This is a genomic window from Pseudomonas sp. BLCC-B112, assembly GCF_028550695.1.
Taxonomy (GTDB): domain Bacteria; phylum Pseudomonadota; class Gammaproteobacteria; order Pseudomonadales; family Pseudomonadaceae; genus Aquipseudomonas; species Aquipseudomonas danubii.
The window spans coordinates 1-56,590 of record NZ_JAQQGK010000006.1 but is presented as its reverse complement, the minus strand read 5'-3'; the positions used below and the strand labels follow the sequence as shown (position 1 = coordinate 56,590).

The 56,590-nt window shown below is 60.3% G+C and carries 51 protein-coding genes and 1 tRNA gene (1 of these 52 cut by a window edge); 25 read left to right on the top strand and 27 right to left on the bottom strand.

The annotated features are described in order from the left end of the window. A protein-coding gene (locus PQT43_RS16790; RefSeq protein WP_272754328.1) for a glucose/quinate/shikimate family membrane-bound PQQ-dependent dehydrogenase crosses the window boundary here: on the top strand, positions 1-100 show its 3' portion. The gene continues 2,276 nt to the left of window position 1, outside the view; only the last 100 of its 2,376 coding nucleotides appear in the window; its start codon lies off the left edge, out of view; its stop codon occupies positions 98-100. A gap of 174 nt (positions 101-274) precedes the next feature. On the opposite strand, the gene PQT43_RS16785 is transcribed toward PQT43_RS16790, so the two are convergent. From PQT43_RS16785 to rpsU, 5 genes are all read right to left on the bottom strand, one after another. After that, positions 275-351, bottom strand: a tRNA-Ile gene (locus PQT43_RS16785). 15 nt (positions 352-366) lie between these two features. Then, the gene (locus PQT43_RS16780; RefSeq protein WP_170002865.1) at positions 367-4,110 is read right to left on the bottom strand and encodes a bifunctional diguanylate cyclase/phosphodiesterase; all 3,744 of its coding nucleotides are present in this window, start codon (positions 4,108-4,110) and stop codon (positions 367-369) included. Positions 4,111-4,220: 110 nt separating this feature from the next. Beyond that, entirely contained in the window at positions 4,221-6,068 is a 1,848-nt protein-coding gene (gene rpoD, locus PQT43_RS16775; protein WP_102861933.1) for an RNA polymerase sigma factor RpoD, read from the bottom strand. A gap of 67 nt (positions 6,069-6,135) precedes the next feature. Further along, a complete protein-coding gene (gene dnaG / locus PQT43_RS16770; protein ID WP_110594482.1) occupies positions 6,136-8,109 on the bottom strand; it encodes a DNA primase in 1,974 nt (657 codons plus the stop codon). Between the two features lie 480 nt (positions 8,110-8,589). Further along, positions 8,590-8,805, bottom strand: a complete 216-nt coding sequence (rpsU, locus tag PQT43_RS16765) for a 30S ribosomal protein S21 (protein WP_002551877.1) — start codon at positions 8,803-8,805, stop codon at positions 8,590-8,592. Between the two features lie 200 nt (positions 8,806-9,005). Between rpsU and tsaD the strand changes: the two genes are divergently transcribed. Then, complete coding sequence (tsaD, locus tag PQT43_RS16760) at positions 9,006-10,031, top strand: tRNA (adenosine(37)-N6)-threonylcarbamoyltransferase complex transferase subunit TsaD (protein ID WP_102861931.1); 1,026 nt, start codon at positions 9,006-9,008, stop codon at positions 10,029-10,031. Positions 10,032-10,069: 38 nt separating this feature from the next. Here tsaD and plsY read toward each other — a convergent pair whose 3' ends face one another. Next, on the bottom strand, positions 10,070-10,639 hold the full coding sequence (gene plsY, locus PQT43_RS16755) for a glycerol-3-phosphate 1-O-acyltransferase PlsY (RefSeq protein ID WP_102861930.1): 570 nt from the start codon (positions 10,637-10,639) through the stop codon (positions 10,070-10,072). A 74-nt stretch (positions 10,640-10,713) separates the two neighbouring features. On the opposite strand from plsY, the gene folB reads away from it, so the two are divergent. Next, entirely contained in the window at positions 10,714-11,067 is a 354-nt protein-coding gene (folB, locus tag PQT43_RS16750; RefSeq protein WP_102861929.1) for a dihydroneopterin aldolase, read from the top strand. Further along, entirely contained in the window at positions 11,058-11,573 is a 516-nt protein-coding gene (gene folK, locus PQT43_RS16745) for a 2-amino-4-hydroxy-6-hydroxymethyldihydropteridine diphosphokinase (RefSeq protein ID WP_102861928.1), read from the top strand. The genes folB and folK overlap by 10 nt, the downstream gene beginning before the upstream one ends. Positions 11,574-11,624: 51 nt before the next feature. On the opposite strand, the gene PQT43_RS16740 is transcribed toward folK, so the two are convergent. From PQT43_RS16740 to PQT43_RS16690, 11 genes are all read right to left on the bottom strand, one after another. Then, on the bottom strand, positions 11,625-12,854 hold the full coding sequence (locus PQT43_RS16740; RefSeq protein ID WP_102881044.1) for a multifunctional CCA addition/repair protein: 1,230 nt from the start codon (positions 12,852-12,854) through the stop codon (positions 11,625-11,627). Positions 12,855-12,919: 65 nt separating this feature from the next. Next, entirely contained in the window at positions 12,920-14,482 is a 1,563-nt protein-coding gene (locus PQT43_RS16735) for a SpoVR family protein (protein WP_102861926.1), read from the bottom strand. Continuing rightward, a complete protein-coding gene (locus tag PQT43_RS16730) occupies positions 14,479-15,753 on the bottom strand; it encodes a YeaH/YhbH family protein (RefSeq protein ID WP_102861925.1) in 1,275 nt (424 codons plus the stop codon). Before PQT43_RS16730 ends, PQT43_RS16735 begins: the two co-directional genes overlap by 4 nt. A gap of 118 nt (positions 15,754-15,871) precedes the next feature. Beyond that, positions 15,872-17,794, bottom strand: coding sequence for a PrkA family serine protein kinase (locus PQT43_RS16725; protein ID WP_016967942.1), 1,923 nt, complete (start codon positions 17,792-17,794; stop codon positions 15,872-15,874). 299 nt (positions 17,795-18,093) lie between these two features. Further along, positions 18,094-18,423 (bottom strand): thiosulfate sulfurtransferase GlpE, encoded by a 330-nt coding sequence (gene glpE, locus PQT43_RS16720; RefSeq protein WP_102861924.1) that lies wholly within the window; start codon positions 18,421-18,423, stop codon positions 18,094-18,096. Positions 18,424-18,456: 33 nt separating this feature from the next. Further along, positions 18,457-19,326 carry a symmetrical bis(5'-nucleosyl)-tetraphosphatase gene (locus PQT43_RS16715; protein WP_102861923.1) on the bottom strand — a complete coding sequence of 290 codons (870 nt, stop codon included), beginning with the start codon at positions 19,324-19,326 and terminating at the stop codon, positions 18,457-18,459. Then, complete coding sequence (gene apaG, locus PQT43_RS16710; RefSeq protein WP_025131262.1) at positions 19,326-19,706, bottom strand: Co2+/Mg2+ efflux protein ApaG; 381 nt, start codon at positions 19,704-19,706, stop codon at positions 19,326-19,328. The genes PQT43_RS16715 and apaG overlap by 1 nt, the downstream gene beginning before the upstream one ends. A 126-nt stretch (positions 19,707-19,832) precedes the next feature. After that, positions 19,833-20,645 (bottom strand): 16S rRNA (adenine(1518)-N(6)/adenine(1519)-N(6))-dimethyltransferase RsmA, encoded by an 813-nt coding sequence (rsmA, locus tag PQT43_RS16705; protein ID WP_253083980.1) that lies wholly within the window; start codon positions 20,643-20,645, stop codon positions 19,833-19,835. Continuing rightward, positions 20,642-21,631 (bottom strand): 4-hydroxythreonine-4-phosphate dehydrogenase PdxA, encoded by a 990-nt coding sequence (pdxA, locus tag PQT43_RS16700; protein WP_253083979.1) that lies wholly within the window; start codon positions 21,629-21,631, stop codon positions 20,642-20,644. Before pdxA ends, rsmA begins: the two co-directional genes overlap by 4 nt. After that, positions 21,628-22,944, bottom strand: coding sequence for a peptidylprolyl isomerase SurA (surA, locus tag PQT43_RS16695; protein WP_146036396.1), 1,317 nt, complete (start codon positions 22,942-22,944; stop codon positions 21,628-21,630). The genes pdxA and surA overlap by 4 nt, the downstream gene beginning before the upstream one ends. After that, positions 22,925-25,750: an LPS-assembly protein LptD gene (locus tag PQT43_RS16690; protein ID WP_110594488.1), complete on the bottom strand. Its 2,826-nt coding sequence runs from the start codon at positions 25,748-25,750 to the stop codon at positions 22,925-22,927. The genes surA and PQT43_RS16690 overlap by 20 nt, the downstream gene beginning before the upstream one ends. 130 nt (positions 25,751-25,880) lie before the next feature. On the opposite strand from PQT43_RS16690, the gene PQT43_RS16685 reads away from it, so the two are divergent. From PQT43_RS16685 to PQT43_RS16675, 3 genes are read left to right on the top strand one after another with little or no spacing between them, the layout of a single operon-like run. Then, the gene (locus PQT43_RS16685; RefSeq protein ID WP_267269001.1) at positions 25,881-26,906 is read left to right on the top strand and encodes an aminoglycoside phosphotransferase family protein; all 1,026 of its coding nucleotides are present in this window, start codon (positions 25,881-25,883) and stop codon (positions 26,904-26,906) included. Next, positions 26,903-27,577 carry an N-acetylmuramate alpha-1-phosphate uridylyltransferase MurU gene (gene murU / locus PQT43_RS16680; protein ID WP_267269000.1) on the top strand — a complete coding sequence of 225 codons (675 nt, stop codon included), beginning with the start codon at positions 26,903-26,905 and terminating at the stop codon, positions 27,575-27,577. Before PQT43_RS16685 ends, murU begins: the two co-directional genes overlap by 4 nt. A 1-nt stretch (position 27,578) precedes the next feature. Continuing rightward, positions 27,579-28,346 carry a TerB family tellurite resistance protein gene (locus tag PQT43_RS16675; protein WP_102881037.1) on the top strand — a complete coding sequence of 256 codons (768 nt, stop codon included), beginning with the start codon at positions 27,579-27,581 and terminating at the stop codon, positions 28,344-28,346. A gap of 49 nt (positions 28,347-28,395) precedes the next feature. On the opposite strand, the gene PQT43_RS16670 is transcribed toward PQT43_RS16675, so the two are convergent. After that, on the bottom strand, positions 28,396-29,385 hold the full coding sequence (locus PQT43_RS16670) for an alpha/beta hydrolase family protein (protein ID WP_115581059.1): 990 nt from the start codon (positions 29,383-29,385) through the stop codon (positions 28,396-28,398). Between the two features lie 74 nt (positions 29,386-29,459). Here PQT43_RS16670 and PQT43_RS16665 point away from each other — a divergent pair, with 74 nt between their 5' ends. The 14 genes from PQT43_RS16665 to PQT43_RS16600 all read left to right on the top strand — a co-directional run bounded on the left by PQT43_RS16665 (position 29,460) and on the right by PQT43_RS16600 (position 44,908). Further along, complete coding sequence (locus PQT43_RS16665; RefSeq protein WP_253083975.1) at positions 29,460-31,859, top strand: PAS domain-containing sensor histidine kinase; 2,400 nt, start codon at positions 29,460-29,462, stop codon at positions 31,857-31,859. 13 nt (positions 31,860-31,872) lie between these two features. Next, the gene (locus PQT43_RS16660) at positions 31,873-32,502 is read left to right on the top strand and encodes a response regulator (protein WP_102861913.1); all 630 of its coding nucleotides are present in this window, start codon (positions 31,873-31,875) and stop codon (positions 32,500-32,502) included. A gap of 261 nt (positions 32,503-32,763) precedes the next feature. Further along, positions 32,764-33,888, top strand: coding sequence for an ABC transporter ATP-binding protein (locus PQT43_RS16655; RefSeq protein ID WP_102861912.1), 1,125 nt, complete (start codon positions 32,764-32,766; stop codon positions 33,886-33,888). Between the two features lie 43 nt (positions 33,889-33,931). Beyond that, the gene (locus tag PQT43_RS16650) at positions 33,932-34,993 is read left to right on the top strand and encodes an ABC transporter substrate-binding protein (protein WP_102881034.1); all 1,062 of its coding nucleotides are present in this window, start codon (positions 33,932-33,934) and stop codon (positions 34,991-34,993) included. A 143-nt stretch (positions 34,994-35,136) separates the two neighbouring features. Beyond that, the gene (locus PQT43_RS16645; RefSeq protein ID WP_102861910.1) at positions 35,137-36,384 is read left to right on the top strand and encodes an ABC transporter permease; all 1,248 of its coding nucleotides are present in this window, start codon (positions 35,137-35,139) and stop codon (positions 36,382-36,384) included. 13 nt (positions 36,385-36,397) lie between these two features. Next, complete coding sequence (locus PQT43_RS16640; protein ID WP_102861909.1) at positions 36,398-37,222, top strand: ABC transporter permease; 825 nt, start codon at positions 36,398-36,400, stop codon at positions 37,220-37,222. A 141-nt stretch (positions 37,223-37,363) separates the two neighbouring features. Further along, on the top strand, positions 37,364-38,512 hold the full coding sequence (locus PQT43_RS16635; RefSeq protein ID WP_110594494.1) for an iron-containing alcohol dehydrogenase: 1,149 nt from the start codon (positions 37,364-37,366) through the stop codon (positions 38,510-38,512). 80 nt (positions 38,513-38,592) lie between these two features. After that, on the top strand, positions 38,593-39,267 hold the full coding sequence (gene rpe / locus PQT43_RS16630; protein ID WP_102861907.1) for a ribulose-phosphate 3-epimerase: 675 nt from the start codon (positions 38,593-38,595) through the stop codon (positions 39,265-39,267). Beyond that, on the top strand, positions 39,264-40,082 hold the full coding sequence (locus tag PQT43_RS16625; RefSeq protein WP_102861906.1) for a phosphoglycolate phosphatase: 819 nt from the start codon (positions 39,264-39,266) through the stop codon (positions 40,080-40,082). Before rpe ends, PQT43_RS16625 begins: the two co-directional genes overlap by 4 nt. Before the next feature lie 71 nt (positions 40,083-40,153). Then, positions 40,154-41,641 carry an anthranilate synthase component I gene (trpE, locus tag PQT43_RS16620; protein WP_272754327.1) on the top strand — a complete coding sequence of 496 codons (1,488 nt, stop codon included), beginning with the start codon at positions 40,154-40,156 and terminating at the stop codon, positions 41,639-41,641. Between the two features lie 12 nt (positions 41,642-41,653). Further along, complete coding sequence (locus PQT43_RS16615) at positions 41,654-42,247, top strand: aminodeoxychorismate/anthranilate synthase component II (protein WP_102881031.1); 594 nt, start codon at positions 41,654-41,656, stop codon at positions 42,245-42,247. Positions 42,248-42,256: 9 nt separating this feature from the next. Beyond that, positions 42,257-43,306 (top strand): anthranilate phosphoribosyltransferase, encoded by a 1,050-nt coding sequence (trpD, locus tag PQT43_RS16610; protein WP_102881030.1) that lies wholly within the window; start codon positions 42,257-42,259, stop codon positions 43,304-43,306. Then, on the top strand, positions 43,303-44,139 hold the full coding sequence (gene trpC, locus PQT43_RS16605; protein WP_102861902.1) for an indole-3-glycerol phosphate synthase TrpC: 837 nt from the start codon (positions 43,303-43,305) through the stop codon (positions 44,137-44,139). The genes trpD and trpC overlap by 4 nt, the downstream gene beginning before the upstream one ends. Positions 44,140-44,206: 67 nt before the next feature. Beyond that, positions 44,207-44,908 carry a lipoate--protein ligase family protein gene (locus tag PQT43_RS16600; protein ID WP_110594498.1) on the top strand — a complete coding sequence of 234 codons (702 nt, stop codon included), beginning with the start codon at positions 44,207-44,209 and terminating at the stop codon, positions 44,906-44,908. Here the strand turns inward: PQT43_RS16600 and crp are convergent. After that, positions 44,905-45,549, bottom strand: a complete 645-nt coding sequence (crp, locus tag PQT43_RS16595) for a cAMP-activated global transcriptional regulator CRP (protein ID WP_213665119.1) — start codon at positions 45,547-45,549, stop codon at positions 44,905-44,907. The two genes, PQT43_RS16600 and crp, sit on opposite strands and share 4 nt — an antisense overlap. A 233-nt stretch (positions 45,550-45,782) precedes the next feature. Here crp and PQT43_RS16590 point away from each other — a divergent pair, with 233 nt between their 5' ends. Continuing rightward, entirely contained in the window at positions 45,783-46,205 is a 423-nt protein-coding gene (locus PQT43_RS16590; protein WP_020295492.1) for an OsmC family protein, read from the top strand. Positions 46,206-46,280: 75 nt separating this feature from the next. On the opposite strand, the gene coq7 is transcribed toward PQT43_RS16590, so the two are convergent. From coq7 to hemJ, 6 genes are all read right to left on the bottom strand, one after another. After that, positions 46,281-46,928 (bottom strand): 2-polyprenyl-3-methyl-6-methoxy-1,4-benzoquinone monooxygenase, encoded by a 648-nt coding sequence (gene coq7, locus PQT43_RS16585; protein ID WP_272754324.1) that lies wholly within the window; start codon positions 46,926-46,928, stop codon positions 46,281-46,283. Between the two features lie 126 nt (positions 46,929-47,054). Continuing rightward, positions 47,055-47,393, bottom strand: a complete 339-nt coding sequence (locus tag PQT43_RS16580; protein WP_011063795.1) for a histidine triad nucleotide-binding protein — start codon at positions 47,391-47,393, stop codon at positions 47,055-47,057. Positions 47,394-47,463: 70 nt separating this feature from the next. After that, positions 47,464-48,252: an SDR family NAD(P)-dependent oxidoreductase gene (locus tag PQT43_RS16575; protein ID WP_102881027.1), complete on the bottom strand. Its 789-nt coding sequence runs from the start codon at positions 48,250-48,252 to the stop codon at positions 47,464-47,466. Between the two features lie 61 nt (positions 48,253-48,313). Continuing rightward, positions 48,314-49,228: a DUF805 domain-containing protein gene (locus tag PQT43_RS16570; RefSeq protein WP_110594502.1), complete on the bottom strand. Its 915-nt coding sequence runs from the start codon at positions 49,226-49,228 to the stop codon at positions 48,314-48,316. 95 nt (positions 49,229-49,323) lie between these two features. After that, on the bottom strand, positions 49,324-50,292 hold the full coding sequence (locus PQT43_RS16565) for an NAD(P)H-dependent flavin oxidoreductase (protein ID WP_102881025.1): 969 nt from the start codon (positions 50,290-50,292) through the stop codon (positions 49,324-49,326). A 33-nt stretch (positions 50,293-50,325) separates the two neighbouring features. Continuing rightward, the gene (hemJ, locus tag PQT43_RS16560) at positions 50,326-50,757 is read right to left on the bottom strand and encodes a protoporphyrinogen oxidase HemJ (protein ID WP_102881024.1); all 432 of its coding nucleotides are present in this window, start codon (positions 50,755-50,757) and stop codon (positions 50,326-50,328) included. A gap of 135 nt (positions 50,758-50,892) precedes the next feature. On the opposite strand from hemJ, the gene argC reads away from it, so the two are divergent. Both argC and erpA read left to right on the top strand, forming a co-directional pair. Next, positions 50,893-51,927, top strand: coding sequence for an N-acetyl-gamma-glutamyl-phosphate reductase (gene argC / locus PQT43_RS16555; RefSeq protein WP_102881023.1), 1,035 nt, complete (start codon positions 50,893-50,895; stop codon positions 51,925-51,927). Between the two features lie 169 nt (positions 51,928-52,096). Continuing rightward, a complete protein-coding gene (gene erpA, locus PQT43_RS16550) occupies positions 52,097-52,447 on the top strand; it encodes an iron-sulfur cluster insertion protein ErpA (RefSeq protein WP_011063789.1) in 351 nt (116 codons plus the stop codon). Positions 52,448-52,518: 71 nt separating this feature from the next. Here erpA and PQT43_RS16545 read toward each other — a convergent pair whose 3' ends face one another. After that, positions 52,519-53,610 (bottom strand): anhydro-N-acetylmuramic acid kinase, encoded by a 1,092-nt coding sequence (locus tag PQT43_RS16545; protein WP_267268997.1) that lies wholly within the window; start codon positions 53,608-53,610, stop codon positions 52,519-52,521. 3 nt (positions 53,611-53,613) lie between these two features. After that, complete coding sequence (locus tag PQT43_RS16540; RefSeq protein ID WP_102881021.1) at positions 53,614-55,035, bottom strand: peptidoglycan DD-metalloendopeptidase family protein; 1,422 nt, start codon at positions 55,033-55,035, stop codon at positions 53,614-53,616. A gap of 209 nt (positions 55,036-55,244) precedes the next feature. Between PQT43_RS16540 and tyrS the strand changes: the two genes are divergently transcribed. Next, entirely contained in the window at positions 55,245-56,444 is a 1,200-nt protein-coding gene (gene tyrS, locus PQT43_RS16535) for a tyrosine--tRNA ligase (RefSeq protein ID WP_102861892.1), read from the top strand. Positions 56,445-56,590: the final 146 nt, after the last annotated feature.

The following is a 56,590-nucleotide window of genomic DNA, read 5'->3' as shown; positions in this document are numbered from 1 at the left end:
GCCCAAGACCGGGCGCCAGTACATCCTGCTTACGGCAGGCGGTGCTCGTCAGTCGACGGACCGTGGCGATTATGTGATTGCCTACGCGCTGCCTAAATAGACACCGCGTCACGGCACTCTAAAAAAGCCGCGCCCTGCGCGGCTTTTTCATCAGCGCACGCCAGGTACTTCGGTCCTGGGTGATGCTGGAAAAGACTGCGCGAAGCGCGCCATGTCCTGTTGCCAGGCAAAACCTGCGGGCACAAAAAAGCCGCGTATCACGCGGCTTTCAATTTGGTGGGCCCACACGGACTTGAACCGTGGACCAAAGGATTATGAGTCCTCTGCTCTAACCAACTGAGCTATAGGCCCTCAGTAGGCGGCGGATTATAACGATGGTTTCTCGGCTGTGCTATCCGAAAAGTCGGAAACCCGGATCTGCAGGAAGGTTGCGCAGAACTCATCGGCTTCCAGGGGCAGGCTGACGATGTAGCCCTGGATCTGCTCGCAGCCTTCGAGAGTGAGGAAGGTCTGCTGGGCCTGGTTTTCAACACCTTCGGCAATGACCGTGAATTGCATGCTGCGGCCCAGGGCGATGATGGCGCGGACTATCGCCACATCGTGGGGGTCGTCCGGCAAGCCGCGGACGAATGATTGGTCGATCTTGAGAAAATCCAGAGGCAGGCGCTTGAGATAGCTCAAGGACGAGTAGCCGGTGCCGAAGTCGTCGATGGCCAGTTGCATTCCCAGATGTTTGAGCTGATGCAGTACCTCCAGGGCTTCTTCAGCCTGGCTCATGATGAAGTTCTCGGTGATTTCCAACTGCAGCAACCCAGGCGGCAGGTCATAGTCGCGCAGCAGTTGTTCGATGCGGCCCAGCAGGTTGGGTTGGCGCAACTGGGCACCTGCCAGATTCACTGACAGTGGCCCGAAATTCTCATAGCGCTGACTCCAGGTATGGAGTTGCTGGCAGGCCCGTTCCAGTACCCAGTCCCCGATCAGCAGGATCATGCCGTTCTCTTCCGCCAATGGAATGAAATGCTCGGGGGGGACGTCGCCGAAGTTGGGGTGGTGCCAGCGAATCAGCGCTTCGGCCCCCACCAGTTCGTGGCTGCTGAGGCTGATCTTGGGTTGGAAATAAAGAGACAGCTCTCCACGTTCGATGGCTCGGCGCAGTTCGTGCTCCAGGGCGACACGTTCGCTGGCCTGGGCGGTCAGGTCGCGGGTGTAGCGCTCGACCCGGTTGCGCCCCTTGGCCTTGGAGCGATACATGGCGGCGTCGGCGTTCTTGATCAGCGTGGCAACGTCGCAACCATCCTTGGGGTACAGGCTGGTGCCGATGCTGGCGCTGATGAAGAACTCGTGCTCGCCGGCCTGGAAGGGGGCGGTGAAGCAGTTCAGCAGCTTGGTGGCGATATGGTCGGCGTCGCTGGCCTGGTGCAGGCCCGGAAGCAAGATGATGAATTCGTCCCCACCCAGGCGGGCGACAGTGTCGATGTCTCGCAACTGCTCCTTCAGACGTACCGCGATGCCTTTGAGCAGTAGGTCGCCCACCGGGTGCCCAAGGCTGTCGTTGATGTGCTTGAAGCGATCCAGGTCGAGAAACAGCACGGCTCCCTGGCTGCCGTTTTCCTCTTGGCTGTTGAGCGCGGTCAGTAAGCGGCTTTCGAACAAGGTGCGGTTCGGCAGTCCGGTGAGGGGATCGTGGTGGGCCTGGTAGTCGAGGCGTGCCTGGGCATGCTTGAGGCTGGAGATGTCGGCGAACACCGCAACGAAATGGGTGATCTGCCGATCCTTGTTGCGCACTGCGTTGATCGTCAGCCAGTTGGGGTAGAGCTCGCCGTTCTTGCGACGGTTGGAGATCTCGCCCTGCCAGTGGCCTTCCAGGGTCAGTTGGTGCCACATCGCCGCGTAGAAGGCGCTGTCATGCAGGCCGGACGCCAACAGGCGCGGTGTGTGTCCCAGGGTTTCACTTTCGCTGTAACCGGTGATCTCGCTGAAGGCACGATTGACGGCGCTGATGCGCTGCTGGGTATCGGTGATCATTACGCCTTCGGCGGTGCTCTCAAACACCGTGGCGGCCTGCTGCAGTTTTTCCTGCATCAACTGGCGGTCGGTGATATCCCGGGCAATGGTCAGCATGCAGTCGTCGTCGCCAATGGGCAGCGGTCGGCTCGACAGTTCACAGAGACGGATCTGGCCATCGTTGCGTCGGATGTGGCAGCTGAAGTCACGGACAAAACCGTCCCGCTGCAGCAGGTCGAGCAGCTGCTTGCGCTCGTTGAGGTTGACCCAGATTCCCAGGTCCAGAGTCGAACGATCCAGGGACATGGCACTGTTGAAGCCGGTGATGCGGCTAAAGCCCTCGTTGACCTCGATCAGCAGTCCATCCCGTTGCCGGGTCAGCAACAGCCCATCTGGCGAAGCATGGAAGGCTTTGGCGAACTTCTCCTCTGAGATCTGCAACTGTTGCTGGGTTTCCTTGAGCTGGCTGATGTCGCGCACTACCACCACCAGCGCCGGGGTGGTGTCGAGGTCGAAGGGTTCGGCGGAGATCAGGCCGGTGAAGACTTGGCCATTGTGGCGGCGGAAGGGCATTTCCAGGTTGCGGATGCTACCGGCCTGCAAGCGCTGCAAGAGGCTCGGGCCGACCCCCGGGATGCCCCAGATATTCAGTTCGGTGGCGGTCTGGCCAATCACGGTTTCGGCGCTCAGGCCGATCTGCTCCTCGAAGGCCTTGTTGACCTCCAGCAGGCAGCCGTCGGACAGGCGCGCGATGACCAGGATGTCCGGGCACTGCTGGAACACCGAGGCGAACTTCTGCTCGGAAAGGCGCAGGGCCTCTTCAGTGTGCTTGGTCTCGCTGATGTCGATCATCAGGCCGCGCATCACCGGCTCATGGCCGTGTTCGATCAGGCTGACGATATCGCGTACCCAGAGGCATCGGCCGTCGGCGGTGATCACTCGATAGTCGAGGCTGTGGTCGCGTCCGGCCTGTACTTCGTGGTCGCAGAAGGCCTGGGCGCGAGTCAGGTCGGCGGGGTGGATGATGTTGCGCCAGAACCCCGGGATCAGCCAGTGGGATAGGGGGTAGCCCAGCAGCGCCTCGGCATGGGGGGAGACATAGCTGTAAGTGAAGTCGCTGACACGCGCCTCCCAGGCGATGGCCGAGAGGCTCTCCACCAGGCTGCGGTAATGGTATTCACTGCGGCGCAACTCTTGTTCCAGAGCTACTCTGCGGGAGATCTCCGAGCTCAGGCGACGGTTGATGCGGATCACCACCGCCAGCACTGTGACCAACAGCAGGAGGCCGGGCAGGCCGTACATCAGGACATCCGACCAGAACGTCCGATGGTCGAGGACGCTGCCGACCCAATGTTGTTGAATCGCGCTGATTTCCTCGGCACTGAGGTCCGCCAGGACCTTGTCGAGTATGCCCGCCAGGATCTTGCTGTCCCGTGGGACGCCCATGGCCAACTGGTAGCGATAAGGGGTTTCGCCGCTGACGTACAGGCCCTCGAGCTTGAGCTGGCGCAGGCTCCAGACACTGGAGGCCAGATCGCCCACTACGGCGTCCACCTCGTCGGTGGCCAGGGCCTGCAGGGCCGAGCTGATATTGGGCAGCGCCACCAGGTTCAGGTCCGGGTGTTGGGTGCGCAGCAACTCGTGAGGGGCGTAGTTCTCCACCACCGCGACCTTGATGCCGTAAAGATCCTTGAGGTTGCGCGGTTGTGCGCCACCTGCATGGGCCAGGATAACAATGGGGAAGTCGAGATAGGGGCGGGTGAAGGCCATGTAACTCTGGCGTTCCGGGGTCGACATGATGCCGGGCAGCAGGTCCAGCTTGCCTTGCTTGGCATCTTCGAGCACGGCGGTCCAACTGGCCGGTTCGACGGGCGTCAGGGTGATTGACAGGCGTTCCTGGATCAGATGGATGTAGTCCGCTGCCAGGCCCTGGTAGCGGCCCTCTTCATCCCGATACTCAAAGGGCGGCCAGGAGGCATCTATACCCAGGCGCAGTTGCGGATGGGCCTTGAGCCAGCCACGTTCTTCATCGGTGAGAGTCAGCGCGCCAGCCGTTGCGGTCCAGGTAAGTAGCGCCAGCAGAAGCATGGCCGACAGTCTGGGCATAACCGTCTCGTTATGGCACGGGGAATGTTTCGAGTGTAGACGGGCTATGGGGGTGGGGGAGGGAGGATCTGCAAAAAGCAAAACCCCCAGCTGGGCTGGGGGTTTTGGGCTTACTCGTCGAGGAAGGAGCGCAGATGCTCGCTTCGCGTCGGGTGGCGCAGCTTGCGCAGCGCCTTGGCTTCGATCTGACGAATCCGTTCACGGGTCACGTCGAACTGTTTACCAACCTCCTCAAGGGTGTGGTCGGTATTCATGTCGATGCCGAAGCGCATGCGCAGGACCTTGGCTTCACGGGCAGTGAGGCCGGAGAGTACTTCGCGAGTCGCTTCTTTCAGGCTCTCAACGGTGGCGACATCGATTGGCGACTGCATGGTCGAGTCTTCGATGAAGTCGCCCAGATGGGAGTCTTCGTCATCACCGATCGGGGTTTCCATGGAGATCGGCTCTTTAGCGATCTTCAATACCTTGCGGATCTTGTCCTCAGGCATTTCCATGCGTTCGCCCAGCTCTTCCGGGGTCGGTTCACGACCCATTTCCTGCAGCATCTGCCGGGAAATGCGGTTGAGCTTGTTGATCGTCTCGATCATGTGCACCGGAATACGAATGGTGCGGGCCTGGTCGGCAATCGAGCGAGTGATCGCCTGACGGATCCACCAGGTGGCATAGGTCGAGAACTTGTAGCCGCGACGGTATTCGAACTTGTCTACCGCTTTCATCAAGCCGATGTTGCCTTCCTGGATCAGGTCGAGGAACTGCAGGCCACGGTTGGTGTACTTCTTGGCGATGGAGATCACCAGACGCAAGTTGGCTTCAACCATCTCTTTCTTCGCGCGGCGGGCCTTGGCCTCACCGATCGACATGCGACGGTTGATGTCCTTGATCTCGGCAATCTTCAAGCCGGTTTCAACTTCAAGCGCGGTCAGCTTCTGCTGGCAACGGATGATATCCGGCTGCAGACGGGCAATGGCTTCGGCGTACTTGCTCTTGCCTTTGGCCAGGGCGTCGGTCCAGCTTTCATCCACTTCGTTGCCCGGGAACTGGCGCAGGAAGTCGGCACGCGGCATGCGGGCATCACGCACGCAGAGTTGCATGATGGCGCGTTCTTGCTGACGCAGACGATCCAGGGCGCTGCGTACACGTTCAACCAGGCCTTCGAATTGCTTCGGAACCAGCTTGATCGGCATGAACAGTTCGGCCAGGGCCAACATCTCGGCGATGGCTTGCTTGTTCTCGCGGCCGTGCTTCTTCAGCGCCTTGCGGGTGATCTCCATCTGATCGGCGACGGCGCCGAAGCGCTGTGCAGCGACGACCGGATCCGGACCGCTTTCGGCTTCTTCTTCGTCTTCGGTTGCTTCAGCTTCTTCGTCATCGCTGTCGTCATCCGCTTTCGCGGTTTTGGTGTCGACAGGAGGCGGTACTTCGGCGGCAGGCGGCGTAATGCCGTCATCCGGGTCGATGTACCCGCTGAGAACGTCAGACAGGCGGCCACCTTCGGTGGTGACGCGAGTGTATTCGGAGAGGATGTGATCAACCGTGCCAGGGAAGTGCGCGATTGCGCCCATCACTTCACGGATGCCCTCTTCGATACGTTTGGCGATTTCGATTTCGCCTTCACGTGTGAGCAGCTCTACCGTACCCATTTCGCGCATGTACATGCGCACTGGGTCGGTAGTGCGACCAATGTCGGTTTCCACAGCCGCCAACGCTGCGGCGGCTTCTTCAGCTGCTGCTTCGTCGGTGTCGGCTTCGGCCAACAAAAGGGCATCCGCATCCGGAGCACTCTCGAATACGTTGATCCCCATGTCGTTGATCATGCGGATGATGTCTTCCACCTGTTCCGGATCTGAAATATCCTCCGGCAGGTGGTCGTTGACCTCCGCGTAAGTCAGGTAACCCTGCTCACGTCCACGGCTGATCAACTCTTTGAGGCGAGACTGCTGTTGCGCTTTTCCGGACATAACACCCTATCCACTGAAGGTCTTGGCGGGCAAAAAACAAGCCGAGGATTATACCCGAGCTATGACCTCACGCGCCAGTTGAGGTCGGGTTTGATGCGGGAACATTGCGTTTTAGAAGCTCAACCAGCTGTATTTTCTCTTCGCTGCTGAGCTCGCTTTGGCGCGATTTCCTGAGAAGTTGTTCTAAAACACGCTCGCGTTGGCGAGCGGACAAGCTATTAATGGTGTCGAAAAACTGTTGTTCAAGGTTATCTCCGTCGATCAACCACTCTTTTTCTGCCAGTGCGGTAAGCAGGTGCCCCTGTTGAGTGCCGTGCCAGCGCGCCATCAGCTGATGAATAGAGCGTAGCTTAGGATTTTTCTGTACGGCTTCGATCAGGGCCACCAGCAACTGAGTGTTGGTGTTGTCGTCATCGGCAAAATGTCCGGCATCTTCAACTTTTTCTGCCAGTTGCGGGTGATGCAGCAGGGTGCGCAAGGCTGCAAGCGTAGGAGGCTCCACCGCCGCCGGGATGCGAGGGCCGCGAGGCTGGTCGCGATCGCCCTGGCGCTTGCCTTTGCCGTTCTTGTCCCAGGGCTTGTTTTCCCATTTCTTGCCACCGCCGCTTTTCTTCGGCGTCCACTCTTGTTGAGGGGCGTACGCTTCCTGATGGGGCTCGTGGTAGTCGGCATAATCCGGCATGGCGTCGTAGTCGATGCCAGCGTCATAGATTGGGGGGGCTTCCGCTGGGGCGCTGTGGGCTAGTTGATTCACCGTTTCATTGGTCAGGCCGGTGATTTCGGTCAGGCGCTGGCGCATCAGGGTGCGCAGGTTGGCCCCTGGGATTTTCTCGATCAGCGGTGCTGCCAGGGTCGCCAGATGAGCCTTGCCTTCCAGTGAGCGTGGGTCGGCCTCGTCGATCAGTTGCTGAAAGAAATAGTCCGCCAACGGCTGGGCGTGCTGGTTGATGCGGGCGCGGAAGGCGTCTGTGCCTTCGGAGCGGACCAGGGTATCCGGGTCTTCCCCTTCCGGCAGGAAAAGGAAGCGCGCGCGGCGCCCGTCCTGCAGGCAGGGCAGGGTGGCCTCGAGGGCGCGCCAGGCAGCTTTGCGTCCGGCTTGGTCGCCGTCAAAGCAGAACAATACGTTGGGCACAATGCGGAACAGGCGCTTGAGGTGTTCCTCGCTGGTGGCGGTGCCCAGAGTCGCGACGGCATTGCGCAGGCCTTGCTGGGCCAGGGCGATCACGTCCATATAGCCTTCGACGACGATGATCTCGTCGAGGTTGCGGTTGTTCTTGCGAGCTTCGAACAGACCGTAAAGCTCTTGGCCCTTGTGGAATACCGGGGTTTCCGGAGAGTTCAGGTATTTGGGTTTGTCGTCCCCCAGAACCCGGCCGCCGAAGGCAATGATCCGGCCGCGGGTATCGCGGATCGGGAACATCACGCGATCGCGAAAGCGGTCATAGCGTTTGCCGGTCTCGGCGTTCTCAATCAGCAGCCCGGCATCGATCATGGCCTTCTGCTGCAGAGTGTCGCTGCTCAGGTGCTTGAACAGGTTGTCCCAGCCGGGCGGCGCAAAACCCAGGCCGAAGTCCCGGGCAATTTCGCCGGTGAGGCCGCGCCCCTTGAGGTAGTCGACTGCTGCCTTGCGTGCCGGGTGGCTTTTCAGTGCCTGGCGATAGTAGTCGGCAGCGGCGCTGAGCAGCGGGTACAGCGGTGAGTCTGTGGGTTGTCGGGGTTTGCGCTGGCCACGATTGCTTTCCTCGCGGGGGATCTCCATGCCGGCAGCTTTCGCCAGTTCCTCGACGGCCTGGGGAAAGTCCAGATTGTCGTGGTCCATGATGAAGCCGAGGGCATTGCCGCCTGCGCCGCAACCGAAGCAGTAATAGAACTGCTTGTCGGGGCTGACGCTGAAGGAGGGGGTCTTTTCCTTGTGGAATGGGCAACAGGCTGTGTAGTTCTTGCCGGCTTTCTTGATCTGCAGGCGCGAGCTGACTACATCGACGATGTCGGTGCGGTTCAGAAGGTCGTCAATAAAGCTCTGGGGAATAAGCCCGGCCATTGCGTTCTCGTCATCACTGCGGGGAAAAATAGCCCTGGCGACGCTGTCGAAAGATCAGGTGAGGCGGGGCCTGAAGAGGGCGCGGCTCGACCTGGTTTTCGGCTTGATCGCAGTCGGGAAGTGTATCTGCCGAACGTCCACTGACGTTAATTGCAATCAGTATTCGACTATTTGAGGCAGTGCGCTGAGTCCGACAGTGGCCATTGGAGGGCCTCGGATAGCTCATCAAGCGGGCGCTGGAGAAGGGCGCCTTGGGCTGATCGTCTGCAGGAATCAGTAAGGGTGTGCTCGTCAGTAGCCTTGGAAGGCTCGTCAGAAAAGACGTGCACCGCTGGCAAGAAGCCAGGTCTGACGTGGTGAAGCAGATTCGTCTGGGTCGCATGGGCGGCTTTGACGGTGAAGCATCAAGCGTATTCCGCAAATGCCATTAGCCCGGCTGAGGGCCGGGCTTGGCAGAAGCTTGCAGCGAACGTCTGTGTATTAGTACAGACGTACGGCGCGGCGCTGTTCGCGCTGAACTTTCTTGGCGTGACGCTTAACAGCAGCAGCTGCTTTGCGCTTACGCTCGGAAGTCGGCTTCTCGTAAAATTCGCGGCTACGAACTTCAGCCAGAACACCGGCTTTTTCGCAGGAGCGCTTGAAACGACGCAGAGCTACGTCGAAGGGTTCGTTCTCTTTAACTTTGACGGCTGGCATCCAGAGCTACCTTCATTCATTACCGGGGTCAACGTTCTCGTCGCAAAAATCGCGGCTGAGGTCGTCGGTTTTTAAGGGTTGCGGATGTTAACCCCTCAACGCTCGGAATGCAAAGCCTCTGATCGAAAACCGCTGGCCGGGCGCGGGAGTGGCGACTATTATGCGCGCCTTCGAATTCAGCCTCTACAAGGCGCAAACCCATGCTAGTACTGGGATTAGAAACCTCCTGCGACGAAACCGGCGTCGCGCTTTACGACAGTGAGCGTGGCCTGCTGGCCGATGCGCTGTTCAGTCAGATCGACCTGCATCGCGTCTACGGTGGCGTGGTGCCGGAACTGGCCTCTCGTGACCACGTCAAGCGTATGCTGCCCCTGATTCGCCAGGTCCTGGCGCAAGCTGACTGTGTCTCCACCGAGATCGATGCCATTGCCTACACTGCGGGCCCCGGCTTGGTGGGCGCCTTGTTGGTAGGTGCCTCCTGCGCCCAGGCGCTGGCCTTTGCCTGGGGGATTCCGGCCCTGGGCGTGCATCACATGGAAGGTCACCTGCTGGCGCCGATGCTCGAGGAGCATCCGCCGGAATTTCCGTTCGTCGCTTTGTTGGTGTCGGGCGGCCACACCCAGTTGGTCCGGGTTGATGGCATCGGCCAATACCAGCTGTTGGGCGAGACCCTGGACGATGCGGCAGGCGAAGCGTTCGACAAGACCGCGAAAATGATTGGCCTGAATTATCCAGGCGGCCCCGAGATCGCCCGCCTGGCAACACAGGGTGTCCCTGGGCGTTTTGTCTTCCCGCGGCCAATGACCGATCGTCCGGGCCTGGACTTCAGCTTCAGCGGCTTGAAGACCTTCGCCCTGAACACCTGGCAGCAGTGCGTCAGTGCTGGAGACGACGGTGAGCAAACCCGTTGCGACATCTCTCTCGCCTTCCAGCAAGCGGTGGTGGAAACTTTGACCATCAAGTGCAAGCGCGCCTTGAAGCAGACAGGCCTCAAGCGCGTGGTCATTGCCGGGGGTGTGAGTGCCAACAAGGCCCTGCGAGCCTCCCTGGAAAACATGCTCGCCGAGATGAACGGCAATGTGTTCTACGCTCGTCCCGAGTTCTGCACCGACAACGGCGCGATGATCGCCTATGCCGGCTGTCAGCGTTTGCAGGCCGGACAGCAGGAAAGCCTGGCGATCAGTGTGCAGGCACGCTGGCCGATGGAGCAGCTGTCAGCACTCTGAGAGAGGCGCGCAAGCTGAAGTCTTTTCATCTGTAGGATTCAAAAATGCCGTTCGCGCCCGGCAAACAGGTCGCGTAGATTGCCGCGATGGCGCCAAACGATCAGTAGCGTGAGTACGCTCATCGGTAGTAGTGCCTCAGGTTCCTGCCAGGCCAGTAGCGGCAGGGTCAGGGGTGTGGCGATCAAGGCGGCCAGTGAGCTGGTGCGGGTCAGGTAGAAGGTCAGCGCCCAGGCGGCGATGGCCAGGAGCGCCGCCGGGGGATAGAGCCCCAGCAACATGCCGGCAGCAGTGGCGACGCCTTTGCCGCCGCGAAAGCGGAAGTACAGTGGGAACAGGTGGCCGATTACGGCGTAGAGTCCGATCCACGCCTGTTGCTGCAACGAAAGCCCCGCAAGGTGGGCGATCAGCACAGGCACCAGGCCTTTGCACAGATCCCCCAGCAGGGTTAGGACAGCGAGTTTTTTGCCGGCCAGGCGCAGCATGTTGGTGGCACCGGCATTGCCCGAACCACTCATTCGCGGGTCGGGGTTGCCCGTGAGGCGGCTGAGCAAAATGGCGAAGGACAGAGAGCCAAGCAGGTAGGCGAGAATCGCCAGTAACCAAAACATGCTAACTATTCCGGGCGAGGATGCCCTGATTCTAACGGCGCATTGCGCCCTTGTCGTGCTGCGGAGAAGAGTGCTTGGACAGAGTGTTTATCGAAGGACTGGAAGTGGACACCGTGATTGGAGCCTACGACTGGGAGCGTGGCATCCGACAGTGTCTGCGTCTTGATCTGAGCTTTGCTTGGGATAATCGCCCGGCTGCTGCTGGGGACGATCTGACGCTGGCGTTGGATTATGCCAGTGTTTCCGCGCGGATCCAGGCGTTTGCCGAGCAGGCCCAGTACCAGTTGGTGGAAACCTTTGCCGAGCGTCTTGCCGAAGTGTTGATGAGCGAGTTTCACATTCCTTGGCTGCATTTGAAGCTGACCAAGCCAGGCGCTGTTCCGGCCGCCACTGGCGTGGGTGTGGAGATCGAGCGCGGATGTCTCTGACTCAGGTGTTTCTGGGGCTTGGTAGCAATATCGAGCGTGAAGCTCATCTGCGGGCCGGGCTCGATGCCTTGGCCGGTTTCCTGGTGGATATGCGTTGCTCGGCAGTGTTTGAAAGCCAGCCGGTGGGAATCAAGAGCGGTCCGTTCTTCAATCTGGTGGTGTCGGGTTACACCGACTTGCCGTTGACTGAACTGGACCGGCGTTTGAAGTTCATCGAGGCGGACAACGGTCGTTATGCCCCGGACCGCAAAGGTTTGCCACTGGATATCGATGTGCTGCTGTACGGCGACCTGACTGGCAATTTCGATGGCTTGATCCTGCCCCGTGCGGAAATCCTGAAGAATGCCTTTGTGCTTTGGCCGTTGTCGCTGATGGCGCCGGAGCGGCTACACCCATTGGCCGGCAAGAGCCTGGGGATGCTTTGGGATGAGGCGCAGATCGATCAGGTTCTAGCGCCTGTGGCGTTCGAATGGCAGGGCAGGCAACTGACGCCTCCGGGCCTGTAACTCCTCGGACTCTCCTTGTGCTGACAAGGCTGGAGCCTTGTCAGCAGTTTCTCAGGATGCGTGCTGTTCCTTGTAGGTCTTGATTGCCTTCAGTCGCTCCAGCCTCAGCGCCTCACCCAGTTCCGGGCCTTTGAAGCCCTGCTCCAGTAAAGGTTGAACCGCCACTGAGCGCGCCGCGTTGGCGGCGCCGCGCAGGTAATCTGCTTGGGGGTAAGGTCGTGACTCCAGCCCCAGGCGACCACGGGCGTCCATTTCGCAAGCGGCAATGAACTCTTCAAAGCGCTGCGGACGGCGGAAGACGTCGAAGCTTTGCAGCAGCTCAAGCAGTGTCGAAGCCTTCAGTTCCTGGGCCTTGTGGGCGTGGGTGTGATACTGCCCCACCAACAGCGCCAGCTCCTGGCATTCCCGTGGGGCCTTGAAGCGCTCATTGACGGCCTTGATCAGTTCAAGTCCCTTGTGCTCGTGACCAATGTGGCGTGGCCACTCCTCCTCGGGTGTCACGCCTTTGCCCAGGTCGTGGAGCAGGCAAGCCCAACGTACCGAGAGGGGCTGCTGGTGCAGTGCCGCTTGCTGCAACACGCTCAGGGTATGCAGGCCGGTGTCTATTTCCGGATGATGGGTCGGTGGCTGGGGAACGCCGAATAGTGCGTCGACCTCAGGTATCAGTACGGCTAGGGCGCCGCAGTCACGCAATACCTGGATAAAGACCTGAGGCTGATCCTCCATCAAGGCGCGAGACATCTCCTTCCAACTGCGTTCCGCCGTCAGGGCTTGAAGCTCGCCTGACTCGCTGAGTTGGCGCATCAATTCAAGTGTCTCAGGGGCCACGCTGAAGCCCAGGTCGGCGTAGCGCGCGGCAAAGCGTGCCACTCGCAGAACTCGCAGGGGATCTTCGGCGAATGCCGGTGAAACATGGCGCAACAGCCGGTTTTCAAGGTCCTTTTGGCCGTTGTAAGGATCAGTCACAAGACCCTGATCATCTTCGGCCATGGCGTTGATCGTCAGGTCGCGGCGAATCAGGTCCTCTTCCAGGGTGACTTCCGGACTGGCATGGAAAGTGAAACCGCCGTAACCCCGTCCACTCTTGCGCTCGGTTCGAGCGAGGGCATATTCCTCGCCGCTCTTGGGGTGCAAAAACACTGGAAAATCGGCGCCCACCGGGCGAAAGCCCTTGGCGATCATGTCTTGCGCACTGGCGCCCACCACGACCCAGTCGACGTCGGTGACTGGTCTGCCCAGCAGGCGATCGCGTACAGCACCGCCGACTTTATAAATCCGCATAAAAAACCTCCGTTAGCGCGACAGGATAACCCTTGTGCCGCGCTAACGGAGGCTCGTTCTTGGGCTCAGAGGTGGATGACTGCCAGGTCCAGTCGTCCGTAGTCGTTTTCGTTGTGATCGCTTCTCGGCGGTACGTGAAGGGTTTTTATCACCTGATCGCCCTGCAGGGTTTCCAAGTGAATATCGAAGCCCCAGAGGCGGTGCAGGTGCTTGAGCACCTCCTCGGTGGAATCCCCCAAGGGTTTGCGATCGTGTTGCTGATGGCGCAGGGTCAGCGAGCGGTCGCCACGACGGTCGATGCTCCAGATCTGCACGTTGGGTTCTCGGTTGCCCAGGTTGTATTGCGCGGCCAGGGTTTCCCGAATGATTCGATAGCCGCTTTCATCATGGATTGCTGGTACCAGCAGGTCATCCTTCTGGTCGTCATCCATGATGCTGAACAGCTTGAGGTCGCGGATCACCTTGGGCGACAGATACTGCAGGATGAAGCTCTCATCCTTGAAGCTGCTCATGGCGAACTTGATGCTCGACAGCCAGTCGGTACCGGCCAGTTCCGGGAACCAGCGGCGATCTTCTTCGGTGGGGTCTTCGCACATGCGGCGGATGTCCCGGTACATGGCAAAACCCAGAGCGTAGGGGTTGATGCCGTTGTAATAAGGGCTGTCGAATCCCGGCTGATAAACCACGCTGGTGTGGGAGGCGAGGAATTCCATCATGAAGCCGTCGGTGACCAGGCCTTCGTCATACAGGTCATTCATCAGGGTGTAATGCCAGAAGGTGGCCCAGCCTTCGTTCATCACCTGGGTCTGGCGCTGCGGGTAGAAGTACTGGGCGATCTTGCGCACGATGCGGACAATTTCTCGCTGCCAGGGCTCCAGCAATGGCGCATGTTTTTCGATGAAATACAGGATGTTTTCCTGAGGCTCGGCGGGGAATCGCGCGTTGTCCTTGTCGCTGTATTTGTCCGCACCTTTGGGAATCGTGCGCCACAGGTCGTTGATCTGTTTCTGCAGGTGCTCTTCCCGGTCCTTCTGCCGACGCCGTTCTTCCTCGGCGGAGATCGGGTAAGGCCGCTTGTAGCGGTCGACGCCGTAGTTCATCAGGGCATGGCAGGAATCCAGCAGATCCTCCACGGCATCAATGCCATGGCGTTCCTCGCATTGCATGATGTACTGCTTGGCGAACACCAGATAATCGATGATCGAGCTGGCATCGGTCCAGGTGCGGAACAGGTAGTTGCCCTTGAAGAAGCTGTTGTGGCCGTAGCAGGCGTGGGCCACCACCAGGGCCTGCATGCAGATGGTGTTCTCCTCCATCAGATAGGCGATGCAAGGGTCTGAATTGATCACGATCTCGTAGGCCAGTCCCATCTGACCACGGCTGTAGGACTTTTCGGTACTGAGAAAGTGCTTGCCGTATGACCAATGGTGATAACCCAAAGGCATGCCCACCGAGGCGTAGGCATCCATCATCTGCTCGGCGGTGATCACCTCGATCTGGTTGGGATAGGTATCCAGAGCATAGCGAGCCGCAATACGGCTGATTTCGCGGTCGTAGGCCTGGATCAGCTCGAAGGTCCATTCCGAGCCCGTTGAGATGGGTTGGCGCTTCTGCTCTCTGGCGGTCATGTCACTAACCTGCGCTGGAAGAGTTCACGGAAGACCGGATAGATATCGCCGGCCGAAACCAATTGTTGCTGGGCGAACGTGTCGGAGAAGGCTTCGGCGATACGTTCGTACTCGAACCACAGGGCCTGGTGCTCACGTGGAGTGATCTCCACGTAGGTGTAGTACTGCACGAAAGGCATGATCTGGTTGATCAGGATATCGCGGCAGATGGGCGAGTCATCGTTCCAGTTGTCGCCGTCGGAGGCTTGTGCGGCGTAGATGTTCCATTCGTTGCTCGGGTAGCGCTCGGCCATGATTTCCTGCATCAGCTTCAGCGCGCTGGAGACGATGGTCCCGCCGGTTTCCCTGGAATAGAAGAACTCTTCCTCATCCACTTCCCGGGCGCTGGTGTGGTGGCGGATGAAGACCACGTCGATCTTGTCGTAGTTGCGCTTGAGGAACAGGTACAAAAGGATGAAGAAGCGTTTGGCTATGTCCTTGGTCGCCTGGGTCATGGAGCCGGATACGTCCATCAGGCAGAACATCACCGCCTTGGAGCTGGGGTTGGGCTGTTTCACCAGCAGGTTGTATTTGAGGTCGAAGGTGTCGAGAAAGGGCACCCGGTGAATCCGCGCACTCAGGCGTTCGATTTCAGCTTCCAGTTCCTGGATATCGCCGAAGTTGTCCGGTTCTTCCCGCTTCAGTCGCTCAAGATCCTCCTTGGCCTCCCGCAGCTTGGCCCGGCTGCTGCCGGACAAGGCAATGCGTCGGGCGTGGGCCGAGCGCAAGGTGCGGATGATGTTGATCCGCGATGGGTTGCCTTCGTTGCTGATCCCGGCACGCACGGTCTTGAAGGTGTCGGTCCCGGTCAGGTTGCGTTTGACCAGGTTGGGCAGCTCCAAATCCTCGAACATGAACTCGAGGAACTCTTCCTGGGTAATCTGGAAGACGAACTCATCCATGCCTTCGCCGGAATTGCCTGCCTTGCCGCGGCCAGCACCGCCTCCACCGCCGCCTTGAGGCCTGGCGATATGTTCGCCTGCGGTGAATTCCTTGTTGCCGGGATGTACCACGGTCTGTTTGCCGCCACGGCCGTGGTGCAGCACCGGTTCGTCGATGTCCCGTCCGGGAATACTGATTTGTTCGCCATGCTCCATATCGGTGATGGAGCGGCGGCTGACGGCCTCTTCGACGGCCTTTTTGATGTGGTCACGGTAGCGCCGCAGAAACCGCTGGCGGTTCACCGTGCTCTTGTTCTTGCCATTGAGACGTCGGTCGATCACATAGCTCATGGGCCCCTCCGGGGAGCTTCAAGACATAAGCCTCAAGCCGTAAGTCACGCTGCAGCAGAGCCTGTGAGGGCTCTACGGCACCGCGCTTGCAGCTTGTGGCTAGAAGCTTGCAGCTGCTTTACTGCGATTTTCTGACCCGCAGATACCATTCGGACAGCAGCCGTACCTGTTTGTCGGTGTAGCCGCGCTCGACCATTCGTGTGACGAAGTCGTTGTGTTTCTGCTGATCCTCCTTGCTGGCCTTGGCGTTGAAGCTGATGACCGGCAGCAGATCCTCGGTGTTGGAGAACATTTTCTTCTCGATGACCACCCGCAGCTTCTCGTAGCTGAGCCAGGTGGGGTTCTTGCCATTGTTGTTGGCTCGTGCCCGCAGGACAAAGTTGACGATTTCGTTGCGGAAGTCTTTCGGGTTGCTGATGCCCGCAGGCTTTTCGATCTTCTCCAGCTCTTCGTTGAGGGCAACGCGATTGAGGATTTCGCCGGTTTCCGGGTCGCGGTATTCCTGATCCTGAATCCAGAAGTCCGCGTAGAGCACGTAACGGTCGAAGATATTCTGGCCGTACTCGCTGTAGGACTCGAGGTAGGCGGTCTGGATCTCCTTACCGATGAACTCGATGTAGCGCGGCGCCAGGTATTCCTTGAGGAAGCGCAGGTAGCGCTCGCGGGTTTCTGCCTGGAACTGCTCCTGCTCGATCTGCTGCTCCAGCACATACAGCAGGTGCACCGGGTTGGCCGCCACTTCATGGGGATCGAAGTTGAAGACTTTTGACAGGATCTTGAAGGCAAAGCGGGTCGATAGGCCGTTCATGCCCTCATCGACGCCGGCACTGTCGCGGTACTCCTGGATCGACTTGGCCTTGGGATCGGTGTCTTTCAGGTTCTCGCCGTCATAGACGCGCATCTTCGAGTAGATATTGGAGTTTTCCGGCTCCTTGAGGCGCGACAGCACAGTGAACTGTGCCAGCATCTTCAGGGTGTCGGGGGCGCAATGGGCTTTGGCCAGCGAGCTGTTGAACAGCAGCTTGTCGTAGATCTTCACCTCATCGCTGACACGCAGGCAGTAAGGCACCTTGACGATGTAGATACGGTCAATGAAGGCTTCGTTGTTCTTGTTGTTGCGGAAGGTGTGCCACTCCGATTCGTTGGAGTGGGCCAGCAGGATGCCGGTGAAGGGGATCGCCCCCAGCCCTTCGGTGCTGTTGTAGTTGCCTTCCTGGGTGGCGGTGAGCAATGGGTGCAGCACCTTGATCGGTGCCTTGAACATTTCGACGAACTCCATCAGGCCCTGGTTGGCCCGGCACAGTGCCCCGGAGTAGCTGTAGGCGTCGGCGTCGTTCTGCGGGAATTCTTCCAGTTTGCGGATATCCACCTTGCCCACCAGGGCCGAGATGTCCTGGTTGTTCTCGTCCCCGGGCTCGGTCTTGGCCACGGCGATCTGGTTGAGAATCGACGGGTACAGTTTCACCACCCGGAACTGGCTGATGTCACCGCCGAACTCCGCCAGGCGCTTGGTGGCCCATGGCGACATGATGGTGTTGAGGTAGCGCCGCGGTATGCCGAAGTCTTCTTCGAGAATGGCGCCATCTTCCGTGGCATTGAACAGGCCCAGCGGCGATTCGAAGACCGGGGAGCCCTTGATGGCGTAGAAGGGCACCTTTTCGATCAGTTGCTTGAGCTTCTCGGCCAGGGACGATTTACCACCGCCCACTGGACCCAGGAGATAGAGGATCTGTTTCTTCTCTTCCAGGCCCTGAGCGGCGTGGCGGAAATAGGAGACGATCTGGTCGATGCATTCTTCCATGCCATGGAAGTCTTCAAAGGCCGGATAGCGCCGGATTACCTTGTTGGAGAAGATTCGCGACAGCCTCGAGTTGGTCGAGGTGTCCAGCAGCTCGGGCTCGCCGATGGCCAATAGCAAGCGCTCGGCGGCGGATGCATAGGCGCTTCGGTCCTTTTTGCAAAGTTCCAGGTATTCCTGCAGCGAAAACTCTTCCTGGCGTGTGGATTCGAAGCGTTGTTGGAAGTGGCTAAAAATACTCATGACGTCACCTCGCTCGATACGTGGAGCCGGCGTCGGATCAGTCAGTCAAGTGCTGGCATGCAACTGAAAGCCCAGTTGCTGTTTACCCCCCAGAACACTTTCAAAGCTATCGACCTTGAAAGCTAGTACCGATGACCCGCTCGCCGGTGTACCGGCTCTCCCCTGATTTGGATGGCCTGAGGCTAAGGATAGTTCGGAATCCGGGAGGTCAAGGCGAGATGGGGAATTAGTTGCGCACTACCGTTCGTCCGGTGGCGCGCAAGCCCGCGTAGTACGCGGGCTAGAGCTACTGAAAAAAATTATTCGGCGGTGCCTTGAGCGATTTCCGTCGGGTAGGTGCTGCGCCATAGTTCGAAGCCGCCATCGAGGCTGTAAACGTCGGAAAAGCCCTGGCTCACCAGATACGCGGCAGCGCTCTGGCTGGAGTTGCCGTGATAGCAGACCACCACCAATGGGGCATCGAGGTCGGCACCGCGAATGAAGTCGGAAATGGAGTGATTATCCAAGTGTTGCGCGCCGCTGATATGGCTCAGTGCATAGGTTTGCGGATCGCGGATATCCACGACCACTGCACCTTGTTCGCGCAGTGCCTGGGCCTGTTCTGGAGGGATGCGTTTGAATTCGCTCATGGCGGGCTCCTGGAGCTAGATAGTCAGCGCCGACTAGCGCTTTGCCGGGACGGGCAAGGGTTCTGGGGAAAGGGGCGCAGTGTGCCCCTGGGCGTCGCAATCGCAGGTCAGGCGCACGCCGGTATCGACATTCAGCAAGGTCATGGCCCCGCCCCATACACAGCCGCTGTCCAGGGCGAAAATGCCGGGTTCGTTGCAATGGCCTTCCAGGGCCGCCCAGTGACCGAAGATGATCTTCAGGTCCCGGGTCTTGCGCTCCTTGTGACTGAACCAGGGCGCGTAGCCCGGTAGTGCGGTGTCCAGTCCTTCCTTGCTCTTGAGGTCGAGCTTGCCCTCGCTGGTGCAGAAACGCATGCGGGTGAAGTAGTTGGTGATGACGCGCAGGCGGGTCACGCCCTTGAGGTCGCTGTCCCATTTGGCTGGATCGTTGCCGTACATGCCGTCCAGGAAGGGCTCGAAGAGGTTGTCGTCACGTAGCGCTTCCTCGACTTCGGCGGCGCACTTGAGCGCCTTCTTCAGGGACCACTGGGGGGCGATGCCGGCATGGACCAGGGCCACGTTGCGGGCTTCGTCGTAATGCATCAGCTTTTGCTGGCGCAACCACTGCAACAGTTCTTCGCAATCAGGGGCTTCAAGGATTTCCCGCAGCGTGTCGGACTTTTTCAGCCGTTCGATATTGCGCCAGGCTGCCAGCAGGTGCAGGTCGTGATTGCCCAGCACGCAAACCAGCGAATCGCGGATGGAATAAAGGTAGCGCAGGGTTTCCAGTGACTGTGGGCCGCGATTGACCAAGTCTCCCACCAGCCACAGGCGGTCCCGGGCAGGGTCGAACGCGACTTGTTCAAGCAGGCACTGCAGCGGTTCCAGGCAGCCTTGCAGATCGCCGACGGCGTAGGTTGCCATCAGTGCAGGGCCCCGGGGACCGCCAGGCGGAAGGGGGCAATGATGGCGTCGAACTGTTTGCCGTCCTCGGCCAGCATCTGGTAACTGCCCTGCATGTTACCGACCCGGGTGGTCATCACCGTGCCGCTGCTATAGGTGTGGCTCTTGCCAGCGGCAATCAATGGCTGCTGGCCAACCACGCCAGCGCCACGAACCTCTTCTACATGGCCATCACCGTCGGTGATTACCCAGTGCCGGGACAGCAGCTTGGCTGGGAGTGATCCGTTGTTCTGAACGGTAATGGTGTAGGCGAAAGCGAAACGGTTCTGCTCGGGTTGCGATTGGTCTGCCAGAAAGCGGGTGACGACGCTGACGTCGACCTGATAACGAGGATCGGACATGCAAAAGGCCTTTAAAGCAAAGCGGGGCGCGGGACAAAGCTGATGGAGGTCAGTCTAGGTCAAGTATCGGGTAGTAAACCAGACATCCTGTCCGGCGTCCTACCCGATCTCGGGCAAGGGCGTTTCTCAGTCGTTGGCAGGCTTGGGCTGGTCGGCCAATTGATCGGCTAGGCGTACAAAGGCGGCCAGATCCAGTTGCTCGGGGCGCAGGCTGCCATCGACACCGGCGGCTTCGATCTCGGCGCTGTTGAGGAGGGCCTTGAGGGTATTGCGCAGTGTCTTGCGGCGCTGGTTGAAGGCTTCGCGGACGATGCGCTCCAGCAGGCGATGATCCTTGGCTGGATGTGGCAGCACCGCGTGAGGTACCAGGCGCACTATGGCCGAATCAACCTTTGGTGGAGGATTGAATGCGCCGGGGCCTACGTTGAACAGATGTTCCACTCGGCAGTGATACTGAACCATGATCGACAGGCGACCCCAGTCACCTCCACCAGGGCCGGCGGCCAGGCGCTCGACCACTTCCTTTTGCAGCATGAAGTGCATGTCGCGGATCAGCCCGGCGTTCTGCAGCAGGTGGAAGATCAGCGGGGTGGAGATGTTGTAGGGCAGGTTGCCGACCACCCGCAGGCTGCTTGGTGCGGCGCCCAGCGTATTGAAGTCGAACTTCAGGGCATCGCCCTGGTGCAGGTTGAAGTTGCTCTTGCCGGCGAACTGCTGGTTGAGGATCGGGATCAGATCCTTGTCCAGCTCCACCACGTCCAACTGGGCTCCGCTGCTCAGCAGGCCTTCGGTCAGGGCGCCTTGGCCCGGGCCGATTTCCAGCATGCGGTCTTCGGGTTTGGCGTGGATAGCCCGCAGGATACGGTCGATAACGCCGGCGTCATGCAGGAAGTTCTGGCCGAAGCGCTTGCGCGCCCGGTGTTGGTATTGCTCGCTCATAAACGGTTCTCGGCCATCTGGTAGGCGGTTTCCAGGGCGACCTGCAGGCTGCCGGTGTCGATCTTGCCGCTACCGGCCAGATCCAGGGCGGTGCCGTGGTCGACGGAGGTGCGGATGATCGGCAGGCCGAGCGTCACATTGACGGCCGCGCCGAAGCCTTTGTATTTCAGCACGGGCAAGCCTTGGTCGTGGTACATCGCCAGCACTGCGTCGCAGTGCTCCAGATATTTGGGGGTAAACAGAGTGTCGGCAGGCAGTGGGCCGCGCAGGTCCATGCCTTCGGTGCGCAGACGCTCTAGGGTAGGTTCGATGATGTCGATCTCTTCGCGGCCCAGATGCCCGCCTTCGCCTGCGTGAGGGTTGAGTCCGCAAACCAGGATCCGTGGTTGGGCAATACCGAACTTGTGTTGCAGGTCGGCATGCAGGATTCGAGTGACTCGCTCCAGGCGTTCTGCGGTGATGGCATCGGCAATCTCCCGCAAGGGCAGGTGGGTGGTCACCAGTGCCACGCGCAGGCCGCGGGTGGCCAGCATCATCACCACCTGTTCGGTGTGGGTCAGGTCCGCAAGAAATTCGGTATGCCCGGAAAAGACGATCCCGGAATCGTTGATCACGCCCTTGTGCACAGGAGCAGTGATCATGCCGGCGAAGTGCCCATCCAGGCAGCCCTGGCCGGCGCGGGTCAGGGTTTCCAGGACGAAGGCTGCATTGGCCTGGTCCAGCTGGCCGCTGACCACCGGCTTGGCCAGAGGCGTGTCCCAGACATACAGGCTGTCTGCGGGGGCGGGTTCAGTCGGCAGTTGTTCCAGAGTCACCGGCACCAGATTGACTGCCACACCCAACTGCGCAGCCCGCTCAAGGAGCAGGTCGCGGCTGGTGATGGCAATCAGGGGGTATGGCTGGGGTTGCGAGGCGAGCAGCAGGCACAGGTCAGGACCTATACCCGCCGGTTCGCCGGGTGTCAGAGCGAAACGTCTGGGTTTCACTGGGCCGCCTGTTCAGCGCCAGGCAGTTTGATCTCGACGTAGGCCTCATCACGGATCTGCCGCAACCAGGTCTGCAGCTCTTCGTCGTACTTGCGGTTACGCAGGACGGTCATGGCTTGTTGCTCGCGGGCCTGGCTGGTGCTGTCGGTGGCGCGACGGCCAAGGACTTCCAGTACGTGCCAGCCATAAGGGCTCTTGAACGGCTTGGACAGTTGACCTTGTGGGGTCTTGGCCATCACTTCGCGGAACTCAGGCACCAGGGCGTTCGGGTCGATCCAGTTGAGGTCGCCGCCGTTGAGCGCCGAACCTGGGTCTTCCGAGTAGCTTTTCGCCAGTTCGGCAAAGTCTTCGCCGGCTTCAATGCGGTCGTAGAGTTTTTGCGCCAGGCGCTTGGTCTCTTCTTCGCTGCGAATCTCGCTTGGCTTGATCAGGATGTGGCGTACATGCACTTCATCACGCACCTGATTGCCGCCACCGCGCTTGTCCAGCAGCTTGAGAATGATAAAGCCGCCTGGGGTGCGCGCTGGTTGGGTGATATCGCCCACGGCCATTGCACTCAGTTCACGGTCGAACGGAGGAGGCAATTGAGCAGCTTTACGCCAGCCCATGTCGCCGCCTTCCAGGGCGTTGTCGCTGCCGGAGCGGGCAATCGCCAATTGCGCGAAGTCCGCACCTTGCTTGAGTTGCTGGTACACGTCCATGGCCTGGCGGGCGGCACTCTGAATCGCTTCGGAGTTGGCGCTTTCCGGGGTCGGGATCAGGATATTGGCCAGGTGCAGTTCTTCGGAGAGCTGCATCTTGCCCAGGTCCGAGGCCAGGAAGTTCTTCACTTCCTGTTCCGACACCTGAATACGCTCGGCCACCCGGCGCTGACGCACGCGGCTGATGATCATTTCACGGCGCACCTGGTCACGAGCGTCTTCATAAGACAGGCCGTCGCGGGCCAGAGCGGCACGGAACTGCTCGATGCTCATGCTGTTGCGCTGGGCAATGGTGCCGATGGCCTGGTTCAGTTCTTCATCGGTGATGCGGATGCCGGAACGTTCGCCAATCTGCAGTTGCAGGTTTTCAACGATCAGACGCTCCAGAACCTGCTGTTCCAGGACGCTGGTAGGCGGCACACCACCGCCACGCTTGGCGATGGTTTGCTGAACTTCGTTAACCCGCTGGTCCAACTGGCTCTGCATGACCACGTCGTTGTCGACGATGGCCACAACCTTGTCGATGGACTGCACTGCGGCGCTGGCCGCAGTGCTCAGGAACAGCGCGCCCAACATCAGCGGGCGCAGACAATCAGAAAGCTTGGTCTTCACGTTCACGATAACCTTGGATGCCTTTGTCGAGGAAGCTCTCTACTTTGGTGCCCATGACGCCACCGAGACCCTTCAGAACAATTTGGAGGAAGATGCCGCGGTCGCCTTTCTCGTTCTCCGGAGCGTTCTGACTGAACTCGTCATACTTGACCCAGTAACGGCTGATCAGGCGCAGTTTCCAGCAGCAGTTGTCGTATTCGAAACCACCGAAGGCCTCGAGCGTGCGGTTACGGTTGTAGTCGTACTGCCAGCGGCTGATGGCGTTCCATTGCGGCACGATCGGCCAGATCACCGAGAAATCATGCTGCTGGATCTTGTAGTAGTCCTTCACGTAGCCAGGCGTGCCTGGAGTGCCGTAGTCGCCGCCCATTTTCCAGGTACCGCTGTTCTGGTCGTAGCGGATCTGGTCGTTGCGATAGCGATAGCCGGCGTTGACCACCTTGTTCGGGTTGTCTTCAGGCTGGTAGTGGAACATCGCACTGCCGGAGCGTGCGGTGTGGCTGTCCGGGTCCCAGTTGTACTCTGCGTTGGCGCGCCAGTCGCGGTTGAAACGGTATTCGTATTCAAGGGCGTAAGGCGAGACGTTGGACGTCGCATCGTCGCGAGTGCGGTAGTCGATACCCGGCAATTGGACGGTGCGATCCTTGAAGTACAGGGCCTGGCCAACGCTGACGCGCTGACGCTGGAAGCCGTTGTCTTCGATCCAGCGGCTGGTCACGCCCAGAGACAGCTTATTCTCGTCGCCGACACGGTCGGAGCCGGAGAAACGGTTGTCACGGAACAGCGAGGCGTAGTTAAAGGTAGGTTCGCCGGTATCGAATACCGGAATGTCCTTCTGGTCTTCCTCGGGTACATAGAGGTAGAACGCACGCGGCTCCAGGGTCTGGCGGTAGTTCTTGCCGAACCATTGAGTGTCACGGTCGAAGTACAGGCCGCCGTCGACGCTGGCGATTGGGACGCCGCGGTTTTGTGAGCTCTTGTACGACTCACCCAAGGCAGCAGCTCTATTCCTGTTGGTGACCAAGTCGTCTTTGCCTCGGCCATCCAGATCAAGATTGTACTGGGTGTACATATACTTCAGGGATGGAGTCAGATAGCCATAACTCCAGTTCAGCGGCAGGCTGACACCAGGTTTGAGGTTCAGGCGATCACCATTGGCGCGGGCCAGGCCCGCTACGTTGGTGTCCAGACGCGGATTGCCTACCAGCCCGGTGATAGGGTCAATCGGTCCGCCATCTTTATCTGTGTAGTTGCCCTTCAGTAGATCCCGCTCAAACCGAACCAGCTCGGTTTCATAGGTGAAATCCAGACCTTGCGGATGGTACGGCAGGGCACCGTTGAAGGTGATCTGCGGCAGCTTGTTGTACGGAGTGATATTGGACACGCTTGCCAGCTCATACGCCTGCACGTTAAGACGTGCGGTGTAGTCGTCACCACGGTAGGTCACGGCGCCTTGCTGGTTGACGTAGTCGGTGGACTTCACGCCAATCTGATCGGTTTCCAGGTCCTGGAAGTAATACGGATCGCTGATTTTGGTGTAGTCGACCTCGGTCATCACCCGCGAATCAAACCCGCCCTTGTGCTGCCAGTTGAGCATGTAGCGGGTTTTTTCGTAGTCGGTCTGCTTCTTGCGATCAGTGTCGTCGTCGTTGAGGTAGGCGGCGCCGAACTGACCTTCGCTGCTCTTGGTCAGGTAGCGGAACTCGCCTTCCATCAACAGGCCGCGCTTGGACATGTAGCGCGGGTACAACGTGGCATCGTAGTTCGGTGCCAGGTTGAAGTAGTAGGGCGTGACCAGCATGAAGCCGGTATCGCCGCCTGTGCCGATGCTCGGCGGCAGGAAGCCGGACTGACGACGGTCGTCGATCGGGAAATAGATATACGGGGTGTAGAGCACCGGAATGTCTTTGACCCGCAAGGTCACGTTGGTCGCGGTACCGAAGCCGGTGGCCGGGTTCAAGGTGATGTTGTTGCCCTTGAGCTGCCAGGCGTTGCTGTTCGGTTCGCACGTGGTGTACGTACCATCCTTGAGGCGGATGATGGCGTTTTCCGCACGTTTGGCATACAGCGCACTGCCGCGAACCCGCGACTTGTGCATCACGTATTCGGCGTTGTCGACCTTGGCTTCGCCAGTGTCGAGTTGCACGTCGGCGTGGTCGCCGACCATCAGCGTGCCGTTATCGCGGATGCGTACGTTGCCGCTGAGCTCGCCACGGTTCTCGGCCTGATACAGGTTGGCCTCGTCGGCTTCGACCTGCATGCTGCCCTGGCGCATGACCACGTCACCGGCCAGGGTCGCCACCTGTTCTTCCTGCTGATAACGCGAGGCCTTGGCACCGATAAAGGTGGGGGCATCACTTTTATTCGTCTTGTCATTCATGCCAGGACGAATTGGTTCGATATAGGAACCAGAGCAGTAAGGACCGGTTTCGGCCAATTGAGCGGCGGTGAGCTTCTCGCGCGGTACCCAGTCGAGGTGGCTGTAGTCCGCGCTGCGGGACTTCAGACCCCGGCCTTTGGCCTCGGTGACCAGCACTGGCTTGTCGCCGGTCGCTTGTTCTGCGGTGCCACTGTCGGTTGCGGTGGCGCCGTTGGAACTGACCGAGCTGGCATCGTGAATCGGCCGTGGAGGCAGTGGGGCTGCACTTGCTTTCGGCGCACAGGCCCAGCCACCCGAAGCAGAGACTGAGCAGTCATACTGTTCCGCGGCGACCACGAAGGAAGTGGCTAGAGGTTGCAGGGCCAGCAAACCGCCGGTAACCAGCAACGGAAATTTTTTACGAAACGCGGGGGATTTCAATGCCATCTTATTAGTCCGGGCTTCCTGCGTGCCATCTGCCCGCGGTGTGGGCCGCACGCCTCTCGATGGTCTGAAAAAGATGCTGGATAATAAAGCATGACCCGCTTGACGGCTAGCGCCGTCGGAGACCCTTGTAATGCCTGACCAAGATGTACGCTTGCAACACCTGAAAGTTTGGCTCGATGAGCAGTTGGCGATTGTTTATGCAGCACAAGGCTGGGGTGAAGTACCCCCGGCGACATTGACCGCGGCCAGTAGCGACGCGAGTTTCCGCCGTTATTTCCGTTGGCAGGGTGCAGGCCGCAGCTTTGTGGTCATGGATGCTCCGCCCCCCCAGGAAAACTGCAAACCCTTCGTGGATATCGCCCAGTTGCTGGCGACTTCCGGCATCAATGTGCCGAAAATTTATGCCCAAGACTTGGTTCGGGGCTTTTTATTGCTCAACGACCTGGGCAACAAGACCTACCTCGACGTGATCGACGAAAGCAATGCCGATGCACTTTTCGAGGATGCACTGCAGGCCCTGCTGGCGTTTCAACAGTTGCCTATGGATGCGCCACTGCCCAGCTACGATGTCGCTCTGCTGCGCCGTGAACTGGAGCTGTTTCCTGAGTGGTACGTCGGACGTGAACTGGGTGTCACGCTCAGCGCGCAGCAGCGCGAACAGTGGCAGCGGGTCAGTGACCTGCTGATCGAGAGCGCCCTGGCGCAGCCCAAGGTGCTGGTGCATCGCGACTATATGCCACGCAACCTGATGCTCAGCGAGCCGAATCCTGGGGTGCTGGACTTTCAGGATGCGGTCTACGGCCCAGTGACCTACGACGTGACCTGCCTGTTCAAGGATGCCTTCCTCAGTTGGCCGCAGCCCCGTGTGCGTGGCTGGCTGGAGGGCTATTGGCACCAGGCCCGAGCGCTGGGGATCCCGGTCCAGGAAGACTTCGAGGAGTTCCTCCGGGCCAGTGACCTGATGGGCGTACAGCGTCACCTCAAGGTGATCGGTATCTTCTCGCGGATATGCCACCGCGACGGCAAGCCTCGTTACCTGGCCGACGTGCCACGATTCTTTGCCTATATAGAAGCAGTGCTGGCCCGTCGTCCCGAATTGGCCGAGCTTTCGCAACTGCTGCTCAGCCTGCGCCAGCCAGCGGGAGCCGATGCATGAAGGCAATGATTCTGGCCGCCGGCAAGGGCGAGCGCATGCGCCCCCTGACCCTGACCACCCCCAAGCCGCTGTTGCCTGTAGCCGGCATGCCCCTGATCGAATACCACCTGGTGGCGCTGGCCAAGGCGGGCTTTTGCGACATCGTGATCAACCATGCCTGGCTTGGTCAGCAGATTGAGGAAGCCCTTGGCGACGGTCAACGCTGGGGCCTGAACATTCAGTACTCGGCGGAAAGCGAGCCTCTGGAAACCGCCGGCGGTATTTTCAAAGCCTTGCCCTTGTTGGGGGATGAGCCGTTTCTGGTGGTCAATGGTGATATCTGGACCGACTACGACTTCGCCTCCTTGCGTCGGCCCCTGGCTGGACTGGCTCACTTGGTGATGGTGGATAACCCGGCGCACCATCCCAGTGGTGGCGATTTCTGCCTGCAGGACGGGATGTTGCACGATGCCCGACCCGGAGCTGCAGCCCTGACCTTTAGTGGGATTTCGGTTCTGCATCCGAATTTGTTCCAGCACTGTGTCCCGGGCCCCTGCAAACTGGCGCCGCTGTTGCGCGAGGCCATGGCCCGTGGACAGGTCAGCGGCGAGCATATGCAGGGACAATGGATCGACGTGGGTACGGTCGAGCGTCTGGCGCAGGTCGAAGCCCTGCTGCAAGCGAGGCGCTGATATGTGGTGGCCAGGGACTCTGATCGGAGCCGGAGCGGGTTTTGCAATTGCCAGCATTCCGGGGGCCATGCTTGGTGCGTTGTTGGGGCAGGCTCTGGACCGACGTCTGCAACTGCATAGCTGGGCGCATGTACGTGAGCGTCTGGGCGGTCGCCCGGCGTTGCGCAACGATGAACTGCTGTTCGTGTTGCTGGGACGCTTGGCTAAAAGTGATGGCCGGGTGGTGGATGGGCATATCCAGCAGGCGCGCCAGGAGATGCGTTCGCTGGACATGAACGATTCAGCCCAGCGCCGTGCCATTGCAGCCTTCAATCGAGGCAAGTCGGGCAATGACCGTCTGCGCGGTTATCTGCGGCGCCTGAGTGCCCAGCCCCATGCCGCGGAGGGTGTGTTGCGTGCCTGCTGGCGGATGGTTTGGGCCGATGGCCGGGTGGGGCCGGCGGAGCGTGAACTGATCCAGCTCTGGGGCAAATGGCTGGGCTGGACCACGGAACAGATCCAGGCGCTGGCGCAGGAGTATGGCCCGGCGCGCAGGTCGTTGGCCGAGGGAGCCCTGACCTATCAGGAGGCGTTGCGCCTGTTGGGGGTTGCCGCCACTGCTGAACCGGCGCAGATCAAGCGCGCCTATCGCCGCCTGCTTAGTCGTCATCACCCGGACAAGATCGCCGGTAGCGGCGCCAGTGCAGCCCAGGTGCGGGAGGCGACGGAAACGACCCGTGAATTGCACAGCGCCTATGCCCTGATACGCGAGCGCCGGGATTTCCGCTGAGGCGTGGCCGGGCCGCCATTGCCAGTCAGGCAGTGGCGGCTCGAGCTCTTCAACTGTCGGTGTTCTGCGGGTTCAACCAGCCACGTACCCGGCGGAACAGCTGCTCTTGCTGGGCGGCATGATTGCCGGGCAGGGCTTTGAGGGCGATCTGGCTGAAGTTTGAATGCTTCAGGCGCTTGCTGGCTTGCAGTCGTTCCAGTGCCGCTTTCTGCGCAGCGCTTTTGTCGACATAGTAGAAATCTGCGGTTGCCAGCTTCAGGGTCGGTGTCAACTCTGCCAGTTGTGGCTTGCCATTGGCAGGTGTCTGGGCAGCTACCATCACCAGCTTCTGTACCTGGGAGGGCTGTTTTTCGCTCAGGTAGCGTGCGGCCCAGTAGGCGCCAGTGCCGTGGCCCAGGAGCACGATGCTGCGGGCATTCTGCTGTTCGGCGAAGGCCAGGGCTGCATCGATCCGGGTGAAGATGCGCTCGGCATCGGCCTTGACCTGTTCTTCGGTGCTTTCTGCGACGGCGCGGTCCGCCACGTCGGCTTCGCCACCGGCGGCTTGTTCGATGGGCTTGGCCTCGGCGCTGGCGTCCTTGGCGGTGTTGCTGGTGTCCGCTGGCGGCGGCGCGGCCTCGACGATCCGCGGTTGTGCCGCTTCGCTGAGCATGTCCGGCAGGGTCAGGCTCAGGCTGCCCCAGTCAGTGTCCGGCAGTTTATTGCGCAGAGGGGCCACGGCTTGGGGCCAGTCGGCGCTTTCGCCGGCTCCCGGGAGGATAATCACCACGCCCTTGGGTTCGCTGGTGTTGGCCGGTTTCCACAGGGCCAGGAAGGTGTCGCCACCGGCTTGCAACTGCTGTTGCTCCTGGGCAGGCAACTGACGCTCTAGGGCGCTGGCATCTTCCTGGCTGCGTTCAGGCAGGGTTTGGCGTTGCGCCGGTTGTTCCTCGGGGCTCTTGGTTTCCGGGGCCGGGTCGGCGGCTTCCACAGAAAAGGTCCAAGGCAGGATCAGCGACAGGCACAATGCAGGCAGTGCCGAGCGGTGGACAAGGGGCATCGGATATTCCAGGCCAGAAGTAATTCCGGCAGCCTAATGGGTTGGTCAGTATTTGTCAGGGTGTGAGACTTCAGATGATGCGTTTTCGCTGCCTTCTGCTTATCGGCTGTCTGTGCCTTCCCTTGATAGGCGGGGCGGCACCGACGCCCCATGTGCCCACAGCACCCTTGAGCCACGAGCAGCGTCAATGGCTTGAACAACACCCGGAGTTGCGGGTGGGGCTGGTACTGCAGGCACCGTTCGCCCAATACGACCGGCGTCTGCAGCGCCTGTCCGGGGCTAACGTCGAACTGATGCAGACCTTGGCCCAGGCGCTGAAGATTGAACTCAGCTGGCGCAACTTTCCCGATCAGGCACAGCTGGAAAGAGCCCTGCGCGACGGCGAAGTGGACATGGCCCCCGGCCTGACCCAGACCCCCGCGGGCCTGAGGCTGTGGCTGTTCAGTGACCCTTATATGCGTGTGCCACAGCTGGTGGTGGGTGAGCGCAAGGGCGCGGGGGCCGTGGAACTGGAGAAGCTCGACAGCCAGGCCCGAGTCGCGGTGCGCATGCCCAGCGCGGTGGCCGATTACCTGCGCCTGACCTACCCCAACCTGAATCTGCAAGGGGTTCCCCTGGAGCGCCAGGCCCTGCAACTGCTGCTGAGCCAGCAAGCCCGTTATGCGGTTGTGGATGAAGCCCAGCTCAGTCGCCTGTCAGCGGAGGCAGAGTTTTCCGGGTTGGCGGTGGTGGGGGATATCGGCCTGCCGCAGCTGTTACGGGTAGCGACCCGTCGCGACTGGCCGGAGCTGGCCAGTATCGTAGAGGCCGGCTTGCACGCGATTCCGGCCAAGGAGCTGGAGCAATTGCACAGTCGTTGGCTGCAGCCCAAGTACCCGCGCCTGGGAGAATCCCCCGGCGTCTGGCAGAACCTCAGCCTACTGTTGATGATCCTGTTGCTGGCCAGCTTGGCGACTGTCTTCTGGCAGCGTCGTCAGCAACGCAGTCTGGAGCAGAGGTTGCTGGCGGCACGTGAGGATATCGCCCTGCGCGCCGCCAGCGAAGAAGCCCTGCGCCTGACCCAGTTTTCCATTGATCAAAGCACTGTGGGCATTCTCTGGGTCAACTGGGACAGTCATGTGCGTTATGCCAATCGGGCCGCTGAAGAGATGCTCGGTTATCCGGCGGGCGGAGTGATCGACCGCCCGCTGATCGATTTCGAACCCAACCTGCACATGGATCGCTGGCTCAACCTGTGGAAGCGTGCCCGGGCCAGTGAGGAGGGCGCGCAGAGTTTCGAGACCCAGTGCGTGCGTGCTGACGGCAGCATCCTGCCGGCGGACGTGTCCTTGAGCTTCCTGCGTTTTCGCGACAGCGAATACCTGGTGGTCTACCTCAATGACGTCACCGAGCGCCGTCGTGCGCTGGCGGCGCTGCGGGAAAGCGAGGCGCGCCTACAGGGGATCGCCGCCAACGTCCCGGGCCTGGTGTTCCGCCTGGAGCGAGCGCCGGTCACCGGGCAGATCGATTTCGCCTATATCAGTGAAGGCAGCGAAACCCTGGTGGGCTACTCGCCGGCGACGCTGGCCCACCGTGACACCGGCCTGCGCAGCCTGGTGCACCCGGACGACAAGGCCAGTTATCACCAGACCCAGGATCAGGCCCTGGACACCGATAGCGACTGGTCCTGGCAAGGTCGCATCCTGACCCGCCAGGGCCAGCAGCGCTGGGCCGAGATCAAGGCCATCACCCGCCGCCTGGATGACGGCGCTTTTGTCTGGGACGGCATTGTCTGGGACATCAGCGAAAGCAAGCGTATCGAGTTGGAGCTGGCCAGCTCCCGTGAGCAATTGCGGGAATTGTCGGCACACCTGGAAAGCGTGCGCGAAGAAGAAAAGGCCCGTATTGCCCGGGAAGTCCATGACGAGCTGGGGCAGATGCTCACTGTGCTCAAGCTGGAAACCTCCATGTGCGAACTGGCCTATGCCCAACTCGACCCGGGGCTGCACGAACGACTCAACAGCATGAAGCGCCTGATTGCCCAACTGTTCCAACTGGTGCGCGACGTGGCCACGGCCCTGCGGCCGCCGATCCTCGATGCGGGCATCGCGTCGGCCATCGAATGGCAGGCCCGGCGGTTCGAAGCACGCACACAGATTCCTTGCCTGGTTCAAGTGCCGGATAACCTGCCGCGCCTGAGTGACGCCAAGGCCGTCGGCCTGTTTCGTATCCTCCAGGAGGCCCTGACCAATGTCATGCGCCATGCCCAGGCGCATACTGTGGAACTGACCCTGACCCTGGAAGAGGGCGAGTTGTGCATGACCATCAGCGATGACGGCCTTGGTTTCGATACCGCCTCGGCACGCCCGACGTCCTTTGGCCTGGTGGGCATGCGCGAGCGGGTGCTGATCATGGGTGGCAGCCTGTCGCTGCACAGTGAACAGGGAGAGGGCACCCTCCTGAGTGTCCGGGTGCCCCTGGACCGAGAACAATAACGAGGAGACGCGCGTGATCCGTGTACTGGTAGCCGAAGACCACACCATTGTCCGCGAAGGCATCAAGCAGCTGATCGGCCTGGCCAAGGACCTGCTGGTGGTGGGCGAGGCGAGCAACGGTGAACAGCTGTTGGAAACCCTGCGCCAGGTGCCCTGTGAAGTGGTGCTGCTGGATATCTCCATGCCCGGGGTAAACGGCCTGGAAGCCATTCCACGGATTCGGGCCCTGAACAATCCCCCGGCGATCCTGGTGCTGTCGATGCATGACGAGGCGCAGATGGCGGCGCGTGCGCTGAAGATCGGCGCTGCCGGCTACGCCACCAAGGACAGCGATCCGTCGCTGTTGCTGACGGCCATCCGCAAGGTGGCGTCCGGTGGGCGTTACATCGACCCGGACCTGGCGGACCGTATGGTCTTCGAGGTCGGCCTGACCGATGCCCGGCCCTTGCATTCGCTGCTTTCCGAACGCGAGTTCTCGGTCTTCGAACGCCTGGCCCAGGGTGCCAACGTCAATGACATTGCTCAGCAACTGGCCCTGAGCAGCAAGACCATCAGCACCCACAAGGCGCGGCTGATGCAGAAGCTCAATATCACCTCCCTGGCGGAACTGGTGAAATACGCCATGGAGCACAAGCTGCTCTGACGTCATCTGCAGTGCTCTCTCCACCTCCCGGGGAGGGCACTTATCCATTTACGACATCCCCGCTTTCGGCCTTCTGCCGTTTCTTGCTGCTTGTAGCTTGCCGCTGGCCTCTGCCCTTATCCAATCCCGCCATCCTTGTAGGGCAATCCCTACACGCAACCTTCCAGGCGGCTGAGGCGAATCTCTCCTGCGCCCCGATTTGCGCGGCCTGCGGCCTCCACTAGGCTTGTTCCACAGCCGTCTAAAACAAAAGGTGTGGGTATGAGCGAGGTTGATTCAAGCGCTGGGGCCAACGATGTTCTGGTCAGCTTTCGTGGTGTGCAGAAAAGCTACGACGGTGAAAACCTGATCGTCAAAGACCTCAACCTGGATATTCGCAAAGGCGAGTTCCTCACCCTGCTGGGGCCGTCCGGGTCCGGCAAGACCACCAGCCTGATGATGCTGGCCGGTTTCGAGACCCCAACCGCCGGTGAGATCCAGCTGGCCGGGCGCTCCATCAACAATGTACCGCCGCACAAGCGCGACATCGGCATGGTGTTCCAGAACTACGCCCTGTTTCCGCACATGACCGTGGCCGAGAACCTGGGCTTTCCGCTGTCGGTGCGCGGCCTCAGCAAGACCGACATCAGTGAACGGGTCAAACGGGTGCTGAGCATGGTTCAGCTCGATGCCTTCGCCCAGCGTTATCCGGCGCAATTGTCCGGTGGCCAGCAGCAGCGTGTGGCCCTGGCCCGTGCCCTGGTGTTCGAGCCGCAGTTGGTGCTGATGGACGAACCCCTCGGGGCTCTGGACAAGCAACTGCGTGAACACATGCAGATGGAAATCAAGCATCTGCACCAGCGCCTGGGTGTGACCGTGGTCTATGTGACTCACGACCAGGGCGAGGCCCTGACCATGTCCGATCGGGTGGCGGTGTTCCATCAGGGCGAAATCCAGCAGATTGCCCCGCCGCGCACCCTTTACGAAGAGCCCAAGAACACCTTCGTCGCCAACTTCATTGGCGAGAACAACCGTCTCAACGGTCGGCTCCACAGCCATACCGGCGAGCGTTGCGTGGTGGAGCTGGGGCGTGGCGAAAAAGTCGAGGCGCTGGCGGTGAACGTCGGCCAGGTCGGCGGCCCGGTGACCCTTTCCATCCGTCCGGAGCGCGTGAGTCTTAACGGCTCCAGCGAACGCTGCGTCAACCGCTTCTCCGGGAGGGTGGCGGAATTCATCTATCTGGGCGACCACGTCCGGGTGCGCCTGGAAGTCTGCGGCAAGAGCGACTTCTTCGTGAAACAACCGATTGCCGAGCTCGATCCTGCGCTGGCGGTGGGCGACGTGGTGCCGCTTGGCTGGCAAGTCGAGCACGTTCGCGCGCTTGACCCGCTTCTAGAGGCGAATTGATCGCCCCCCTGCAACACCAACCTGCACGTGGAGAACACAATAAATGTTGAGATCCCTGAAATTCACCGCCCCCCTCAGCGCTATCGCTGTGGCACTGGGCATGCTGGGTGCGGCACACGCCATGGCGGCGGGTCCCGACCTGACCGTGGTGTCCTTTGGTGGGGCGAACAAGGCGGCTCAGGTCAAAGCCTTCTACGCGCCTTGGGAAGCCGCAGGCCATGGCAAGATCGTCGCTGGCGAGTACAACGGCGAGATGGCCAAGATCAAGGCCATGGTCGACACCAAGAGCGTGTCCTGGGACCTGGTAGAGGTCGAGTCCCCTGAATTGTCCCGCGGTTGCGACGAGGATATGTTCGAGCAACTGGACCCGGCCCTGTTCGGCAAGAGCGAAGACTACGTCAAGGGTGCCATCCAGCCTTGCGGCGTGGGCTTCTTCGTCTGGTCCACGGTGCTGGCCTACAACGCCGACAAACTCAAAGCACCACCAGGCAGCTGGGCCGATTTCTGGGACACCAAGCAGTTCCCGGGCAAGCGCGGTCTGCGCAAGGGCGCCAAGTACACCCTGGAGTTCGCCCTGATGGCCGACGGCGTCGCGCCCAAGGATGTCTATAAAGTCCTGGCTGGCAAGGACGGCCAGGATCGCGCCTTCAAGAAACTCGATGAGCTCAAGCCCTACATTCAGTGGTGGGAAGCCGGCGCCCAGCCGCCGCAGTACCTGGCTTCCGGCGACGTGGTCATGAGCTCGGCCTACAACGGCCGGATCGCCGCGGTGCAGAAGGAAAGCAACCTGAAAGTGGTGTGGAACGGCGGCATCTACGACTTCGATGCCTGGGCCATTCCCAAAGGCCTGGACAAGGATCGCGCAGAAGCCGCGAAGAAGTTCATCGCCTACTCGGTACAGCCGCAGCAGCAGAAAACCTATTCGGAAAACATTGCTTACGGCCCAGCCAACATCCAGGCCGTGCCGCTGCTGGCCAAGGACATTCTCAAGGACATGCCCACTACCCCGGAAAACATCGCCAACCAGGTGCAGATCGACGTCAGCTTCTGGGCTGACAACGGTGAGCAACTGGAGCAGCGCTTCAACGCCTGGGCAGCCAAGTAACCACCCCGCTGTTGTAGGAGCGAGCTTGCTCGCGAGGGTGTGATCGGCACCACCACCGGTGTCGCCTGATGCGCCTTGTTCGCGGGCAAACCCGCTCCTACCCCGGTGGTTTGTATTCGAAAGTTCGATTCGCGGAGTTTGTCATGACCATCACCGTTCCCTTGAACGCGGTCACCGGCCCGACCTTGAAGCAGCGGCTGGCCCGTGCCGAGCGGGTCAACCGCTGGAAGGCACAGGCCTTGATCGCGCCTCTGGTGCTGTTTCTGCTGCTGGTGTTCCTGGTACCGATTGTGGCGCTGCTGTACAAGAGCGTCGGCAACCCGGAAGTGGTCGGGGGCATGCCGCGCACTGTCGCGGCCGTGAGTGCCTGGGATGGTCGTGGCCTGCCCGCCGAAGCGGCCTACAAGGCCTTGAGCGAAGACCTGTTCGAAGCCCGCAAGAATCAAACCTTGGGCGATCTGTCCAAGCGCCTGAACATGGAGTTGGCCGGCTATCGCAGCCTGTTGACCAAGACCGCCCGTGCCTTGCCGTTCAAGGCCGAGCCCGAATCCTATAAAGAAGCCATGGAGAGTCTGGACGAGCGCTGGGGTGACCCGGCCTACTGGCAGGCGATCCGGCGCAACACCAGCAGCCTGACGCCCTATTATCTGCTGGCGGCGGTGGACCATCGCATCGATGACCTGGGAGAACTGGCCCCGGCCACCCCGGATCAGTCCATCTACCTGGACATCTTTGCCCGGACCTTCTGGATGGGCCTGGTGATCACCGCGATCTGCCTGGCGCTGGCCTATCCCCTGGCTTACCTGCTGGCCAACCTGCCGGCGCGTAAAAGCAATCTGCTGATGATCCTGGTGCTGCTGCCGTTCTGGACGTCGATCCTGGTGCGGGTAGCGGCGTGGATCGTGCTGCTGCAGTCCGGCGGCTTGATCAACAGTGCGCTGCTGGCCATGGGGGTGATCGATAAGCCGCTGGAGTTGGTGTTCAACCGCACCGGGGTCTACATCTCCATGGTGCATATCCTGCTGCCGTTCATGATCCTGCCGATCTACAGCGTGATGAAGGGCATCTCGCCCACTTACATGCGTGCAGCGATTTCCCTGGGCTGCCATCCATTCGCCAGCTTCTGGCGGGTGTATTTGCCGCAGACCTACGCCGGGGTCGGCGCCGGCTGTTTGCTGGTGTTCATCCTGGCCATCGGCTACTACATCACTCCAGCGCTGCTGGGCAGCCCGAACGACCAGATGGTCAGCTACTTCGTCGCCTTCTACACCAACACCAGTATCAACTGGGGCATGGCTACGGCCCTGGGCGGCCTGTTGTTGCTGGCGACCATCGTGCTCTATCTGATTTACAGCTGGCTGGTGGGCGCCAGTCGCCTGCGCCTGAGCTAAGGAGAGAATCGAAATGCTGAGCCCCTACATGTCGCCCGTTGAACGGGTCTGGTTCTACAGCTTGCGGATTCTCTGCGGCTTGATCCTGTTGTTCCTGGTATTGCCGGTGCTGGTGATCATCCCGCTGTCGTTCAACTCCGGGAGCTTTCTGGTGTATCCGCTGCAGGGCTTCTCGCTGCACTGGTACCAGGACTTCTTCGCTTCCGCCGAATGGATGCGAGCCCTGAAGAACAGCATCATTGTCGCCCCGGCCGCCACCTTGCTGGCGATGGTCTTCGGCACCCTGGCGGCGATCGGCCTGACCCGTGGCGATTTCCCCGGCAAGGCGCTGGTGATGGCCCTGGTGATTTCGCCGATGGTGGTGCCGGTGGTGATCATCGGCGTTGCCAGCTATCTGTTCTTTGCCCCGCTGGGCATGGGCAACAGTTTCTTCTCGCTGATCGTCGTGCATGCGGTGCTGGGGGTGCCCTTCGTGATCATCACCGTGTCGGCGACCCTGCAAGGCTTCAACCACAACCTGGTGCGGGCTGCAGCCAGCCTCGGCGCCTCGCCATTGACCACCTTTCGCCGGGTGACCTTGCCCCTGATCGCGCCTGGGGTCATCAGTGGTGCGCTATTCGCCTTCGCCACCTCGTTCGACGAAGTGGTGGTGACCCTGTTCCTGGCCGGCCCCGAGCAAGCGACGTTGCCACGGCAGATGTTCAGCGGTATCCGCGAAAACCTCAGCCCGACCATCGCCGCCGCCGCCACGCTGCTGATCGCCTTCTCGGTGATCCTGCTGCTGACTCTGGAATGGCTGCGTGGGCGCAGTGAGAAGTTGCGCACCGCCCAGGTGTGAGGTCCTTCGCCTTCCTGACGGGTGTTGCCAGGCGCGGCACCGGTCAGGGAGAGAAGGGAATTCGTCTGCTGAATAGGCGACAACCGACAATCCGCGACTACGCTTGTGCCGGCTCCTACCTTTATATAAGAGGCTGCGCACATGAGTATTTCCTCTTTCAAGATCGCCCATAAACTGCTCACCGGCAGCACCGCCATCGAACAGCTGGCCGCCGAGCTGACCCGACTGGATGTGGATAACCCGCTGATTGTCACCGATGTCGCGTTGCTCAAGTCGGGCACGGTGGAACTGGCGTTGGCACACCTGGGTGAGCGCAGTTATGAGATTTTCGACCGGGTGCAGCCCGACCCGGAGATCGCCATTGTCGAAGACTGCATGCAGGTCTACCGCGAGGGCGGGCATGACGGCCTGATCGGCCTTGGGGGCGGCAGCGCCATCGATATCGCCAAGAGTGTCGCGGCTTATGCGGGCTACCATGGCGCCCTGGAGGATCTGTTCGGCGTTGATCAGGTGCCGCGCAAGGGACCACCGTTGATCGCCATTCCCACTACGGCCGGCACTGGCTCGGAAGTGACCAACGTGGCCATTCTTTCGGACAAGGCGGCGCTGTTGAAGAAAGGCATTGTCAGTGATTACCTGCTGCCGGACGTGGCCCTGGTCAGTCCACAGATGACCTTGACCTGTCCCCGCAGCGTCACGGCCGCCAGTGGTGTCGATGCCCTGGTTCACGCTGTCGAGTCCTACCTGTCCCTCAACGCCTCATCCATCACCGACTCCCTGGCCATTGGTGCGATCAAACTGATTGTCAAGGCGTTGCCCAAGGCTTATGCCAATCCGGCCAACCTGCAAGCCAGGGAGGACATGGCCACCGCCAGCCTGATGGCCGGCATGGCCTTCGGTAATGCCGGGGTCGGGGCGGTGCATGCCCTGGCCTATCCGCTGGGTGGCCGTTTTCATGTGTCCCATGGCGTCGGTAATGCCTTGCTGCTGCCCTATGTCATGACCTGGAACAAGATGGCCTGCGTTGAGCGTATGCAGGATATCGCCGAAGCCATGGGGGTCCAGACGGCGCATTTGAGTGCCAGCGAGGCCGCTGATCGGGCCGTGGAGGCAATGACTGCGTTGTGCGCTGCGGTGGAAATCCCCAGCGGCTTGCGCAGCTTTGGCGTGCCGGAGGAGGCCATCCCCGCCATGGCGTTGGAGGCCGCGGGTATCGAGCGCCTGATGCGCAACAATCCGCGCAAACTGAGTCCTGCCGATATCGAGAAGATCTATCGCGCGGCTTACTGAAGAACGCGGTTACGGTGTGCGCTCCAAAGCATGAGGTATACAATGCGCGCCATCGTGATTCTGCTCAAAAAAGGTGCGTCATGCAGCCCTTCGCTATTGCTCCGTCGATTCTCTCTGCCGACTTCGCCCGTCTGGGTGAGGAAGTGGACAATGTCCTGGCCGCTGGTGCCGACATCGTCCACTTCGATGTCATGGACAACCACTATGTGCCGAACCTGACCATCGGCCCGATGGTCTGTTCTGCACTGCGCAAGTATGGGATCACCGCGCCGATCGATGCGCACCTGATGGTGACCCCGGTGGATCGCATCATCGGTGACTTCATCGAGGCAGGCGCGACCTACATCACCTTTCACCCCGAAGCCACGCTGCATGTGGACCGTTCCCTGCAAATGATCCGCGAGGGCGGCTGCAAGGCCGGCCTGGTGTTCAACCCGGCGACCCCGCTGGACGTGCTCAAGTATGTGATGGACAAGGTCGACATGGTCCTGCTGATGAGTGTCAACCCGGGCTTTGGCGGGCAGAAGTTCATTCCTGGGACCCTCGACAAGCTGCGCGAGGCACGGGCCCTGATCGACGCTTCCGGTCGCGACATCCGCCTGGAAATCGACGGTGGGGTGAACGTCGGCAACATCCGTGAGATCGCCGCCGCAGGCGCTGACACCTTTGTTGCCGGTTCGGCCATCTTCAACGCGCCGAACTATCAGGAAGTCATTGAGAAAATGCGCGCCGAACTGGCGCTGGCTCGGCCATGAGCGCATTTGAGCAGCTGTTCTCGGGGCGTTTGCCGCGACTGGTGATGTTCGACCTGGATGGCACCCTGGTCGATTCGGTGCCGGACCTCGCGGCCGCCGTGGATCAAATGCTGCTCAAGCTGGGGCGCAAGCCCGCGGGTATCGAGGCGGTGCGCGAGTGGGTCGGCAACGGTGCGCCGATGCTGGTGCGCCGGGCCCTGGCCAACAGCCTGGATGCCCAGGGCGTCGACGATGTCGAGGCGGAGCACGCTCTTGAGTTGTTCAATAGCGCGTACGAGGACAGCCACGAGCTGACTGTGGTCTATCCCGGTGTGCGCGAAACCCTCAAGTGGCTGCACAAGCAGGGCGTGGAAATGGCCCTGATCACCAACAAGCCCGAGCGTTTCGTCGCGCCATTGCTGGATCAGATGAAGATCGGCCGGTATTTCCGCTGGATCATCGGCGGCGACACCCTGCCGCAAAAGAAACCCGACCCGGCGGCACTGTTCTTCGTGATGAAGATGGCCAGCGTACCGGCGTCGCAGTCGCTGTTCGTCGGCGACTCGCGCAGCGATGTGCTGGCGGCCAAGGCGGCGGGGGTCAAGTGCGTGGCGCTGAGCTACGGCTATAACCACGGCCGGCCGATTGCCGAGGAGTCGCCGGCGCTGGTGATCGACAACTTGCGGGCGCTGATCCCCGGTTGCTTAGAACCAGCCGCTGAGATAACGTTGCCCGACGCTGTTCCATCCCCTTCTGGAAATTCCATCGTGGTGGTCACTCGCAAACTCTGGATGAAAGTCATCAAGGCCTTGGCCCGTTGGCGTTGGCGCGCCTGATTTTTGTCTGGCCGGCCCTGCCGGCACGTTTGCATACCTGACTGTTAGACCCTCAAGCCACGAGGCACCCCATGATTCGCGAAGAATTCCTGCGTTTGGCCGCAGCTGGTTACAACCGTATCCCGCTGGCCTGCGAAACCCTTGCCGACTTCGACACGCCGCTGTCGATCTACCTGAAACTGGCCGATCAGCCCAACTCCTACTTGCTGGAGTCGGTGCAGGGCGGTGAAAAGTGGGGGCGCTATTCGATCATCGGCTTGCCGTGCCGCACCGTATTGCGCGTGCATGGGCACCAGGTCAGCGTGAGCCATGACGGCGTCGAGATCGAGAGCCATGAAGTGGCTGATCCGCTGGCTTTCGTCGAGGAATTCAAAGCCCGTTACAACGTGCCGACCATCGCCGGCCTGCCGCGCTTCAACGGTGGCCTGGTGGGGTATTTCGGTTATGACTGCGTGCGTTATGTCGAGCCGCGCCTGGGCCAGTGCCCGAATCCTGACCCGATCGGTGTGCCGGATATCCTGCTGATGGTCTCCGATGCGGTGGTGGTGTTCGACAACCTGGCGGGCAAGATGCACGCCATCGTGCTGGCCGACCCCAGCCAGGACAACGCCTTCGAGGCCGGGCAAGCGCGCTTGCAGGAGTTGCTTGCGCAACTGCGCCAGCCGATCACGCCGCGTCCCGGGCTGGATTTCAGCAAGCAGCAGGCGGCCGATCCGGTATTCCGCTCCAGCTTCACCCAGGCGGACTATGAGCGAGCCGTGGACACCATCAAGGAGTACATCCTGGCCGGTGACTGCATGCAGGTGGTGCCGTCCCAGCGCATGTCGATTGACTTCAAGGCTGCGCCCATCGATCTGTACCGGGCGCTGCGCTGCTTCAACCCGACTCCCTATATGTACTTCTTCAACTTCGGCGACTTTCATGTAGTGGGCAGTTCGCCGGAAGTGCTGGTGCGGGTCGAGGACAACCTGATTACCGTGCGGCCGATTGCCGGCACCCGTCCGCGGGGCGCTACCGAGGAAGCCGATCTGGCCCTGGAACAGGACCTGCTGTCGGATGCCAAGGAAATCGCCGAGCACTTGATGCTGATCGATCTGGGGCGCAACGACACCGGTCGCGTATCCGAAATTGGCTCGGTGAAGCTCACCGAGAAGATGGTGATCGAGCGTTATTCCAATGTGATGCACATCGTCTCCAACGTCACCGGTCAACTGAAAGCCGGGCTGACGGCGATGGACGCTCTGCGGGCGATCCTGCCGGCGGGGACGTTGTCCGGGGCGCCGAAGATTCGCGCTATGGAAATCATCGACGAGCTGGAGCCGGTCAAGCGTGGGATCTACGGCGGCGCCGTGGGTTACTTCGCCTGGAACGGCAACATGGATACCGCCATTGCCATTCGCACGGCGGTGATCAAGAACGGTGAGCTGCATGTACAGGCCGGTGGCGGGATTGTCGCCGACTCAGTGCCGACCCTGGAGTGGGAAGAGACGCTGAACAAGCGTCGCGCAATGTTCCGTGCCGTGGCGCTGGCAGAACAAACCCCCGCATCCAAGGTTTGAGGAGTTTCCATAATGTTGCTGATGATCGATAACTACGACTCCTTCACCTACAACGTCGTCCAGTATCTGGGCGAGTTGGGTGCCGAAGTGAAAGTGGTACGCAATGACGAGCTGACCGTGGCTGAAATCGAAGCCCTCAAGCCCGAGCGTATCGTGGTCTCGCCTGGCCCTTGCACGCCGACCGAGGCCGGTGTCTCCATCGAGGCGATCAAGCATTTCGCCGGCAAGCTGCCGATTCTGGGCGTGTGCCTGGGCCACCAGTCCATCGGCCAGGCATTTGGCGGCCAAGTGGTGCGAGCCCGGCAAGTGATGCACGGCAAGACCAGCCCGGTGTTTCACCGTGACCTGGGGGTGTTCAACGGCTTGAACATGCCGCTGACCGTGACCCGTTACCACTCGCTGGTGGTCAAGCATGAGAGCCTGCCCGAGTGCCTTGAAGTCACGGCTTGGACCCAGTTGGAAGACGGCTCCGTCGACGAAATCATGGGGCTGCGCCACAAGACGCTGAATATCGAAGGGGTGCAATTTCACCCCGAGTCTATCCTCACCGAGCAGGGCCACGAGCTGTTCGCCAACTTCCTCAAACAGAGCGGCGGCACGCGCTAAGGACTTTTCATGGATATCAAGACTGCCCTGAGCCGTATTGTCGGCCATCTGGACCTGAGCACCGATGAGATGCGCGATGTCATGCGCGAGATCATGACCGGCCAATGCACCGATGCGCAGATTGGCGCCTTCATGATGGCCATGCGCATGAAAAGTGAAAGCATCGACGAGATCGTCGGCGCGGTATCGGTGATGCGTGAACTGGCTGACACGGTCGAACTGAAAACCCTCGACGGTGTGGTGGATGTGGTCGGCACCGGCGGTGACGGTGCGAACATTTTCAACGTTTCCACAGCGTCTTCCTTTGTTGTTGCCGCTGCCGGCTGCACCGTCGCCAAGCATGGTAACCGTGCGGTATCCGGCAAGAGCGGCAGCGCCGATCTGTTGGAGGCGGCCGGGATTTACCTGAACCTGACGCCAGTCCAGGTCGCGCGCTGCATCGACAACGTCGGCATCGGCTTCATGTTTGCCCAGTCTCACCACGGCGCCATGAAATATGCCGCCGGCCCGCGCCGTGACCTCGGCCTGCGCACCCTGTTCAACATGCTTGGCCCGCTTACGAATCCGGCCGGCGTGAAACATCAGGTGGTGGGGGTATTTACTCAGGCCTTGTGCCGGCCATTGGCCGAGGTTTTGCAGCGTCTGGGCAGCAAACATGTGCTGGTGGTGCATTCCCAGGATGGCCTGGACGAGTTCAGCCTGGCGGCGCCGACCTATGTTGCCGAGCTGAAGAATGACCAGATCACCGAGTACTGGGTACAACCCGAGGACTTGGGCATGAAGAGCCAGAGTCTGTTTGGCTTGGTGGTGGAGAGCCCGGCGGCGTCCCTTGAGCTGATCCGCGATGCCCTGGGACGACGCAAGACCGAGCACGGCCAGAAGGCCGCCGAGATGATTGTGCTCAATGCCGGTGCGGCGCTGTATGCCGCGGATCATGCCAGCAGCTTGAGAGAGGGCGTGGCCCTGGCGCACGATGCCTTGCACACCGGCTTGGCCCGGGAAAAGCTCGAGGAGTTGGGCGCCTTTACCGCGGTGTTCAAGCAGGAGAATGAAGGATGAGTGTGCCGACAGTTCTGGAAAAAATCCTCGCCCGCAAGGTTGAGGAAGTTGCCGAGCGCAGCGCTCGCGTCAGTCTGGCCGAGCTGGAGAGCCTGGCACGGGCAGCCGATGCGCCGCGGGGTTTCGCCAGGGCGCTGCAGGAGCAGGTCAAGCTCAAGCAGCCGGCGGTGATTGCCGAGATCAAGAAAGCTTCGCCGAGCAAAGGCGTGATCCGCGAGAATTTCGTGCCGGCAGAGATCGCCAAGAGCTACGAGAAGGGCGGTGCCACTTGCCTGTCGGTGTTGACTGACGTCGATTACTTCCAGGGGGCCGATGCCTACCTGCAGCAGGCCCGCGCGGCCTGCAAACTGCCGGTGATCCGCAAGGATTTCATGATCGATCCCTACCAGATCGTCGAAGCCCGTGCCCTCGGTGCCGACTGTGTGCTGCTGATTGTCGCTGCGCTGGACGACCAGCGGATGGCCGAGTTGGCGACGGTGGCCAAGGGTGTCGGTCTGGATGTGCTGGTGGAAGTGCACGACGGCGACGAGTTGGAGCGGGCGCTGAAGACCCTCGACACACCGTTGGTCGGGATCAACAACCGCAATCTGCATACCTTCGAAGTCGACCTGGAAACCACTCTCGACCTGCTGCCGCGGATTCCTCGCGATCGCCTGGTGATTACCGAGAGCGGCATTCTCAACCGTGCCGATGTCGAGCTGATGGAAATCAGTGATGTCTATTCGTTCCTGGTGGGCGAGGCATTCATGCGCGCCGAGAGCCCGGGCAGCGAGTTGCAACGCTTGTTCTTCCCCGAGCGTGGCGTGCCGGTCAGCGGTTCGACCCTGGACTGAACCTGAAACAATGAATAAGCCGGCGATGCCGGCTTTTTCGTATCTATTGCAAAGGATTTCCACTGTCATGACCCAACCCCTTGCCTTGACTGTCGAAGCTGGCCTGCAGGCCGAGCAGGATCTGCTGGCGCTGGTGTGTGCTGGCGAGCAGGAGTTTGGGCTGCTGTTCTGGCAGCCCAGCGATCGGGCGCTGGTGATGCCCCGGCGCTTGAGTCGCCTGCCGGGGTTCGAGCAGGCTTGCCAGGCGTCGGCGGCCAACGGCTGGCCGGTGCTGCTGCGGGAAACCGGCGGTGAGCCGGTGCCGCAATCGGCAGCCACGGTGAATATTGCGCTGGTCTATGCGCCACCGCGCAGCGAGGGGGATCAGGGGCGGATCGAAACGGCCTATCGGCGTCTGTGCCAGCCGATTTGCGATCTGCTCAGTGAGCTGGGAGGCAATCCGTCGTTGGGGGAGGTGGACGGCGCCTTTTGCGATGGCCGTTTCAACGTCAATCTGGAGGGGCGCAAGATGGTCGGTACCGCCCAGCGCTGGCGTCAGAGCAAAGGCGGACAGCGCCCGGTGGGGCTGGTACACGGTGCCCTGCTGCTGGATAACGAGCGCGACTCCATGGTGGGGGCGGTCAATACCTTCAATCAGGCTTGCGGCCTGGAGCAGCGTTGCCGGGCTGAAAGCCATATCGCCCTGCATGAGGCGTTTACCGCAGAGAATGCCGTGGCCCGGCTGGACAGCCTGTACCGGCAGATGCTCAAGAGCTTTCTGCCGGGTTAGCGGGTGCCGAACACCACCATGGTCTTGCCTTTGACGTGAACCAGGTTGCGCTCCTCAAGGTCCTTGAGGACGCGGCCGACCATTTCTCGGGAGCAGCCGACTATCCGGCCGATCTCCTGACGGGTGATCTTGATCTGCATGCCGTCGGGGTGGGTCATGGCATCCGGTTGCTTGCACAGCTCCAGCAGGCAGCGGGCAACCCGTCCGGTCACGTCGAAGAACGCCAGGTCGCCGACCTTGCGCGTGGTATTGCGCAGGCGCTGGGCAATCTGCCCGCTGAGGACGTAGAGAATGTCCGGGTCGTTCTGCGACAACTCGCGAAACTTCGCGTAGCTGATCTCGGCGACTTCGCATTCCACTTTGGCCCGTACCCAGGCGCTGCGCTGCTGTTCGTGCCCGGCCTCTTCGAAAAGCCCCAGTTCACCGAAGAAATCCCCGGCGTTGAGGTAGGCGATGATCATCTCCCGGCCATCGTCGTCCTCGATGAGGATGGTCACCGAGCCCTTGATGATGAAATACAGGCTGTCGGACACATCACCGGCGCAGATGATGTTGCTCTTGGCCTGATACCGGCGGCGTTGACAGTGCATCAGCAACTTGTCGAGATTTTTGATCCTGGGGGTGGGGGCAATAGCAACCATGGTTGTATCCCGAGAAGACTGCACGGTATGAGGTGATTTTTATGGGCGTAAAATGAGGACGTTGAACGCTGGCTAAGCGCCAGTCATTTGGCGTCAGCTTAACAGACACATCCTTGACGGATTTAAGATTTTTCTTAGTGAAGATCGGTAATCTGCTGTGAACATGCAAAGCGCAGCCCGTGCAAAACCCTGTGCTAAGCTGGCGACCCTTTTTTTACAGTGGAGTCTTGGCGATGAAGGCACGCATCCAATGGGCTGGCGAAGCCATGTTCCTCGGTGAGTCGGGCAGTGGCCACGTTGTGGTGATGGACGGTCCGCCAGAAGCCGGTGGACGCAACCTGGGTGTTCGCCCCATGGAGATGCTCCTGCTCGGTGTGGGCGGTTGCAGCAATTTCGACGTGGTCAGCATCCTGAAGAAGTCGCGTCAGGCGGTTGAAAGCTGTGAGGCCTTTCTTGAAGCCGAGCGTGCAACCGAGGACCCGAAGGTCTTCACCAAGATTCACATGCATTTCGTGGTCAAGGGGCGTGGGCTGAAGGAGGCTCAGGTCAAGCGGGCCATCGAACTGTCCGCCGAGAAGTATTGCTCGGCTTCGATCATGCTCGGGGCTGCTGGCGTGGCCATTACCCACGATTACGAAATCGTCGAGTTGGGTTGAGCCGGGACTCAGTTCGTCGGTAAAGGAAAAGGGCGCCTCAAGAGCGCCCTTTTTTGTGTTCGGTACTGGCCGGGATCAGATCCGATAGGTGCTCTTGGTCATGACCTTGGCCAACAGGCTCATGCCGAACTTCACCGGTGCCGGGAAGCGGAAGCCGCCCGCTTCGAGAGCGGTTTCTGCGTGGTGCTCTTCGTCGATGCGCATCTGCTCCAGGATCGCCCGGGACTTTTCGTCTTCTGCCGGTAGTTGTTCCAGGTGTTCGTTCAGGTGCTTGCAGACCTGCTCTTCGGTGGCGGCGACGAACCCCAGGCTGACTTTGTCGCTGATCAGGCCGGCGGCGGCGCCGATGCCGAATGACAGGCCATAGAACAATGGGTTGAGAACACTCGGGTGGCTGCCCAGTTGGCGGATGCGCTGTTCGCACCAGGCCAGGTGGTCGATTTCCTCTTCGGCGGCATGCTCCATGGCCTGGCGTACCTGGGGCAGTTTGGCGGTCAGGGCCTGGCCCTGGTAGAGCGCCTGGGCGCAGACTTCCCCGGTGTGATTGATACGCATCAGGCCGGCGACGTGCCGGGTATCCTCGTCACTCATCTGCGCTTCCGGCTGCACTATGGCCGGTGACGGGCGATAAGGTTGGCCGCTGAAAGGCAGCAGCGTACGCATGGCCATATCAGCTTGCAGCAGCAGACGGTCAATCGGCGAGTAGTGACGTTGGGTAGTCATGCTTATCTCCGGGAAGAATCACGGCGGCCAGTTTACTCTAATCGACAGGGTGAAAACTGCGCTGGATCAGCGCACCCTCGCCTGGGAGTGGGCGAGGGTGCGCGGTACACGAGTGTTGGCGGGCAATCAGCCCGGAGGCCAGTTCATCTGACGCTGACCCAGCACGTGCATATGAATGTGGTAGACGGTCTGACCGCCCAGCTCATTGCAGTTCATCACCACCCGGAAGCCGTCCTCGCAACCTTGTTCCTTGGCCAGGCGCTGGGCGGTGAACAGGATGTGTCCGGCCAGGGTTTTGTCGTCCTCGGTGAGGTCGTTGAGGGTGCGAATGGGCTTCTTCGGTATGACCAGGAAGTGCACCGGTGCTTGCGGAGCAATATCGTGGAAGGCCAGAACCTGGTCGTCCTCGTAGATGATCTTCGCGGGTATTTCTCTGTTGATGATCTTGGTGAACAGAGTATCCACAGCTGTTTCTCCATTGGGTTGGTCCGGGGTGAGTGTACTCAGGCTCACAATGTGCGCCCAGTCCGAACATCTAACGTGGGCAATAGGCCCGATTGAAGTAACCGACGATCTTGCGGGTCAGCCAGCGAGAGCCCAGGCGGCTGCTGAAGGCCATCCAGCGGTTCAAGCGGCCGGGGATGATGATGGCACGGTTCTTTTCCAGGGCCCGGACTGCGTACAACGCGACTTCTTCGGGGCTCATGAGCAACTTGCTGTCGTTGAGCTTCTGGGTGTCCATCTGGGCGGTGCGGAAGAATGCGGTGCGGGTGGGGCCGGGGCACAGCACCGAGACCTTGACCGCGCATTTTTTCAGCTCTTCGCGCAGCCCTTCGGAAAAGTGCAGAACATAGGCCTTGCTGGCGTAGTAGGTACTCATCCAGGGGCCGGGATAGAAGGCCGCTACCGAGGCGACGTTGAGTATCTGTCCTCCACCCAGCAGGGCCATGCTGTTGCCCAAGGCGTGGCAAAGGCGGGTCAGCGCAAGGATGTTGACCTCGATCAGGTCTTGTTCGGTCATCCAGTCCTGGGCCAGGAAAGGGCCGCTGGTACCGATCCCGGCACAATTGACCAGCAGGTCGATCTGGCGGTCGCCTTCCTCCAGTTCCAGCAGGAAGCCGGACAGTCGCAGAGGCTCTCCCAGATCGCAGGCCCGGAACAATACTTCGACGCCGAAGCGTTGGGTCAGCTCCAGGGCGATGCATTCCAGCTGATCACGCTGGCGGGCCACGAGAATCAGGTTGCGGCCACGCCGGGCCAGTGCTTCGGCAAGGGCCAGGCCTATGCCGCTGGAAGCACCGGTGATCAGAGCGTAACGGGTCATGCATTTCTCCATCGCAACGGCCAGCGGCCTGCGACAGGAAGGGTCGCAGGCTGGGGCGCGTTTATTCTTGCTCGGATTCTACAGGGGCGGCGATGTCCGCTGGTTCAGCATCTTCATCGGCGCTGCTGGAATCGATGGTTTCGCTGTAGCTGGTTTCGCTGTAGCTGTCTTCCAGGGAACTCAGGCCACCGGCCACCACACCCACGATCAGGACGGCGATCAAGACTACCCACATCCAGGACAGGACCTTGACGGCGGTGGTGTTGGGTGGAGGTGGCGCGCCGTAGCGGTTGGCCACGTTGCTGCCCGGGCTGACCATCAGCACCAGCGGGAACACGCTGCCGACGATAGGGACGAAGTTCAGCAGCCACAGCCAGCCCGACCAGCCGAGGTCGTGCAGGCGCTGCACGCTGATCTGGATGCTGACGACGATGAAGCCGATGAAGACCACTACCCCACCAGTAATCCCCAGGACAGTGAGCAGTGTGGAGTTGAACATTGCGGCGGACAGGATGCCGAAGAAGGCGCCCACACCGATCACTGCCAGCATGGCCACCGTCAGGACCAGGGTCCAGGCCAGATAGCGCAGGCGACCGATGCGGCCTTCGAAACTGAAGACATTGAGTGTGGCGTATTGGGGGAGGGCATCTCCCACCGCCGCTTGCGGGGGTGCATAGGGCGAAGCGCTGATGCTGGCGGCCGTGGGCGTGGGGGTTACTGCATCGAGGTTCAGCTGCAACGAGGGCTCGGATTCGATGCGGGCGTCGATCCCGGTGTTCTTCAACGCTTCCAGGTAGCGCTGGGCATCGGCCTGGGTCAGGTCGCGCTTGAGTTCCACCTGCTGGCCACTGAACAGGCGTTCCACGGCAGCGACATCGCTTTTGAACAGTTCGGCCAGGTTCAGTTGGGCGGTGGATTTTTCCACGCCGGGCAGCAATGTGCCGTCGAAAACAATCTTGTAGCGGGTCTCGCTCATGGGGGCATCCCTGTCGCTTGAAAAGAAGGCTTACATAAAAGGCCGACAGTTTAAGGCCAGTGCCCCCCGGCTGGCCAAAAAACAATGAGAACTGGTTAGCGTGGCCAGCGTTTTATGAGTTGCGTCGAGCGTTCCTGAGCGGCCTGATACTCGCTGTCCAGGCGGGCAATCAGTTGATCGACGCTGGGCAGGTCGTTGATCTCACCGACGCCCTGGCCGGCAGACCACACGGTTTTCCAGGCCTTGGCTTCGTCGCTGATGGGTTTGAGCTTGGAGCCGAAATTGACTTCGCCTTTACCTTGCAGGGCTGCCAGGTCGAAACCAGCGTTTTCCAGGCTCTGGCGCATGAAGCTGGCAGGGACCCCGGAGACGGCGGCAGTGTGCACGATATCCGCAGCGCGAGAATTGAGCAGCATCTCTTTATAGGCGTCCGGTGCATGGCTTTCGGTGGTGCCGATAAAGCGGGTGCCCAGATAGGCCAGGTCGGCGCCCAGCAGCTGTGCGGCGAGAATCTCGTGACCGCGGTTCAGGCAGCCGGCCAGCAACAGGGTCTTGTCGAAGAACTGGCGAATCTCGGCAATAAGGGAGAACGGGCTCCAGGTTCCGGCATGTCCGCCAGCCCCTGCCGCTACAGCGATCAGTCCGTCGACTCCGGCCTCTGCAGCTTTCTCCGCATGCCGGCGGGTGGTCACGTCATGGAATACCAGCCCGCCATAGCTGTGTACGGCGTCTACCACTTCCTTGACTGCGCCCAGGCTGGTGATGACGATCGGCACCTGGTGTTCGATGCAGATCTGTAAATCCGCCTGCAGACGCGGGTTGCTGTTGTGCACGATCAGGTTCACCGCGTAGGGGGCAGGGTTCTCCAATTTGGCCAACCCTGCTTCGATCTCCTCTAGCCAGGCCTTGAAGCCACTGCTCTCACGCTGGTTGAGGGCGGGGAAGCTGCCTACCACGCCATTGCGACAGCAGGCCAGAACCAGTTCAGGGTTGGAGATCAGGAACATTGGCGCCGCCACCAGAGGCAGGCGCAGGCGTTGTTCGAGCAGAGCGGGCAGTGACATTGGAGTACCCCCAGGGGAAGCGACTAGTAAGAGTTAGAACGGCCGTACAACGACCAAAATTACAATAGCCAGCAATATCAGGACCGGTACTTCATTGAACCAGCGATAAAAGACATGGCTGCGGGTGTTTTCGCCACGAGCAAAACGTTTCACTTGAGCGCCGCACATGTGGTGGTACCCGATCAGGATCACCACCAGGGTCAGTTTGGCGTGCATCCAGCCACCCTGGCCGAAGTAGGCGCTGGGATTGAGGCTGATCAACCAGATGCCAAAGATCAGCGCGGCGATCATTGCCGGCCCCATGATGAAGCGATACAGCTTGCGCTCCATGAGGCAGAAGCGCTCACGGCTGACGCTGTCTTCGCTTTGAGCGTGATAGACGAATAGGCGCGGCAGGTAGAAAAGGCCGGCAAACCAGCAGACCACACTGACGATATGAAAGGCTTTGAGCCATAGATAGAGCATTTTTAGTTATTCCCAGGTTCACGGTGGCGAAGATAGTAGAGGGTAGAGCGGCCGCACGTCACCTTGACGGTTGTCGCAGGGGCGCGCCACCCCTATTATCGGCAGCTTTCCAGTGGGTTCGTTGAGGGCAGGTTTATGGTCAAGGTCGGTATTGTCGGCGGCACGGGTTACACCGGTGTCGAACTGCTGCGTCTGTTGGCACAGCATCCGCAGGCGCGAGTAGAAGTCATCACTTCGCGATCCGAGGCGGGCCTGGCCGTAGCCGACATGTACCCGAACCTGCGCGGTCACTATGACGGCCTGGCTTTCAGTGTGCCGGATATCAAGACGCTGGGTGCCTGTGATGTGGTGTTCTTTGCAACGCCCCACGGTGTAGCCCATGCACTGGCCGGCGAGTTGCTGGCGGCTGGGACCAAGGTCATCGATTTGTCGGCGGACTTCCGTCTGCAGGATGCCGATGAGTGGGCCAAATGGTACGGCCAGCCCCACGGCGCACCTGAGCTGCTGGATGAGGCGGTCTACGGACTACCGGAAGTCAACCGTGAGCAAATAAAGAAGGCTCGTCTGATTGCCGTTCCCGGGTGCTATCCAACGGCCACCCAGCTGGGCTTCCTGCCATTGCTGGAGGCCGGTCTTGCCGACACTACGCAGTTGATCGCTGATTGCAAGTCCGGTGTCAGTGGAGCAGGCCGTGGTGCCAGCGTCGGTTCGCTGTACTCGGAAACCTCCGAGAGCATGAAGGCCTATGCGGTCAAAGGGCATCGTCACTTGCCGGAAATACGCCAGGGTCTGCGTCGGGCGGCAGGCAAGGACGTCGGCCTGACCTTTGTGCCGCATCTGACGCCAATGATTCGCGGCATTCACTCGACGCTCTATGCGACCGTGGTGGACCGCTCGGTTGATCTGCAAGCGCTGTTTGAGAAGCGTTATGCCAACGAGCCTTTCGTTGATGTGATGCCGGCGGGCAGTCATCCTGAGACTCGCAGTGTGCGTGGTGCCAACGTATGTCGGATTGCCGTGCACCGGCCACAGGATGGTGATCTGGTGGTGGTGCTGTCGGTCATCGACAATCTGGTCAAGGGAGCTTCCGGCCAGGCGGTGCAAAACCTCAACATTCTGTTCGGCTTGGACGAGCGCCTGGGGCTGTCCCACGCTGGCATGCTGCCTTAAGGTCGGTTTAGAGGTGAACAGAAAGGCCCGTCTGACGGGCCTTTCTGCGTTCTGCGGGCAACTGGACGACTATTGATATACCGTAACAATAGTTGACCGCTTTTCTGGGAGAAGCGGATAATGCGCGTCATTACGCAGTATGGCGGCTTAACGCCGGGAGATAGTCAGCATGAGCGTTGAATCCTTCACCCCCACGGCTTTGCAATTCACTCAAGGTGCAGCGCACAAGGTGAAGACCCTGGTCGACGAAGAGGGTAATGATCGCTTGAAGCTGCGCGTATTCGTTACGGGCGGCGGTTGTTCGGGGTTCCAGTACGGTTTCACTTTCGATGAGGAAGTGGCCGAGGACGACACCATCGTCGAGCGCGAAGGCGTAAGCCTGGTGGTCGACCCGATGAGTTTCCAGTACCTGGCCGGTGCTGAAGTGGACTACCAGGAAGGTCTGGAAGGTTCGCGGTTCGTGATCAAGAACCCCAATGCCACCACTACCTGTGGTTGCGGGTCTTCGTTCTCGATCTGATCAGTCGGCAAAAGCCAGATAGCAAAACGCCGCAGTGTCTAACGACTCTGCGGCGTTTTGCTATCTGGCGTTCAAGCCGGGTAGATAGCGCCCAGTACACGCAGGCCGCGGGCGCCTGTGACGCTGGGCCGGTTGGCGGCGATGCCTTCCAGGCAGCAATGGGCCAGCCAGGCGAAGGCCATGGCTTCTACCCAGTCGGGGTCCACGCCATAAACGGCGGTGCTGTTGACCTGTGTCCCGGGTAGTAGCGCGCTGAGGCGCCGCATCAATGTGCCGTTATGGGCACCGCCGCCACAAACCAAAAGCTCCTGGGTGCCGACTTGTGCAGCCAGCAGCGAGTCGACGATGGTCAGCGCTGTCAGTTCCAGCAGGGTGGCCTGTACATTTTCTGCGGGGATGGCAGGGTGCTGGGCCAGATGCTGATTCAGCCACTGGAGGTTGAATACCTCGCGCCCCGTGCTCTTGGGTCCTTGAGTGGCGAAGAATGGATCGCTGAGCAGGGTCTTCAGAAGGGCCTGGTCAAGCTGGCCGCTGGCCGCCCATTGGCCGTTGCGGTCGAAGGTTTCAGCCCGTTGAGTCTGTATCCATGCATCGAGCAGCACGTTGCCAGGGCCGCAATCAAAGCCGGCGACCGGTTTGGCGGTTTCGATCAGGCTCAGGTTGCTGAAGCCACCGACGTTCAGAACGGCACGCTTTCCGGAGCGCTGCTCGAACAGAGCTTCGTGGAAGGCGGGGACCAGAGGGGCGCCTTGGCCGCCGGCAGCCACGTCGCGACTGCGGAAGTCGCTGATAACGGTGATACCGGTGAGTTCTGTGAGCAATGCTGGGTTGCCGATCTGCACGGTAAATCCGCGGCTCGGCTCATGGCGCACGGTCTGCCCGTGGCTGCCTATGGCGCGAATGTCTTGAGCCTGGAGTTGTTGTTGCTGCAGAAGGCTGTGGATGCCCTGGGCAGCCAGCTTGACCCAGTGTTGCTGGGCCATGGCGGAACGGGCGATCTCGTCAGGGCCGCTGGCGCACAAACTCAGGAGTTCGGCGCGCAGGGTCTCTGGCATGGGGATGTAGTGGGTAGCGATCAATCTGATCGCCGGGCTCTGCTCGATCAGGGCAATGTCCAGGCCGTCGAGGCTGGTTCCGGACATTACTCCTATGTAGAGCGCCATGGCTCAGCGCTTGCTCGAGGCCAGCATGGTGGCCTTTTCCTGGTCCATCCGAGCCATAAGAGGCTGGCTCTGTTGGAGGAAGCGAGCTCGCTCGGCCTTGGCAATAGGGTCAGCCATCGGCAGTTTCTGGCCCAGTGGGTCTACGTGGACGCCGTTGACCTGGAACTCGTAGTGCAAGTGAGGGCCGGTAGAGAGGCCTGTGGTGCCGATATACCCAATGACCTGACCCTGTTTCACCGAGCCGCCGGTCTTGACGCCCTTGGCAAAGCCTTGCATGTGGCCGTACAGGGTCCTGTAGGTGTTGCCGTGCTGAATGATCACGGTGTTGCCGTAACCACCGCGGCGGCCCGCCAGCAGAACCTTTCCATCACCGGCAGCCTTGATCGGCGTGCCTCGTGGGGCGGCGTAGTCGACGCCCTTGTGAGCGCGGATCTTGTTCAGAATTGGGTGTTTACGGCCCATGGAGAAGCGCGAGCTGATACGGGCAAAGTCCACTGGCGTACGGATGAACGCTTTGCGCATGCTATTGCCGTCGGCGGTGTAATAGCTGCTGGAACCCTGTTTGTTGGTGTAGCGCACGGCGGTGTAGGTCTTGCCGCGATTGGTGAAGCGTGCGGAAAGGATATTGCCGGTACCGACCACTTTGCCGTTGGCTACTTTCTGTTCGTAGATGACGTCAAACTCGTCACCCTGGCGAATATCCTGCGCGAAGTCGATGTCGTAGCCGAAAATGTTGGCCATATCCATAGTCAGGCTATGAGACAGGCCGGCACGTGCCGCGGACTGTGAAAGCGAACTATTGATGACGCCATGCACATAAGCCGAGCGGACTACTGGTTTAGTGATCACTCGGTTGAAGGTAAAGCCTTTGGGGCCCTTGGTCAGAGTGATGGTTTCCAGATCACTGACTTTACTGTGCAGGTTGCTCAGTTGGCCGTCTTGAGTCAGTTCGAACTCAAGCTTTTGGCCGTGTTTTAGCTGGGAAAACTGCTTCGCTTGCTTGTCGCTTGCCAGGACTTCGTGAACAGATGTAGCTGGCAGGCCAACCTTCTCGAAGAGTGTGGACAAGGTATCGCCCTTGGCCACTATCACTTCTCTATGGCCTGGGGCTTTTTGCTCTTCCGTGACAGCGGTTGTTGGTGCAGCTTCAGCAGTCTCCGGGGGGGCTTCGGCGGTGTTGTCGATCTGTGCGAAAGGAGAGGCGACGCTTTCGCTTGTGGCTTGTTCGACGGAGGCGGCGTCTTGATCTTGTGTCAGCTGCTCGACCGGACTTTCCAGGTCAAGGCTTAGTGTCGTTTTTTTGGCTTCTACATCACTGGAAGGGAATACCAGTAGTGCCAGGCTTAGAAGGGCTGCGATGCCACTTGCGGCGAGCAGGTGGCTCTTCGGATAAAGCGGTGGCGCTTTAGACGGTTCGGTGGTCATAGGTAATTTGACTTTGAAAAGATGAAATGGAAAAGATGAATGACATGATGAAGATGAAATAACTGTATAAAATATAACCAAATCATCTGTGACGCAAGCTCGCGGACGCTCTGCTGCGTGAATGCCCTCGTACGCCGGGCAAAACTTGTAATTAGTCCGTGATCTTGTATGGTTGGTTCCCTTTTGAATCTGAGCCTTGCGGGTCTGTTATGAAGTCGGTTGAAGAGCAGCTAGCGCTGATCAAACGTGGTGCGGAAGAGTTGTTGGTCGAGTCCGAGTTGATCGAGAAGCTCAAGCGCGGCGAGCCGCTGCGTATTAAGGCTGGCTTCGATCCGACGGCTCCGGATCTGCATCTCGGCCATACCGTGCTTATTAATAAGCTGCGTCAGTTCCAGGATCTTGGTCACCAGGTGATCTTCCTGATTGGCGACTTCACCGGGATGATCGGTGATCCGAGTGGCAAAAGCGCTACTCGTCCGCCGCTGACTCGCGAGCAGGTTCTTGATAATGCAGAGACCTACAAGAGTCAGGTTTTCAAGATTCTTGATCCTGCTAAGACTGAAGTCGCATTCAACTCTACTTGGATGGACAAGATGGGGCCGGCGGATTTCATCCGTCTGACTTCCCAGTACACCGTTGCGCGCATGCTTGAGCGGGATGACTTCGACAAGCGCTATTCGACCAATCAGCCGATTGCCATTCACGAGTTCTTGTATCCGCTGGTGCAGGGCTATGACTCGGTCGCTCTGCGTGCTGATGTCGAGTTGGGTGGTACCGATCAGAAGTTCAACCTGTTGATGGGGCGCGAGCTGCAGCGTGGTTATGGTCAAGAGGCTCAGTGCATTTTGACTATGCCTCTGCTTGAGGGGTTGGATGGCGTTAAGAAGATGTCCAAGTCCTTGGGTAACTATGTAGGCATTCAGGAAGCTCCAGGGGTTATGTATGGCAAGCTGGTCTCTATTCCTGATGCGCTGATGTGGCGTTACTTCGAGCTGCTTAGCTTTCGCTCGATGGATGAGATCAATGCATTCAAAGCTGATGTTGAAGCGGGCGCCAACCCGCGTGATATCAAGATCAAGCTGGCAGAGGAGATCGTTGCGCGTTTCCATGGTGACGAGGCGGCCGCAAATGCCCATCGTGGCGCGGGCAACCGTATGAAGGATGGCGAGCTGCCGGAGGATCTGCCGGAAGTTGAGTTGGTCGCTGCTGAAGATATGCCGATTGCAGCTGTCCTTAATAAGGCTGGGCTTGTGAAGAACGCGGCAGTGGCACGGGATCTTCTTGGTTCGGGTGGTGTGCGGGTAGGGGGGGAGGTTGTTGATCGTTCCTTTATATGTGCGGTGGGTTCGACCTACGTGTGTCAGGCCGGCAAGAAGGCTTTTGCACGTATTACGCTTAAATCTGAATAAAATCGAAAATAGGTATTGACGGCGAATTATATCTCTCTATAATTCGCCCCACTTCCGGCGCAGTCGAAGCGGAAAACTCCTTGAGATTCAACGAGTTACGCGGTTTTCGGCAGCGGTTACGCTTCAGTTCATCGAAGCCAGAAGCA

Excerpts from the sequence above, each read along its gene's own strand:
- PQT43_RS16780 (WP_170002865.1), bottom strand. The coding sequence starts at position 4,110 with ATGCCCAGACTGTCGGCCATGCTTCTGCTGGCGCTACTTACCTGGACC.
- rpoD (WP_102861933.1), bottom strand. The coding sequence starts at position 6,068 with ATGTCCGGAAAAGCGCAACAGCAGTCTCGCCTCAAAGAGTTGATCAGC.
- dnaG (WP_110594482.1), bottom strand. The coding sequence starts at position 8,109 with ATGGCCGGGCTTATTCCCCAGAGCTTTATTGACGACCTTCTGAACCGC.
- rpsU (WP_002551877.1), bottom strand. The coding sequence starts at position 8,805 with ATGCCAGCCGTCAAAGTTAAAGAGAACGAACCCTTCGACGTAGCTCTG.
- tsaD (WP_102861931.1), top strand. The coding sequence starts at position 9,006 with ATGCTAGTACTGGGATTAGAAACCTCCTGCGACGAAACCGGCGTCGCG.
- plsY (WP_102861930.1), bottom strand. The coding sequence starts at position 10,639 with ATGTTTTGGTTACTGGCGATTCTCGCCTACCTGCTTGGCTCTCTGTCC.
- folK (WP_102861928.1), top strand. The coding sequence starts at position 11,058 with ATGTCTCTGACTCAGGTGTTTCTGGGGCTTGGTAGCAATATCGAGCGT.
- PQT43_RS16740 (WP_102881044.1), bottom strand. The coding sequence starts at position 12,854 with ATGCGGATTTATAAAGTCGGCGGTGCTGTACGCGATCGCCTGCTGGGC.
- PQT43_RS16735 (WP_102861926.1), bottom strand. The coding sequence starts at position 14,482 with ATGACCGCCAGAGAGCAGAAGCGCCAACCCATCTCAACGGGCTCGGAA.
- PQT43_RS16730 (WP_102861925.1), bottom strand. The coding sequence starts at position 15,753 with ATGAGCTATGTGATCGACCGACGTCTCAATGGCAAGAACAAGAGCACG.
- PQT43_RS16725 (WP_016967942.1), bottom strand. The coding sequence starts at position 17,794 with ATGAGTATTTTTAGCCACTTCCAACAACGCTTCGAATCCACACGCCAG.
- glpE (WP_102861924.1), bottom strand. The coding sequence starts at position 18,423 with ATGAGCGAATTCAAACGCATCCCTCCAGAACAGGCCCAGGCACTGCGC.
- PQT43_RS16715 (WP_102861923.1), bottom strand. The coding sequence starts at position 19,326 with ATGGCAACCTACGCCGTCGGCGATCTGCAAGGCTGCCTGGAACCGCTG.
- apaG (WP_025131262.1), bottom strand. The coding sequence starts at position 19,706 with ATGTCCGATCCTCGTTATCAGGTCGACGTCAGCGTCGTCACCCGCTTT.
- rsmA (WP_253083980.1), bottom strand. The coding sequence starts at position 20,645 with ATGAGCGAGCAATACCAACACCGGGCGCGCAAGCGCTTCGGCCAGAAC.
- PQT43_RS16690 (WP_110594488.1), bottom strand. The coding sequence starts at position 25,750 with ATGGCATTGAAATCCCCCGCGTTTCGTAAAAAATTTCCGTTGCTGGTT.
- PQT43_RS16685 (WP_267269001.1), top strand. The coding sequence starts at position 25,881 with ATGCCTGACCAAGATGTACGCTTGCAACACCTGAAAGTTTGGCTCGAT.
- murU (WP_267269000.1), top strand. The coding sequence starts at position 26,903 with ATGAAGGCAATGATTCTGGCCGCCGGCAAGGGCGAGCGCATGCGCCCC.
- PQT43_RS16675 (WP_102881037.1), top strand. The coding sequence starts at position 27,579 with ATGTGGTGGCCAGGGACTCTGATCGGAGCCGGAGCGGGTTTTGCAATT.
- PQT43_RS16670 (WP_115581059.1), bottom strand. The coding sequence starts at position 29,385 with ATGCCCCTTGTCCACCGCTCGGCACTGCCTGCATTGTGCCTGTCGCTG.
- PQT43_RS16665 (WP_253083975.1), top strand. The coding sequence starts at position 29,460 with ATGATGCGTTTTCGCTGCCTTCTGCTTATCGGCTGTCTGTGCCTTCCC.
- PQT43_RS16655 (WP_102861912.1), top strand. The coding sequence starts at position 32,764 with ATGAGCGAGGTTGATTCAAGCGCTGGGGCCAACGATGTTCTGGTCAGC.
- PQT43_RS16650 (WP_102881034.1), top strand. The coding sequence starts at position 33,932 with ATGTTGAGATCCCTGAAATTCACCGCCCCCCTCAGCGCTATCGCTGTG.
- PQT43_RS16645 (WP_102861910.1), top strand. The coding sequence starts at position 35,137 with ATGACCATCACCGTTCCCTTGAACGCGGTCACCGGCCCGACCTTGAAG.
- PQT43_RS16640 (WP_102861909.1), top strand. The coding sequence starts at position 36,398 with ATGCTGAGCCCCTACATGTCGCCCGTTGAACGGGTCTGGTTCTACAGC.
- PQT43_RS16635 (WP_110594494.1), top strand. The coding sequence starts at position 37,364 with ATGAGTATTTCCTCTTTCAAGATCGCCCATAAACTGCTCACCGGCAGC.
- rpe (WP_102861907.1), top strand. The coding sequence starts at position 38,593 with ATGCAGCCCTTCGCTATTGCTCCGTCGATTCTCTCTGCCGACTTCGCC.
- PQT43_RS16625 (WP_102861906.1), top strand. The coding sequence starts at position 39,264 with ATGAGCGCATTTGAGCAGCTGTTCTCGGGGCGTTTGCCGCGACTGGTG.
- trpE (WP_272754327.1), top strand. The coding sequence starts at position 40,154 with ATGATTCGCGAAGAATTCCTGCGTTTGGCCGCAGCTGGTTACAACCGT.
- PQT43_RS16615 (WP_102881031.1), top strand. The coding sequence starts at position 41,654 with ATGTTGCTGATGATCGATAACTACGACTCCTTCACCTACAACGTCGTC.
- trpD (WP_102881030.1), top strand. The coding sequence starts at position 42,257 with ATGGATATCAAGACTGCCCTGAGCCGTATTGTCGGCCATCTGGACCTG.
- trpC (WP_102861902.1), top strand. The coding sequence starts at position 43,303 with ATGAGTGTGCCGACAGTTCTGGAAAAAATCCTCGCCCGCAAGGTTGAG.
- PQT43_RS16600 (WP_110594498.1), top strand. The coding sequence starts at position 44,207 with ATGACCCAACCCCTTGCCTTGACTGTCGAAGCTGGCCTGCAGGCCGAG.
- crp (WP_213665119.1), bottom strand. The coding sequence starts at position 45,549 with ATGGTTGCTATTGCCCCCACCCCCAGGATCAAAAATCTCGACAAGTTG.
- PQT43_RS16590 (WP_020295492.1), top strand. The coding sequence starts at position 45,783 with ATGAAGGCACGCATCCAATGGGCTGGCGAAGCCATGTTCCTCGGTGAG.
- coq7 (WP_272754324.1), bottom strand. The coding sequence starts at position 46,928 with ATGACTACCCAACGTCACTACTCGCCGATTGACCGTCTGCTGCTGCAA.
- PQT43_RS16575 (WP_102881027.1), bottom strand. The coding sequence starts at position 48,252 with ATGACCCGTTACGCTCTGATCACCGGTGCTTCCAGCGGCATAGGCCTG.
- PQT43_RS16570 (WP_110594502.1), bottom strand. The coding sequence starts at position 49,228 with ATGAGCGAGACCCGCTACAAGATTGTTTTCGACGGCACATTGCTGCCC.
- PQT43_RS16565 (WP_102881025.1), bottom strand. The coding sequence starts at position 50,292 with ATGTCACTGCCCGCTCTGCTCGAACAACGCCTGCGCCTGCCTCTGGTG.
- hemJ (WP_102881024.1), bottom strand. The coding sequence starts at position 50,757 with ATGCTCTATCTATGGCTCAAAGCCTTTCATATCGTCAGTGTGGTCTGC.
- argC (WP_102881023.1), top strand. The coding sequence starts at position 50,893 with ATGGTCAAGGTCGGTATTGTCGGCGGCACGGGTTACACCGGTGTCGAA.
- erpA (WP_011063789.1), top strand. The coding sequence starts at position 52,097 with ATGAGCGTTGAATCCTTCACCCCCACGGCTTTGCAATTCACTCAAGGT.
- PQT43_RS16545 (WP_267268997.1), bottom strand. The coding sequence starts at position 53,610 with ATGGCGCTCTACATAGGAGTAATGTCCGGAACCAGCCTCGACGGCCTG.
- PQT43_RS16540 (WP_102881021.1), bottom strand. The coding sequence starts at position 55,035 with ATGACCACCGAACCGTCTAAAGCGCCACCGCTTTATCCGAAGAGCCAC.
- tyrS (WP_102861892.1), top strand. The coding sequence starts at position 55,245 with ATGAAGTCGGTTGAAGAGCAGCTAGCGCTGATCAAACGTGGTGCGGAA.